Here is a 57671-nt window from a genome sequence, read left to right as displayed (position 1 = left end):
CGGGGCGCTGACCGAGGGCGTCGCCCGGGCCGCCCGTCAGCGCGCCGAGCAGGCCGCCGACGTGCTCGTCCGGGCCACGCAGGACGACGCCCACCGCGAGCGCCTCGAGGCCGAGCAGAGGAGTGCCCTCGAGCGGCGGGAGCGGATCGCCGAGGCCCTGGCCGCCCTCGCCCAGGACCGCGAAGCACAGGAGCAGGAACGCGCCGCGCTCGCCCGCGCCGTCCAGGTCGGGGCCGAGCGCCAGGGCGCGGCCGAGGCCGTGGACCGTCAGGTCGCGGAGGCCGAGCGGCGCCGGGCCGCGGCCGAGACCGCCCAGCAGCGCCAGACCGAGGCGGAGGCCGCCGCCCAGGAGCACGCCCGCCGGGCCGAGGAGGCCGAGGCCACCGCACGGACCCACGTGGACCTGCTGCGGGCCCGCTACGAGCAGGCCGCCGCAGAGCTGGCCGGGCGCCTCGTCCCCGGTGAGCCCTGCGCCGTGTGTGGCTCCGTGGAGCACCCGGCCCCGGCCGCGCGCACGGACTCGGTCGTCACCGAGGCGGACGTCTCCGCCGCCGAGGCCGCCCGCCAGGCCGCCGAGGCCGAGGCCGCCGCCGCACAGTCCCGCTCCACCGCCGCCCAGGAGGCGCTGGGCACGGCCCGGGAGGCCGCCGGCGGGCTGTCCCTGGCCGGGGCGACCGCCGCCCTCGACCGGGCCCGCGCCGAGCAGGACGGGCTCCGCGAGGCAGCCCGCGCCCTGGCCGAGGACCGCCGTCGTCTGGCCCGGGCCGAGCAGGAGATCGCCCGTGCCGGCGAGGAGGCCGCCGCCCTCACCGCGGAGGACGGGCGGCTCGAGGAGGCCCACGCCCACCGCGGGGACCGGATCGCCGAGCTCGTCGAAGCCGTCGACCGGGCCCGGGCCGGCGCGCCCAACCTCGAGGAGCGCCGCACCGAGGTGACGCAGGCCCAGGCTGCCCTCGAGAACCTCGCCGAGGCCCTCTCCGCGCGCGCACGGGCCGCGGTCCGCGCCGAGGAGACCGCCGCCGCCCTGGCCTCGGCCCTCGCCGAGCAGACCCTGCCGGACGTCTGCACCGCCCGTCGGGCCCGCCTGCCGGAGGCGGAGGCCGCCGAGCACGCCGAGGCCGTCCGCGCCTGGGACGCCGAGGAAGCCGGACTGGCCGAGCTGGCCGCCACGGAGGCGGTCCGTCGAGGCCGGGACCTGGCCGCCGAGGGGGTCGCCGCCCCCACCGAGGAGCAGACCGCGGCCGCCGCCGCAGCCCTGGCCGCCGCCGAGGCGGAGACGGGGCGGACGGCCGAGGCCGTGGGCCGCCTCGAGAGCCTCGTGGACGAGGTCCGGCGGCACAGCGAGGCCCTGCAGGAGGTGCTCGGACGCAGCGCCGCGCTGATCGAGGAGCACCGGCGGGTGGGCGGACTGCTCGACCTCGTGCGCGGCGGCGGGGAGAACCAGCTCAAGATGCCCCTGACCAGCTACGTGCTGGCCGGACGGCTCGAGGAGGTGGCCGCGGCCGCCACCGAGCGGCTGCTGCGGATGTCCGACCAGCGCTACTCCATCGAGTACTCGGACGCCGTCGGCGGACGCGGCACCAAGGGGCTCGAACTGGTCATCCGGGACCACTACGTGGACGAGACCCGCCACCCCGCCACGCTCTCAGGCGGCGAGACCTTCATGGCCTCCCTCGCCCTCGCCCTGGGCCTGGCGGACACCGTGCAGGCCGCCGCCGGCGGCGTCGAGCTGGACACGCTCTTCGTGGACGAGGGCTTCGGCTCCCTGGACGCCGACACCCTGGACGACGTCCTCGGCGTCGTGGACACCCTGCGCTCACGGGGGCGGACCGTCGGCCTCGTCTCCCACGTGGACCGCATGCGCCAGGAGATCGGCGTGCGCCTGGAGGTGCGCAAGCACCGGCGCGGCTCCAGCCTCGTGGTGCACGACGGGCGGTGAGCCCCGGCCGCACGCCGGACCGTGCGGCCTCAAGCCTCAAGCCTCAAGCCTCAAGCCTCAGGCCTCAGGCCTCAGCCCAGCTTGAGCGCGGCGTCGGTGGCCGAGCGCACCTCGTCCAGCAGGGCCTGGTCCTGGTTCAGGCTGCGCCCGAACGAGGGCACCAGCGCCTCGAGCACCGGACGCCACTGCTCCTGCTTGGCCGGGAAGCAGCGCTCCAGCAGGGTGAGCATGATCGGCGCCGCCGTCGAGGCACCCGGGGAGGCGCCCAGCAGGCCGCTGATCGAGCCGTCGGCGTGGCTGACCACCTCGGTGCCGAACTGGAGGACACCGCCGAAGCGGCCCTTGCGCTTCATCACCTGGACGCGCTGGCCGGCGGTGATCAGCTCCCAGTCGGAGCTGTCGGCCGCGGGGTAGAACTCCCGCAGGGTGCCGTCCTTCCGGTCCCGGGACTTCAGCACCTCGGTCACCAGGTACTTGGTGAGGTCCATGTTGTCCTTGGCCACGTCCAGCATGGTGGTCAGGTTGTGGGCGCGCACCGAGCGGGGCAGGTCCAGGTAGGAGCCGGTCTTGAGGAAGTTCGTGGAGAACCCGGCGTAGGGGCCGAACAGCAGCGAGCGCCGCCCGTTGACGAACCGGGTGTCCAGGTGCGGCACGGACATCGGCGGGGCGCCGACGGCGGCCTGGCCGTACACCTTGGCCATGTGCCGGTTCACGGTGGCCTCGTCCGTGCAGCGCAGGAACTGCCCGGACACCGGGAAGCCGCCGTAGCCCCTGATCTCCGGGATCCCGGAGTGCTGCAGCAGGCTCAGGGCACCGCCGCCGGCACCCACGAACACGAAGCGCGCGCGGTCCACCAGCTCGGTGTCGGCCGCCGTGTTCCGGACGGTCACCTCCCAGCGGCCGTCCGTGCCGCGGGACAGGCCCGTGACCCGGTGGCCGAAGCGCACCTCGGCACCGCGGGCCGCCAGGCTCGTCACGAGCTGGCGGGTGAGGGAGCCGAAGTCGACGTCCGTGCCTCCGGGGTGGCGGGAGGCGGCCAGGCGGCCGCCGGGCTCGCGCCCATCCATCAGCAGGGGCGCCCAGTCACGGATGCGGTCCGGGTCCTCCGTGTGCTCCATCTGCGCGAACAGCGGCTCCGCTGAGAGTGCCTCGTAGCGGGCGCGCAGGTAGTCGGCGTGGGCGTCTCCCCACACGAACGACATGTGCGGCAGCGGGTTGATGAAGTTCTTCGGGTCCGTCAGGGTGCCGTCCTGCACCAGGGAGGACCAGAACTGCCGGGACACCCAGAACTGCTCGTTGATGGCCACGGCCTTGGCGGTGGAGACCCGGCCGTCGCCGCCCATCGGTGCGTAGTTGAGCTCGCAGAGCGCCGCGTGGCCGGTGCCGGCGTTGTTCCACGGGTCCGAGGACTCCAGGCCTGCCTGGTCCAGCGACTCGTACAGGGCGATCGACCAGGTCGGCTCGAGCCGCTGGAGCAGGGCACCGAGGGTGGCGCTCATGATGCCGCCGCCGATCAGGACGACGTCATGGGTGGTGGAGGAGGTGGGGGACACGGTCTGCTCCTGGTCTCGACATTGAGTGCGTCTCAGCGGTGGTCCACGGCGGTGGGCCGGTGTGTCGTGCGCCCCGGGCTTCGCGTGGCCCGGAGGCCGGCGCCTTGGGCGCCCACTCTACTACCGGGCCGCGCACGGCCCAGGCTCAGCGGTCGGTGAGGTGGATGTGGGCGAACGGCTCGTCCAGCTGCGGGGACGTGGGGTAGGAGATGACCCTGCGCCCGGTGGCCAGCGCGGAGATCGGGTAGGCCAGCGGCAGGGCCGGCAGGTCGATCGCCATCGCGGCCACCACGGCGCGGAACAGCTCGCCCCGGCGGTCGTCGTCGGGCTCGGCGGCCGCCGCGCGTAGGTTCTGGCGCACCCGCGGGTTGTCGTACCCGGTCTCGGTCTGCCACGAGCCCACGAACGGCTCGAGGAAGGCGTGCGGGTCCCGGTAGACGCCGTGCCGGCCCATCAAGTGCAGGGCGCGGGTGGGGCGGGCGAGCACCGCGGCGAGGTAGTCCTCGTCCCCGGGCACCGGCACGGGGGCGACGGCGATCCCCACCTCGCCCAGCTCGGCGGCCACCATGGCGTACACCCGCTCCGGCTCGGGCAGGGCCGGGGAGGCGCAGTCCACGGGGTAGAGGAACTCGAGGGGCCGGCCGTCGTAGCCGGCGAGGTCGAGCAGCTGGCGGGCGCGGTCGCGGTTGGGCTCGTGCCGGCGGGCGTCCTCGTTGCGGGCCCCCAGGGCGGGCGGGACGAGGTCCTCGGCGGCGGAGGTGCCCTGTAGGAACACGTCCGAGGCGGCCAGGCGGCCGCGGTCCACGGCGTGGGCGATCGCCTCGCGCACGTACTGGCGCCCCACCACGGGGTGCCCGAGGTTCATGCCTAGGTACAGCACGGACAGCGGGTCGCGGGGGAGCACCTGGGTGCCGGACTCCACCAGCGGGCGCAGCTGGGCGGGGGAGACGACGTCGATCACGTCCGCCCGGTCCCGCCGCAGCTCTCGCAGACGGGTGGCGGCCCGGCCCCAGGCGCGCACAGCCACGGCGCCGGCCTCGGGGGCGGGGCCGCGGTGGCGCCCGTTGACGACGAGCATCGTGGTGGCCCCCGGGGAGGTCAGTGCGGCGGCGAGCTCGGCGGCCTCCTCGGGCTGGGCCCAGCGGTAGGGGCCCGTGCCCAGGGGGGTGACGACGGCGACCCCGTCCTCCTGCTGAGTGCGGGTCCAGGAGCCGGGGGCGGCGATGCCGAACGCGGGCGAGCTCAGCGCCGCAGGGAGGTGACGCAGTCGGCGGCGTAGGCGCAGCACCACGGTGCGGGAGTCGGAGGCCTCCGCGGAGGCGAAGGCGGTGCCGGTCTGCCCGGCGTGGCCGCCGAACGCGGCGGCGAACGGGGAGGGGAGCGCTGCGGCGGGTGTGCCGGGCTGGGGTGTCTGGGCCCACCGGCGGATGTTGGCCACCACGGCGGCTGCGTCACAGGCGCTGCCGTCGCTGAACTCCAGGCCCTCGCGCAGGGTGAAGGTGTGGACCAGTCCGTTCCCGGACTCGGCATGGTCGGCCAGCCCGGGCACGGGGGAACCGGTGTCCGGGTCCACGGCGAGCAGGGGCTCGAGCACCTGCCGGATCACCCGCTGGGACTCCACATCCCAGGCGTGCAACGGGTCGCGGGTGAGCGGTCGGCCCGGGACGCCCACCACGAGGGTGCGAGACGCCGGGGGCGTTCCGGCGGAGGAGGAGGCCGCCGTCGTCGTCATGCCGGGCGAGGTGGGGGCCTCGTCCGGCGCGGAGCATCCGGCCAAGCCAGCGCCGAGGCCGGCCAGCCCCGTGCTCAGCAGGAGGCGTCGACTGACCTGCATGGGCTCCTCCAGGTTCGGTGGGGCTGCTCAGTGAGAGCGGGGGGTGGGGCGCTGGGGATGGAGCGCTGGGGCGGCCTGGCGGGGCCGCCCCGAGGGGTGCGGGCGGGGGGACTCGAACCCCCACGTCCAGGACACTGGAACCTAAATCCAGCGCGTCTACCAGTTCCGCCACGCCCGCGTGCCCCGCGCACGGGGCGAGTCCCGATCCTATCCCGACGCGCGGGTGGGCGGGGCGTGCCGGATCAGTTCTCGATGCCGAGGGCGGCGCGCAGGCGTCCCACGTGCCCGGTGGCCTTGACGTTGTACTGGGCCAGGGTCACGCGGCCGTCGGGGCCGACCACCACGGTGGAGCGGATCAGGCCCTCGTAGGTGCGCCCGTAGTTCTTCTTCTCCCCCCACGCGCCGTAGGCCTCCGCCACGGCGTGGTCCTCGTCCGAGAGCAGCGGGAAGGTCAGGGACTCCTTCTCGGCGAAGCGGATGAGCTTGCCGATCGGGTCCGGGGAGATGCCCAGCACGCGGTAGCCGGCGGCCATCAGGGAGGCCAGGCTGTCCCGGAAGTCGCAGGCCTGAGTGGTGCACCCGGGGGTGGAAGCGGCAGGGTAGAAGTAGACGATCGTGCTGCTGCCGGCCGCATCGCGCAGGGACACGGGCCGGCCGTCCTGGTCCTGCAGGGTGAAGTCGGGGGCGAGGTCGCCGGGGGCGAGACGCCGGGGAACGGAGGTGTCGGTCATGGCCCCACACTAGGCCGTGGCGTCGGCTGGGCGCACGGGAGGACCTCCGGGAGAGGAATCGCAGGCGAGAACGCCGCAGGCCCCCTCACCACTGGGGGCAAGGGGGCCTGCATCTGGTGCACCCCCCGGGACTTGAACCCGGAACCTGCTGATTAAGAGTCAGATGCTCTGCCAATTGAGCTAGAGGTGCAGGTGCCGCGTGGCGTTCCGGTGGTTCTCCGGTGCGCCGTGCAACGAGGAGAAACTCTAGCAGGGTGTTTCGCCCAGATGCAAATCGGGGCCACCACGGCCTCCCTCCGGGCCACTCCGGGCCCTCCGCTGAAGGTCTCAGCCGTCCGCTGGAGCTGTGCCCTCGGCCGTGGCGATCGGCGCCGTCGGCTCGGCGTAGAGACGGTCCAGCTCGTCCATGAACGCCGTCATGAACTGGTGGAAGTCCGGGGCGTCGGTGGATTGGTCCAGGTGGGCGGTGCCGTCCTCCGTCTGCGCGCCCACGGGCACCACGGCGTGCTCGGTCACCTCGAACCAGGTGCGGAACCCGGTGACGGTCTCCACCTGGTAGCCGGAGCCGGTGTCCGCGAGGGTGGCCACATTGTCCAGGGCCACGCTCACCGGCGGAGCCGGGGTCTGGCCGGGCTCGGGCGAGAGCTCCAGCGGGCACAGGACCATCTCGAGCGGCGCATGCCGGTAGCCGATGACCAGCGGCGCTGAACCCCCCGAGGGCTGCCCGTACACGACGTTGTAGTCGCCGTGGTTGAAGACCCGGGCGTCGAAGTCCGACCGGAGCCGGCGCTGCAGGGTGGGGGAGTCCATGCCGGCCACCGTACGCGCCCGGCCTGCACGGCGGCAGATCTGAGAAGCGGGCCACCGCAGGGCACCCCTGCCCCCTCGACCATGCGGCCCGCCGCATGCTGCAGCTCCTCGGGCGGCTGGGCCCGGACCCGGAGCCCGGAATCCCGACATCCGTCGACCAGGAGTGGAGGGCCCCCGGCACCGGCCCCATACTGGTTCCCATCCCGAGGCCACAGATTCCCCTCCGAGGCCCGGGCTCCCCAGAGAGCCGGGCTTCCCGGAGAGCTGGGCTTCCCAGAGGGCTCGGTTCCCCGGGCATCGGAGGCCGGGTTCCCACCTCCGGTCCAGCCACTCCCGGCCCGCTCCGAGCTCCCGCCCCTGCCGTGCCCGGTGAGCCTGGCCCAGGGCCCGGCCCCCGCGACCGGGCCGCAGCGAACCGACCGCAAGCGAGGTGCACCATGATCACGACCCCCCGAGCTTCCGGCACGGCTCGTCCCGAAACCGTCGAGCCCCGCGTCCCCGGGCCCGCCACGGTCGTCCCGCCCACCCGCATGACCGGCTCGGCGGCGATCGTGCGCTCGCTCGAGGAACTGGGGGTCACTGACGTCTTCGGTCTGCCTGGCGGGGCCATCCTGCCCACCTATGACCCGTTGCTGGACTCCGCGCGCATCCGCCACGTGCTGGTGCGTCACGAGCAGGCCGCCGGGCATGCCGCCCAGGGCTACTATCTGGCCACCGGCCGCCCCGGTGTGGCCATCGCGACCTCCGGTCCCGGGGCCACCAACCTGGTGACGGCGATCGCCGACGCCCACATGGACTCCCAGGCTGTCGTGGTCATCACCGGGCAGGTCGGCTCCTCCCTGATGGGCTCGGACGCCTTCCAGGAGGCGGACATCGTGGGTGTGACCATGCCGGTGTCCAAGCACTCCCGGCTCGTTGCCCGTGCTGAGGACATCCCGCGGGCGCTCGCGGAGGCCTTCCACATCGCCACCACGGGGCGGCCTGGCCCGGTGCTCGTGGACATCACCAAGGACGCCCAGCAGCAGGAGGCCGACTTCGTCTGGCCCCCTCGGCTGGATCTTCCCGGGTATCACCCGGTGGTGCACGGTCACCCGCGCCAGGTGCGAGCGGCCGCGCAGCTGATCCGCGCGTCTCGGCGTCCGGTGTTCTACGTGGGCGGCGGGGTGGCCCGCGGGGATGCCGCCCTAGAGCTGCGCGAGCTCGTGGAGCTGGTGGGCGCGCCCGTGGTCACCACCCTCACGGCCCGCGGGGTGTTCCCGGACTCCCACCGCCAGCACCTGGGCATGCCCGGCATGCACGGGTCGGTGCCGGCGGTGGCCGCGCTCCAGCAGGCGGACCTGCTGATCGCACTCGGGGCCCGGTTCGACGAGCGCGTCACCGGGGATCTGGGCTCCTTCGCCCCGGGCGCGAAGGTCATCCACGTGGACGTGGACCCGGCTGAGATCTCCAAGAATCGGCTCGCGGACGTGCCCATCGTCGGCTCTGTCAAGGAGGTCCTCCCGGCGCTGGCGGCCGAGCTGCGCGGCACGGGCTGGGAGCCGGCCGCAACGGATCTGGGCCCCTGGTGGGCCGCGCTCGACAGGCTCCGGCAGACCTACCCTCTGGGCTGGACGCCCACCGACGACGGCCTGCTCGCACCCCAGAAGGTGATCTCCCGCCTCGCAGAGCTGTCCGGGCCGGAGGCCGTCTACGCCACGGGTGTGGGTCAGCACCAGATGTGGGCCAGTCAGTTTCTCTGCCATGAGCATCCGCGCCGGTGGATCACCTCGGCGGGGCTGGGCACAATGGGGTTCGCGGTGCCTGCGGCCATGGGCGCGAAGGTGGCCCAGCCGGAGCGGACCGTGTGGGCCATCGACGGTGACGGCTGCTTCCAGATGACCAACCAGGAACTGGCGACCTGTGTGATCGAGGGCATTCCGATCAAGGTCGCGGTGATCAACAACTCCTCGCTGGGCATGGTGCGGCAGTGGCAGACCCTCTTCTACGAGGGGCGCTACTCGAACACGGACCTGAACACCGGCCACGGCACGCGACGCGTCCCGGACTTCGTGAAGCTCGCCGATGCCTACGGGGCGGTGGGTCTGCGCTGTGAGCACGAGGAGGATCTGGATGCGACGATCTGCGAGGCGCTGGCGGTCACGGACCGCCCGGTGGTGGTGGACTTCGTGGTCTCGCAGGATGCGATGGTCTGGCCGATGGTGCCGGCCGGCGTCGGCAACGATGCCCTTCAGATCGCCCGCGGCATGACCCCCGACTGGGACACGGAAGGCTGAGGAAGGGAGCGCGAATGGACCATCACACCCTGTCCGTCCTCGTCGAGGACGTGCCCGGCACCCTCACCCGGGTGGCCGGCCTGTTCGCCCGCCGCGCGTTCAACATCCACTCGCTCGCCGTGGGTGTCACCGAGGTGCCGGGGCTGTCCCGGATCACGGTGGTCGTTGAAGCGGACTCGCACCAGTTCGAGCAGATCACCAAGCAGCTGAACAAGCTGGTCAATGCGATCAAGGTGGTGGAGCTGGTGCCGGAGTCCTCCGTGCAGCGCGACCACCTGCTCGTCAAGGTCGGCGCGGACGCCGCCGTCCGTGCCCAGGTGGTCCAGGCCGCCGAGCTGTTCCGGGCGCACGTCGTGGACGTCTGCCCGGAATCGCTGACCTTCGAGGCGACCGGCACCCGTGACAAGCTCGCCGCGTTCCTGGAGATGATGGAGCCCTACGGCATCCGTGAGCTGGTGCGTTCGGGAACCCTCGCCCTGGCTCGCGGCCCCCGTTCCCTGACCGACCGTGCGCCGGCCCGCTGACCGGCCGGCGCTCGCAGACCCCGATCCCTTCCACGCCGAGGAGAACACCATGACCGCCCAGAAGCTCTACGACGACGCCGACCTCTCGCTCATCCAGGGCCGCACCGTGGCCGTGATCGGCTACGGCCCCCAGGGGCACGCCCAGGCCCTGTCGCTGCGGGACTCGGGGGTGGATGTGCGTGTGGGCCTGCCCGAGGACTCCTCCGACTGGGAGAGGGCCGAGGGGGAGGGGCTGCGCGTGGTGGATGTGGCCACCGCCGCCGCCGAGGCGGACCTGGTGGTCCTCCTCACCCCGGAGCAGACGCAGGCTGAGATGTACGCCCAGCACATCGCCCCGAACCTGCAGGAGGGCGACGCCCTGTTCTTCACCCACGGCTTCAGCGTGCGCTTCGGTTTCATCCAGCCGCCGGCCGGTGTGGATGTGGCCCTCGTGTCCCCCAAGGCCCCGGGCGAGGTGGTGCGCCGGGAGTTTGAGGCCGGCCGCGGTGTGCCCGCACTGATCGCGGTGGAGCAGGACGCCTCCGGTGAGGCCGAGGACCTCGCGCTGTCCTACGCCAAGGGCATCGGCGCCACCCGTGCCGGGGTCATCAGGACCACCTTCAGTGAGGAGGCCGAGTCCGGCCTGTTCGGCGAGCAGGCGGTGCTCTGCGGCGGCGTCTCCCAGCTGGTGCGGTACGGCTTCGAGACCCTCGTGGAGGCCGGCTGCCAGCCGGAGATCGCCTACCTGGAGGTGCTCCACGAGCTCAAGATGACCGTGGACCTCATGGTGGAGGGCGGCCTGGCCGGGCAGCGCGCAGCCATCTCCGACACCGCAGAGTTCGGCGGGTACGTCGGCGGTGCGCGGGTGATCTCTCCGGAGGTGAAGGAGAACATGGAGGCGGTGTTGGCCGACATCCAGGACGGCGCCTTCGCGAAGAGCTTCATGGACGACCAGGCCGCCGGCGCCCCGGAGCTCACCCGGCTGCGTGCACGGGCCGAGCAGCACCCGATCGAGTCGACCGGCCGGGAGCTGCGCCAGATGTTCTCGTGGCTCAAGCGCACGGGCGGGGGCGTTGCCGCGCGCTGAGCCGACGACGCCGCCACGCACCGCGCCCACGACGCCGCCGCGCACGGTGGTCGAGGGGTGGCGGTGACGTGGCGGCACGGGCCGGCCGGTGTGGCCGTCGTCGCTATGGGGCTGCTTCCGGGGTTCGCCCCGGCCGGAGCCGTCGTCACAGGCCGGTGAGGTGTCATCGGGCCCAGTCCAGGCCAGTAGTATTCATCTCGTCGCATAGACATGCGCCCAGCCTGGGTGTGCCGGTCGCTGCAGCGTCCGCCCCACCCGCCGACGCTCCCCAGGAGGGACCCTGTGACCACCCCCAAGCCCGTCGTCCTCATCGCCGAGGAGCTTTCGCCCGCCACCGTGGAGGCTCTCGGCCCGGACTTCGAGATCCGCCACACCGACGGCGCCGACCGCGCCCGCCTGCTCGCCGACCTGCCCGGCGCGGACGCCGTGCTCGTCCGCTCCGCCACCCAGATGGATGCCGAGGCGATCTCCGCCGCCCGCGGCCTGAAGGTCATCGCCCGCGCCGGCGTCGGCCTGGACAACGTGGACGTGCCCGCAGCCACCTCCGCCGGCGTCATGGTGGTCAACGCGCCCACCTCGAACATCGTCTCCGCCGCCGAGCTCACCTGCGGCCACATCCTCAACGCCGCCCGCAACATCGCCCCGGCCAACCGCGCCCTCAAGGCGGGGGAGTGGAAGCGCTCCAAGTACGCCGGTGTGGAGCTGTTCGAGAAGAAGCTCGGCGTGATCGGCCTCGGCCGCATCGGTGCCCTCGTAGCCGAGCGCATGAAGGCCTTCGGCATGCAGGTGCTCGCCTACGACCCCTACATCGCTGCGGCCCGCGCCCAGCAGCTCGGCGCCACCCTCGTCGAGCTCGACGAGCTGCTCGCCCAGGCGGACTTCATCACCATCCACATGCCCAAGACCCCCGAGACCCTCGGGATGATCTCGGACGACCAGTTCGCCCTCATGAAGAACACCGCCTTCGTGGTGAACGTCGCCCGCGGCGGCCTGATCGACGAGGACGCGCTCGACCGCGCCCTCGAGTCCGGGGCGATCGCCGGTGCCGGCGTAGACGTGTTCTCCTCCGAGCCCGCCACGGACCTGGCGTTCTTCCGCCACGACAACGCCGTCGTCACCCCCCACCTGGGCGCCTCCACCGCCGAGGCCCAGGAGAAGGCGGGTGTGGCCGTGGCCAAGTCCGTGCGCCTGGCCCTGGCCGGTGAGCTCGTCCCGGACGCCGTGAACGTGGCCGGCGGCATCATCCATGAGGATGTGCGCCCGGCCCTGCCCCTGGCCGAGCACCTCGGCCGTGTGCTCAGCGCCCTGGTCGGCGAGGATCCGCTGGCCGCCGTGGAGGTGGAGGTCGCCGGCGAGCTCGCCGCCCACGACGTCTCCGTCATGCGCCTGGCCGCCCTGAAGGGCGTGTTCACGGACATCGTCTCGGACCAGGTCTCCTACGTGAATGCCCCCGTCCTGGCCGAGCAGCGCGGTGTGGAGACCACCCTCACCACCACCGAGGTCTCCGAGTCCTACCGCAGCACTGTGAGCGTCAGCGCCGTCACCTCCCACGGCGTGCGCACCTCCGTGACCGGCGCCCTCACCGGCCGTCGCCAGGTGGAGAAGCTCGTGGCCGTAGACGCCTACGAGGTGGAGGTGGCTCTCACCGACCACCTGCTCGTGTTCACCTACGCAGACCGCCCCGGCGTGGTCGGCTCCCTCGGCCAGGCCCTGGGTGTGCAGGGGGTGAACATCGCCGGCATGGACGTCTCCCGTGACGACCAGAGCCAGGCGCTCGCGGTGCTCACCCTCGACGCCGGCCTGCGCCCGGGCACCGTCGAGGCCCTCGGCGACGTGATCGGCGCCTCCCGCGCCGCGGAGGTCGACCTCTCCGAGTGAGGCCCCGCGCACCCCGGCACCGCCCCCGACGCCGCTGCGGCGCGGGGGCGGTGCTGTCGCGTCGATAGTGTGGTGGGCATGCGCATCCTGATCAGCCTCGACCAGCCGGCGGACTCCCTGGGCGGGGCCCAGCAGTCCGCGGTGCTCCAGGCCGAGGAGCTCGCCCGCGCCGGGCATGAGGTGCTCTTCCTCGCCCCCGGTCCGCATCCGGGGCCCCACGCCGCAGCCACCGTGCCGATCCCCGGGGTGGGCCTGCCCGGCCAGGAGTACCGGACCGGGTCCCTCACCCGGCGTGCCGCCCGGCGCGTGAGCCGGCAGATCGACGCGCGCGGCGGCGTCGACCTCGTGCACGTCCAGGGTGACTACTGGGGGGCCGCGCATGCCCTGTTCCACGCCCGGCACCGGGGGCTTCCGGTGGTGGTGACCTTCCACAACAACCTCGCCGTGGGACTGGCCGCGGTGCTGGGCCCGGCGGCCCGGCTGGGCGTGCCTGCGGTGACGGCCGCCGTCTCCGGGGCGATGGATCACGTGCTCGGGGTGCGCCGTCGCCCGGCCCTGGACCCCTGGCGCCACCTGGGACGGATCGCCGAGCAGGCCCGGCAGGTGGTGGCCCCGAGCGCTCACTTCGCCGCGGACCTGCGCGCCCATGGGGTGGCTGAGGAGGTCACAGTGGTGGCCAACGGCGTCGCCGACCGCGTGCTGGACGGCATCGGCGCCGTGCCCCTGGCCGAACGCACCACGTTCGTGTGGTCGGGCCGGCTGAGTGCGGAGAAGCGGCCCCTGGAGTTCCTCGAGGCGGTGGCCGCCATGCGGGAGCCGGCCGCGGTGGACCTCTACGGGGACGGCCCGCTGCGCGAGCAGGTCGCCGCCGCGGTGCGCCGGCTCGGACTGGAGCACCGGGTGCGGCTGCGCGGGCGAGTGCCCTACGAGGGCATGCTCACGGCGATCGCCGGGGCGCACGCACTCGTGCAGACCTCCGTGGGGTTCGAGACCCAGGGCATGACCGTGGCCGAGGCCGTCGCCCTCGGCACCCCTGTGGTGGTGTGCGATGAACGGATCGCCGCCGAGCTGCCCGCCTCGGCACGGGTGTGGCAGGCCCCCGAACGGGGGGCGCAGGCCCTGGCGGCCGTGCTCGACGACGCCGCCGGCGCCACTGCGGGCGAGCACGGCGTGCGCGCCCCGGGCACCGCGTTCCGGCAGTCCACCCAGACCGCCGCCATGCTCGAGGTGTACGACGCCGCTTGCCGGGCCACCCGCCATTAGACTCAGGCCCGTGACCGACGACCGCGCCCCGTACTACCTGACCACTGCGATCCACTACCCCAACGGCGAGCCGCACATCGGCCATGCCTACGAGATGGTGGGCGCCGACGCCCTGGCCCGCTTCATGCGCCTGGACGGACGGGACGTGCGCTTCCTGACCGGCACGGACGAGCACGGCCAGAAGATGGCCCAGACCGCCGAGCGCGAGGGCGTCACTCCGATGGAGCTGGCCACCCGGAACTCCGGGGCCTTCAAGGCGATGGACGACCAGGTCCTGGACGTCTCCTATGACCGCTTCATCCGCACCACCGACGCCGACCACCACGCCACCGCCCAGGAGCTGTGGCGCCGCATGGAGGCCAACGGAGACATCTACCTCGACCGCTACGCCGGCTGGTACTCCGTGCGTGATGAACGCTTCTTCACCGAGGACGAGACCGAGGTCCGCGAGGACGGGCGCCGGTACGCCGTGGAGACCGGCACCGAGGTCACCTGGACGGAGGAGGAGTCCTACTTCTTCCGGCTCTCCCGCTACCAGGAGCCCCTGCTGGCGATGTACCGGGAGAACCCCGACTTCGCGGCCCCGCGCTCCCGCTTCAACGAGGTCATCCGGTTCGTGGAGGGCGGTCTGGAGGACCTATCCATCTCCCGCACCTCCTTCGACTGGGGTGTGCCCCTGCCGGAGGCCGCCGATCCGCGGGCGGAGGACGCCCAGGCCCGCCGGAATCACGTGATGTACGTGTGGGTGGACGCGCTGGCCAACTACCTCACCGGCGTCGGCTGGCCGGAGACCGACCCGGCGGCCTTCGCGCGGTACTGGCCCGCGGACGTGCACGTGATCGGCAAGGACATCTCCCGCTTCCACTGCGTGTTCTGGCCCGCGTTCCTGATGTCCGCGGGGCTCGAGCTGCCCCGGCGCGTGATGATCCACGGCTTCCTCAACAACAACGGCGAGAAGATGTCCAAGTCGCTGGGCAATGTGGTGCACCCCCGGGACTGGGTGGCCCGTTACGGCCTGGACGCGGTCCGCTTCTTCCTGCTGCGGGAGTTCCCGTTCGGCGCGGACGGCTCGTACAGCCATGAGGCCGTCGTCGGGCGCAAGAACGCGGACCTGGCGAACAACCTGGGCAACCTCGCCCAGCGCTCGCTGTCCATGGTGGCCAAGAACTGCGGTGCCGCCGTGCCGGAGCCGGGCGAGTTCACCGACGCCGACCGCGCGATCCTCGCCCAGGTGGACGCCCTCCTGGAGCGCAGCCGGGAGGCCTACGCGGTGCAGGACTTCCACGGTGCGCTGGAGGAGACCTGGCGGGTGCTCGGGGAGGTCAATGCGTACTTCGCCGACCAGGCTCCATGGGTGCTCCGAAAGACCGACGAGCCGCGCATGCGCACCGTGCTGTATGTGACGCTGCAGGCCGTGCGCCGGGTGGCGCTGCTGGTGCAGCCGGTGATGCCCGGCTCGGCCACCCGCCTGCTGGACCTGCTGGGCGTGCCCGCCGAGGGCGACGCCGGCCGCACCGGTGCCTCGGGCTCGGGCGCCCGCTCCTTCGCGGCCTTCACGGCGGACCTGGTGCCGGGCACGCCCCTGCCCGCCCCGACCGGTGTGTTCCCGCGCCACGAGGAGTCCGCAGAGTGAGACGCCGGGCCGCCTGAGGCAGCCCGGCCCGGGCGGGCTCCTAGCCTGGGCTCCATGACGCAGAGCACACGGACCGTGGACCGCACGAGCACCGAGCCCCTCGACCTCGCCGTCATCGGCGGTGACGGCATCGGACCGGAGGTGACGGAGCAGGCCGTCACCGTGCTGCAGGCGGCCCTGGCCGCGGAGGGCCGCCCGGCCGCCCGGCTCACCCCGTACGCGCTGGGCGCGGAGCACTGGCTGGCCACCGGCGAGGTGCTCACAGACGAGACCCTCGAGGCCCTGCGCGGGCACGAGGCGATCCTCTTCGGGGCCGTCGGCGCGGCCCCCGGGGACGAACGGATCCCCTCGGGGCTGATCGAGCGCGGGATCCTGCTGCGTCTGCGCTTCGCCCTGGACCACGCCGTGAACCTGCGCCCGTCCCGGCTGCTGCCCGGGGCCGTCAGTCCGCTGGCCGAGCCGGGCGGGATCGACGTCACCGTGGTCCGCGAGGGCACCGAGGGCCCCTACGCGGGCAACGGCGGCGTGCTCCGCGAGGGGACCGCGCACGAGATCGCCACTGAGGTGTCCGTGAACACCGCCCACGGGGTGCGCCGGGTGGTGGAGGACGCCTTCCGCCGCGCGGCCGCCACCCGACGCCGGCGCCTGACGCTCGTGCACAAGCACAACGTGCTCGTGCATGCCGGGCACCTGTGGCGGCGCACCGTGGAGGAGGTGTCCGCCGGGTTCCCCGAGGTGGCCTGGGACTACCTGCACGTGGACGCCGCCACGATCTTCCTCACCACGGACCCGGGCCGGTTCGACGTGATCGTCACGGACAACCTGTTCGGGGACATCCTCACGGACCTGGCCGCGGCCGTGACCGGCGGCATCGGCCTGGCCGCCTCCGGCAGCATCAACGTGGACGGCACCGCGCCGTCCATGTTCGAGCCGGTCCACGGCTCCGCCCCGGACATCGCCGGGCAGGGGCTCGCGGACCCGACCGCGGCGATCCTCTCGGCGGCCCTGCTGCTGGAGCACGTCGGCGAGGCGTCCGCCGCCGCGCGTGTGCGCTCGGCGGTGTGGGCCCACCTGGCCTCCCGCGGCGCCGGGCCCGTGGCCACCGCCGAGGTGGGGGCCGACGTCGTCGCCCGCCTGTGATAGCCGGCCGGTCATGTGCCCCCGGCACGTGATCGGCACCCCCTAGGATGTTCCCACCCCCGCCCCGGTCCGGACGCCCCGCGGCGCCGAGGCCCTCCCGAAGGAGAGATGTCCCCGTGAACACCCCCACGTTCGCCCGCCAGCCGCACCTGTCCCCGCTGGCCGATGAGAAGCGTGCCGAGATCCTGGAGAACCCCGGCTTCGGCGACGCCTTCACGGACCACATGGTCTCGATCGACTGGACCTGGTCCGAGGACGGCGGCACGTGGCACGACGCCCGCGTGGAGCCCTACGGTCCGCTGACTCTGGACCCGGCCACCTCCGTGCTGCACTACGCGCAGGAGATCTTCGAGGGCCTCAAGGCCTACCGCCACGCCGACGGCTCGGTGTGGACGTTCCGCCCCGAGGTCAACGCGGCCCGGCTGAACCGCTCCGCTCGCCGTCTGGCCCTGCCGGAGCTGCCCGAGGAGCTGTTCCTGGGCTCCCTCGAAGCGCTCGTGGAGGCCGACAAGGACTGGGTGCCCTCCGGTGACGGCCAGTCCCTGTACCTGCGCCCGTTCATGATCGCCACCGAGGCGTTCCTTGGCGTCCGGCCCGCCAAGGAGGTCCGCTACATGGTGATCGCCTCGCCCGCCGGCAACTACTTCGGCGGCGAGCTCAAGCCCGTGACCATCTGGGTCTCCCGCGAGTACGCCCGTGCCGGCCGCGGCGGCACCGGTGCCGCCAAGTGCGGCGGCAACTACGCCGCCTCGATGCTGCCGCAGCTCCAGGCCGCGGCCCAGGGCGCGAACCAGGTGGTGTTCCTGGACCACGAGCGCGAGGACGCGATCGAGGAGCTCGGTGGCATGAACGTGTTCTTCGTGTTCAAGGACGGCCGCCTGGTCACCCCCGAGCTGACCGGCACCATCCTCGAGGGCGTCACCCGCTCGTCCATCCTGCAGCTCGGCCGGGACATGGGCCTGACCGTGGAGGAGCGCCGTGTGACCCTGGCCGAGTGGGCCGAGGGTGTGCGCTCGGGCGAGATCACCGAGGTGTTCGCGTGCGGCACCGCAGCGGTGGTCACCCCCATCGGGCGTCTGCTCGACGGTGATGACGTGATCGAGTCCGCTGGCGGCACCGACGTGACGCTGCGGATCCGCGCGGAGCTCGAGGGCATCCAGACCGGCAAGGTCGAGGACCGGCACGGCTGGCTGCACCGCCTCGCCTGAGACTGCGCCCGGCGCCGAACAGCCCGGAACGACACGCGACGGGGGCCACATTATGTGATGTGGCCCCCGTAGGGGTGTGACGCATGAGACACTGGCCCGGTCCTGTCATCGTCTCGTGAACGGAGTTCTCATGAGCTCACACCGTCACTCGCCCACTGCGGGCGAGCCGGTCGATCCCCCCGTCGACCGCCTGCACACCCACCCGGAGGACCTGCCTCCGACCGAGGCCGAGGAGCGTCCGCGCTGGACGCCCCTGACTATCGGCGTCTGGACCGCGATCGCCCTGCTCGGCGGCGTCGCCTGGACCACGCTGGCCCTGCACCGCGGGGAGACCATCAACGCGATCTGGTTCGTCTTCGCCGCGGTGTCCACCTTCCTGATCGGCTACCGCTTCTACTCGAAGTACGTGGAGCGGATGATCGTCCGCCCGGACGACACCCGCGCCACCCCGGCCGAGTACCGGGGCGACGGCCGAGACTACGTGCCCACGGACCGTCGCGTGCTCTACGGCCACCACTTCGCGGCCATCGCCGGCGCCGGCCCGCTCGTGGGCCCCGTGCTGGCCGCCCAGATGGGCTACCTGCCGGGCACCGTGTGGATCATCGTCGGTGTGATCCTCGCCGGCGCCGTGCAGGACTACCTGGTGCTGTTCTTCTCCATGCGCCGCGGCGGCCGGTCCCTGGGCCAGATGGCCCGGGACGAGCTCGGCCGGGTGGGCGGCACCGCCGCGATCATCGCGACGCTGCTGATCATGGTGATCATCACCGCGATCCTCGCGCTCGTGGTGGTGAACGCCCTGGGCGAGTCCCCGTGGGGCGTGTTCTCCGTGGCCATGACCATCCCGATCGCCCTGTTCATGGGCGTGTACCTGCGCTACCTGCGCCCGGGCCGGATCACCGAGGTCTCCCTGATCGGCTTCGTCCTGCTGATCGCCGCGATCGTCGGCGGCGGCTGGATCGCCGAGACGGACTGGGGTGTGGCGATGTTCACCCTGGACCGCACCGCCATCGCCTGGGGCGTGATCATCTACGGCTTCGTGGCCGCCGTCCTGCCGGTGTGGCTGCTGCTGGCCCCGCGCGACTACCTGTCCACGTTCATGAAGATCGGCGTGATTGCCGGCCTGGCGGTCGCCATCGTGATCGTGCAGCCGCAGATCACCGCCCCGGCGTTCTCCGAGTTCGCCGGCGGTCAGACCGGTCCCGTGTGGGCGGGCTCGCTGTTCCCGTTCCTGTTCGTGACCATCGCGTGCGGCGCCCTCTCCGGCTTCCATGCGCTGATCTCCTCCGGCACCACCCCGAAGATGGTGGAGAAGGAGCGGCAGACTCGGTTCATCGGCTACGGCGGCATGCTCATGGAGGCCTTCGTGGCGATCATGGCGCTGGTGGCGGCTGTCACCCTGGACCGCGGCATCTACTTCGCCATGAACTCCCCGGCCGCCCTCACCGGCGGCACCCCGGAGTCCGCGGCCACGTGGGTGATGTCCCTCGGCCTGGCCGGTGTGGACATCTCCGCGCAGGACCTCTCCGGGCTGGCCGCCCTGGTGGGGGAGGATACGGTGGTCTCCCGCACCGGCGGTGCCCCGACCCTCGCGGTGGGCCTGTCCATGATCATGGGCCAGCTCATCGGCGGTGAGCAGATGATGGGCTTCTGGTACCACTTCGCCATCATGTTCGAAGCGCTGTTCATCCTCACCGCGGTGGATGCCGGCACCCGTGTGGCCCGCTTCATGCTGCAGGACTCCCTGGGCAACGTGTTCCCCCGCTTCCGGGACGTCAACTGGCGGCCGGGCGCGTGGCTGTGCACGGCCATCATGGTGGCCGCGTGGGGTGCGGTGCTGATCATGGGCGTCACCGACCCGCTGGGCGGCATCAACACGCTGTTCCCGCTGTTCGGCATCGCCAACCAGCTGTTGGCCTCGATCGCTCTGGCGGTGGTGCTGGCGATTGTGGCCCGGCGCCGTCACTTCCGCGGCCTGTGGATCGTTGCCCTGCCGCTGGCCTTCATCACCGTGGTGACCACGGTGGCGAGCCTGCAGAAGATCTTCTCCCCGGTGCCGGCCGTGGGCTACTGGGCACAGCACCGCGCGTTCCAGGACGCCCTGGCTGCGGGGCAGACGAGCTTCGGTGCGGCGCGGTCTGTGCCGGCCATGGAGGCCGTGGTCCGCAACACCTTCATCCAGGGCACCCTGTCCGTGGTGTTCTTCGTGCTCGCGCTGATCGTGATCGCCACGGCGCTGGCGGCCACGGTGCGCGCCTTCCGCTCGACGGAGGTCGTGGACCATCAGGACCCGTACGTGCCCTCGCGGCGCTTCGCCCCGGCCGGCCTGTTCGCCACGCCGGAGGAGAAGGAGCTGCAGGCCCAGTGGGATGCGCTGCCGGCCGAGAAGCAGCCGGTGCGGGGCCACTGACATGCGTGCTGCTGAGGGCCTGACGCCGGCCGGAGCCTGCCCCGCGCAGGTCTCGCCCGCGCGTCGGGCCTGGCGCTCGGCCCGGTGGTGGGTGCGTCAGCTCACCGGGGAGGCGAAGTACGACGCCTACCTGGCCCACCACCGGGCTCACCACCCTGACGAGGCCCCCATGACCGAGCGGCAGTTCTGGCGTTCCGAGTACGCCCGCCAGGATGCGAACCCCGGCAGCCGCTGCTGCTGAGCCTCCCGACGACGGCCCGTCGCCCGCACCCGCGGGCGGCGGGCCGTCGTCCCCCGCACGCGTGGGCGACGGGCCGTCGTCGTCCGCCGCCCCCGCGGCGTCCCGGCGACTACGCTGGCCCCCATGCGCATCGCCCGTTTCGTGGACCAGGCCGAACCGACCTACGGCATCGTGGAGGGCCCGGCGGACGCCGACCTCTCCGAGCTGAGCATCACCGCCCTGCAGGGGGACCCGTTCTTCCACGGGATCCAGCCCACCGGCACCACCCACCGGCTCGAGGACGTGCGGCTGGTCGCGCCGATCATCCCGCGCTCCAAGATCGTGGGCGTCGGCCGCAACTGGGCTGACCACGCCAAGGAGCTCGGCAACGAGGTGCCCACCTCGCCCCAGCTCTTCCTCAAGCCCAACACTGCGGTGGTCGGCCCCTATGAGCCGGTCACCCTGCCGAGCTGGTCGGACGAGGTCGCCTTCGAGGCCGAGCTGGCCGTGGTGATCGGCACCATCTGCAAGGACGTGCCCGTCTCCCGGGTGGACGATGTCGTCTTCGGCTACACCGTGGCCAACGACCTCACCGCCCGCGACGCCCAGCGCACCGACATGCAGTGGGCCCGCGCCAAGGGCTTCGACGGTGCCTGCCCGCTGGGCCCATGGATCGAGGCGGAGCTGGACGTCGAGGCCGCCGGCGGCCTGGCCGTGCGCTCCCGGGTGGACGGCGAGCTCCGGCAGGACGGCACCACCGCGGACATGGTCTTCGGTGTCAGGGAGATCGTCGCCGCAGTGTCCGAGGCGTTCACCCTCCTGCCCGGGGACGTCATCCTCACCGGCACCCCCTCCGGCGCCGGCGTCGTGGACGCCGGCCAGCGCGTGGAGTGCGAGGTGGAGGGCATCGGCACCCTGCTCACCCACCTGCGCCGCTGACACCCCCGACCCACGACGACGGCGGCCCTCCCCGTGCGGGGGTGTCGCCGTCGTCGTGTCCGGGCTCCCGCGTAGACTCGGTGACACCATGACTGAGCCCACCGCCCCCGCCTCCGAGTCCACCGCGGCCGAGAACGCCCCCGCACCCTTCACCGACGTCCCCCAGGTGGACGCCGGCACCCCCGTGCGCGTCCGGTTCTGCCCCTCGCCGACCGGCACCCCGCACGTGGGCCTGATCCGGACCGCGCTGTTCAACTGGGGCTGGGCCCGCCACACCGGCGGGAAGCTGATCTTCCGCATCGAGGACACGGATGCCAAGCGGGACTCGGAGGAGTCCTATCAGCAGCTGCTCGAGGCCATGCGCTGGCTCGGGATCGACTGGGACGAGGGCGTGGAGGTCGGCGGCCCGCACGAGCCGTACCGGCAGTCCCAGCGCGGGGAGATCTACGCCGAGGTGATCGACAAGCTCAAGGCCGGTGGGCACATCTACCCCTCCTACTCCACGCTGGAGGAGACCGAGGCCCGCCACCGCGCCGCCGGGCGCGACCCCAAGCTCGGCTACGACGGCTTCGACCGCGACCTCACCGACGAGCAGATCGCCGCGTTCGAGGCCGAGGGCCGCCAGCCCGTCTGGCGCCTGCGCATGCCGGATACGGACATCACCTTCACGGACCTGGTGCGCGGGGAGATCACCTTCAAGGCCGGCTCCGTGCCGGACTTCGTGGTGGTCCGTGCGGACGGCTCTCCGCTGTACACCCTGGTCAACCCGGTGGACGACGCGCTCATGGGCATCACCCATGTGCTGCGCGGCGAGGACCTGCTCTCCTCCACGCCGCGGCAGATCGCCCTGTACCGGGCGCTGCACGCGATCGGCGTGGCCGCGTACATGCCCGTGTTCGGGCACCTGCCCTACGTCATGGGCGAGGGCAACAAGAAGCTCTCCAAGCGCGACCCGCAGTCCAACCTGTTCCTGCACCGCGAGCACGGCTTCATCCCGGAGGGGCTGCTGAACTACCTGGCGCTGCTGGGCTGGTCGCTCTCCGCGGACGAGGACATCTTCACCCCCGAGCAGTTCGTGGAGCACTTCGACGTCCACAAGGTGCTGGCCAACCCGGCCCGCTTCGACGAGAAGAAGGCCGTGGCCATCAACGGCACGCACATCCGCATGCTCGAGCCCGCCGACTTCCGCGACCGCCTGGTGCCGTACCTGCGCGCCGCCGGCCTGGTGAGCGAGGAGCTCACCGAGCGTCAGGCCGAGATCCTCGACGCCGCCGCCCCGCTCGTGCAGGAGCGCGTGGCCCTGCTGGGCGAGGCCGTGGACATGCTCGCCTTCCTGTTCACCCCGGACGCCGAGATCGCCACCGCCGAGGGCGCCCTCAAGGGCATGCCCGCGGACCTGGGCGCGGCGGTGGCCGCCGCCCGCACGGCCCTCGCGGAGCTGCCGGCCGACGGGTTCACCACCGAGCGCATCGAGCAGGCCCTGCGCGCGGCCCTCGTGGAGGGCCTGGAGCTGAAGCCGCGCCAGGCGTTCGGCCCGGTGCGTGTGGCGGTGACCGGCAAGAAGGTCTCCCCGCCGCTGTTCGAGTCCCTCGAGATCCTCGGCCGGGACGCCGCGCTGGCCCGCCTGGACCGCTTCGCCTCGGAGCAGGGCGTGGCCTGAGCTGGCCGCGCACACCGTGACGCACCACCCCGGGACCCCCTCCGCGCCGCGCGTGGAGGGGGTCCTGTTCGACCTCGACGACACCCTCCTGGACCTGCGCACCGCCCAGCTGGCCGCCTTCACGGCCACGGTGCGCCGCCAGTGGCCGCAGGCGCCGGACGTCGGGAGCCGGCGGTTCGACGACGCCGCCCACCACTTCGCCGCGGACGTCGCCGGGCACTACCAGCGGTATGTGGCGGGGGAGACGGACTTCACGGGCCAGCGGCTGGCCCGGGCCCGGGACGCGCTCACGCAGCTCGGGGCACCCGAGGCGCTGGCGGTGCCCCGACCGGAGCTGTGGACCGACGCCTACGAGGCCGAGGTGCGCTCCCACTGGGCCCTGTTCGAGGACGTCGCCCCCACCCTGGAGGCCCTGCGCCGGCGGGGCGTGGCCGTGGGGATCATCACGAACAACGTGGAGGCCTACCAGAGGGGCAAGGCGGACACGATCGGGCTGACGGACGTGCGCGTGCTCGTCGGTTCGGACACCGCGGGCGCCCCCAAGCCGGACCCGGCCCCGTTCCTGGAGGCCTGCCGCCGGCTCGACCTCGCCCCGGCGCAGGTGGCCTGCGTGGGGGACAGCCTGACCCACGATGTGCGTGGGGCGGCAGCGGCGGGGCTGGTGCCGGTGTGGCTGCGGCGCGGACTGCCCGACGCCGGCCGGCCGGTCTGGGAGCCCGAGGCGGCGGCATGGCAGGTGGCCGGTCTCGGGGCCCTCACGGCCTGGTGGGACGCCGATTTGGCATCGCGCGAGGAGATGGGGTAGAGTTCTTACTCGTTGCCGGGAAAGCCCGGGAACACAGATTCGTGAACAGCACGATGGAATTCAGTTCAGCTGAATTGCATTGGGGTATGGTGTAATTGGCAACACAACGGTTTCTGGTACCGTCATTCTAGGTTCGAGTCCTGGTACCCCAGCGGTCCTGCATCGGTGCTTCTCCTCTGGAGGCGGCGCGCGCAGGACGCCGGGAGCCTGATAGGCTTCTACGGTCGCTCCTTCACGGAGTGGATACGGCCCCATCGTATAGCGGCCTAGTACGCCGCCCTCTCACGGCGGTAACGCGGGTTCAAATCCCGCTGGGGTCACAGTGAGCACAAGAGCCCGGTCCTGATGGACCGGGCTCTTGTCGTCTCTCCGGGTTTCCCCGCTCCTGTCGGCCCCGCCGCAGGCGGGGGAGTGGTCGATTTGCATCCCCGCCGAGGGGTGGGTATGCTTTCCGAGTCCGATCGGCGCGCAGGCGCGGAACGGACAGGAGCAGGGCAGGCGCCCTGCCGACTCGGCCCCATCGTATAGCGGCCTAGTACGCCGCCCTCTCACGGCGGTAACGCGGGTTCAAATCCCGCTGGGGTCACCACCGAGTAACGAGAGCCCGGTCCACACGGACCGGGCTCTCGTCGTCTCAGCCCCCTCCTCGCAGCCCTCGCCCCGCCGCCGACGGCCGTGCCCGCCCCCGCCATGAGACGATGACGGACGTGTCACACCACGAACAGAACGTCACCGAGCTGGGCGTCGACACGGCCGTGCGCCGCGTGCGTGCCCACGTCAACGCCCTCGACCTGCCGTTCGAGACCGACTCGGCGCCCGCCGACCGTGCCGAGCGCGAGCGCACCCTCCACCAGGTGGACGACTACGTGCTGCCGCGCCTGGACTCCCTCGACGCCCCGCTGCTGGCCGTCGTCGGCGGCTCCACCGGCGCCGGCAAGTCCACGCTCGTGAACGCACTCGTCGGCCACGAGATCTCCCGCTCCTCGGCGCTGCGCCCCACCACGCGCCAGCCGCTGCTGCTGCACCACCCCGAGGACGCCCACTGGTTCACCGGGCCGCGCGTGCTCCCGGACCTTGCCCGGGTCACCGTGCACCGCACCGCCGCCTCCGGCCCCGTGGAGCCGGACGGCTCCGCGATGGACACGGTCGCACTCGTGGCCGAGCCCGCCCTGCCCGCCGGCATCGCACTCGTCGACGCCCCGGACATCGACTCGGTGGCCGACCAGAACCGGGCGTTGGCCCGCCAACTGCTCGAGGCCGCGGACCTGTGGATCTTCACCACCACCGCCCACCGCTACGCCGACGCCGTCCCCTGGCGCCTGCTCGACGAGGCCGCCGCCCGGGACATCACCGTGGCCGTGGTGCTCGGCCGGGTTCCCGAAGGCGCCGCCGAGGCCGTCACCGCGGACCTCGAGCGCATGCTCCGCGAGCACGGCCTGCCCGAGGCCCGCGTGCACGTGATCCCGGAGACCCGCTTCGACGAGCGTGGGCTCCTGCCCGAGGAGCACGTGGCCGGCCTGCGCTCCTGGCTCACGGGCCTGGCCGAGGACGCCCAGGCCCGGGCCGACGTCGCCCGCCGCACCGTGGACGGCGTGCTCGCCCAGCTCGCCGACCGTGTGGAGGCCCTCGCCGGGGCCGAGCAGGCCCAGCACGAGGCCGCGGCCCGCCTGCGGCGGATCGTGGACGACGCCGCCGAACGCGCCGTGGACACCGTCCACCAGGCCACCTCGGACGGCACCCTGCTGCGCGGCGAGGTGCTCGCCCGCTGGCAGGACTTCGTGGGCACCGGCGAGTTCTTCCGCGGCCTCGAATCCGCGATCGGCCGACTGCGGGACCGTGTGGGGGCGATCGTCCGGGGGCGCCCCGCCCCGCCCGAAGAGGTCGAGACCGCCCTCGAGACCGGCCTGCACGCCGTCATGGTGGAGGCCGCCGCCGTGGCCGCCGAACAGGTCGAGCGCCACTGGCGTGCGGAGCCGGCCGGCCGGGCCCTCGTGGCCGGGCACGACCTCGGCGCCCTGCCCGCCGGCACCTCCGAGCGGGCCGCAGCCCTCGTGCGCGACTGGCAGCAGGACGTGCTCACCCTCATCCAGGAGGAGGGTGCCGGCCGCCGCACCCGGGCCCGCCTGGCCGCGTTCGGCGTCAACGGCGCCGCCGTGGCCCTGATGGTCATCTCCTTCGCCACCACCGCCGGGCTGACCGGCGTGGAGATCGGCATCGCCGGCGGTGCCGCCGCCGTCGGCCAGAAGCTGCTGGAGTCGATCTTCGGCGAGGACGCCGTGCGCCGCATGGCCCGCCGCTCCAGTGAGCTGCTGGACGAGCGCGTGCGCGGGCTGCTCCGGGAGATGCTCGGCGACCGCTTCCTGCCGCTGCTGCACCTGGAGCGCAGCGGCGAGGACACCGCTGCACTGCGCGCCCTCGTGCCCGTGCTGCGCCGCGGCGTGGAGGCCGGACTGGACGGCCCGGACCAGGAGGAGACCCGATGAGCCACACTGTCGCCCCGCTCGCCGAGCGCCTCGAAGCCCTCGGCACGGCCGCTGAGCTCGGCCGCGACCGCCTCCCACCGGCCCCCGTGGACGCGGCCGAGGCCGCCGTCGCCGCCGCCGGCCGCCGCCAGTCCCTGTCTGCCGAGCACACCGTGGTCGGCTTCTTCGGGGCCACCGGCTCCGGCAAGTCCTCCCTGTTCAACGCCCTCACCGGCCGGGACCTCGCCCGTGTGGCCGCCACCCGCCCCACCACCTCCGAGCCGATGGCCGCAGTGTGGGGCGTGGGCCGCGGGCAGGCCACCGACAGCGAAGGCGGCGGAGCCTCAGCCCTGCTGGACTGGCTCGGCGTGCGCCGCCGCCACCTGCTCGACGACGCCCCCGTCCTCGACGCCGACCGCCCCGGGTTCCTGGGGCTGGGCCGCCGGCACGGAGCCGACGCGACCGGGCTGATCCTGCTGGACCTGCCCGATGTGGACTCCGTGGAGCACGGCAACCGGGAGATCACCGAGCGCCTGGCCGGGCATGTGGACGTGCTCGTGTGGGTGGTGGACCCGGAGAAGTACGCCGACGCCGTGATCCACCGCGACTTCCTGGCCCGCATGGGCTCCCACGCCGCGGTCACCCTGGTGCTGCTCAACCAGGTGGACCGGCTGGAGCTGCGGGACCGGGACGAGGTGCTCGCCTCCCTGCACCACATGCTCTCCGGCCACGGGCTCGCGGAGGTGCGGGTGCTGCCCGTCTCGGCACGCACGGGGGAGGGCCTGGAGGAGGTCGGCCGGCAGATCGCCGGGATCGTGGCCTCCCGGGGAGCCGCCGCCCAGCGCCTGGCTGCGGACGTGTCCGCCCGGGCCGCCGAGCTCGAGGCGGCCGCCGGTGAGGGCGAGCCGGCGGGCCTGGGAGAGCAGGACGTCCAGCGCCTGGGTTCCGACCTCGCCACCGCCGGCGGGGTACCGGCCGTCGTGCGGGCCGTGGAGGGCTCCTACCGGCTGCGCTCGGCCAAGCGCACCGGCTGGCCGGTGCTGCGGTGGATGCACTCCTTCCGCGCCGACCCGCTGCGCCGCCTGCACCTGATGCCTGCGCGCGCCGCCGTCGGACGGGACCGCGACCGCCCGGCACACGACCCGTCCCTGCACCGCACCTCCCTGCCCGAACGCACCGGCACCCAGACGGCGATGGTTGACGGCGCGGTCCGCACCCTGGTCACCACCGCCTCCCGGGGCGCCTCCGACCCCTGGGCCGCCGCGATCCGCCGCGCCGGTCGTTCCGAGGCCGGGCACCTGCCGGACGCCGTGGACCAGGCCATCGCCGCCACGGACCTCGGGGCCGGCCGTGGCTCCTGGTGGTGGCCTGTGCTGGACGTGCTGCAGTGGCTCGCCCTCCTGACGGCCGTGGTGGGCGCCGGGTGGCTCGGGGCCTACGCCCTGACCGCGTACCTGCAGATCCCGTTGCCCCCGGCCCCCACCGCGCAGGGGATCCCCGTGCCCACGCTGATGCTCGTCGGCGGCCTCGCCCTGGGCCTGCTGCTCACCCTGCTGGCCGTGCCGCTGACCCGGCTGGCCGCCGCCGCCCGCGGCCGCTACGCCCGGCGTCGGCTCGAGGAGGGCACGGTCGAGGTCGGCCGCCGCCTCGTCGTGGAGCCGGTAGCCGCGGAGCTGGAGCGCCACCGGCGCTTCCGTGAGGCGCTCGCCGTGGCCGCCGGCCGCACCGGACGGGGGCGCACCCGCCGATGAGCACCCCCACCCCCGAACCGACCACGACGCCGGCCCCCGCCGGCATCGCACCGGCGGCCGCCTCCGGGCATGCCCCGGGGCCGGCCCCCGTGGTGGGTGCGCTCGCCGAGGAGGCGCTGCTGGAGGTCATCCAGGATTCGCTGGCGCCCATCGGCCGGGACGCGCACTGGCCCGCCGGAACGGTGCCCCCGGGCGACGACGCCGCCGTGGTCCCCGCCCCGGGCGGGGCCGTGGCGGTCTCCACCGACGCCATGGGGGAGGGCACCGACTTCCTCGCCCTCTGGCCCGCCGGGGTGCGCACCCGCGGCCACGACGTCGGCTGGAAGGCCGCCGCGCAGAACCTCTCGGACATCAACGCGATGGGCGGGACGGCCTCCGCGCTCGTGACCGCCCTCGTGCTCCCGTCCCACACCCCCGTGGCCTGGGTCGCCGCCCTCGGTCGGGGCATGGCCGTGGCCCTGCCGGCGCTCGGAGCCCCGGGCTGCCGTGCCGCCGGCGGCGACCTCGGCTCCGGCGACCGCGTGCAGGTGACCGTCACCGTGCTGGGCGATCCTCCCCCCACCGGGGCTCTGCGCCGCCGCCCCGACCCCGCGGTGCGGGAGCGGCTGTGCCGTGAGGGTGCCGACCTCGTGCACGCCCAGGCCGGGCTGCACCCCCGTGCAGCCGACCCTTCGGGCCCGGGCTGGGCCGCCGCGGGCCTGGCCCTGCTGCTGACCCCTCGCCAGGTGCTGGAGCGGCGCTGGGCGGCGCTGCCGGCCGAACGGCGCCCGGGACCGAGGGAGCTGGCCAGGGCCGTGCGCGCCCAGCTGCGCCCGCGCCCGCCGCTGCCCCTGGGCCCGGCCGCCGCGGCCGCCGGGGGTGTCGTCGCCCTCATGGACGTCTCCGACGGCCTCGGCCGGGACGGGCACCGCATCGCCCGGGCCTGCGGCGACGGCGCCCTGGAGCCTTGGGTTGACGAGGCCTGGCTGGCCCGAGCCACCACCGGACTGGCCCGGGTGGCCGCCCTGGCCGAGGTGCAGCCCGAGCACCTCGCCCTCGGCGGCGGGGAGGACTACGGACTGCTCGGGGTGCTGCCCCACGGGGCACCCCTGCCGGACGGGTTCCGGCGGATCGGCCGGCTCGTGCCGGCCGGGGAGCGCCCGGCCGGGCACGAGCCCCTGCCCGAGCGCGGCTGGGACCACTTCGGCGCCGAGGGTCGCTGACGGCCCGCGCGCGGCCGGCACGGCCGGGGCCGCCTCGGCCGGGCCCGGCCTGGCGGGGCCCTCAGCCGGAGGTGAGGGTGCCGGCGTCGTACCGGTGGCCCAGACCCACGAGGGTCCATCCGGCCTCGACCCAGCGCTGCCGGTCCAACACGTTGCGTCCGTCCACGATCAGCCGAGAGGCCACCAGGGCCCCGGTCTCCTCCGGGTCCATGCGGCGGAACTGCTCCCACTCCGTCAGCAGCAGCACGACCTGCGCACCCTCGAGCGCCGAGGCCAGCGAGCCCCGGTAGTCGAGGCGGGGGAAGCGGGCCGCCGCGTTCTCACTGGCCTCCGGGTCGTACACCCGGACCTCCGCGCCGGCCGAGTACAGGCGGTTGGCGACGTCGAGGGCGGGGGAGTCGCGCACGTCGTCCGAGTCCGGCTTGAAGCTCACCCCCAGCACCGCCACCCGGGCGCCGTTGAGAACCCCGGGCCCGGCGAGCGCCTCGCCCAGGGTGCCGGCGGCGCGGCGGCGTGCGTCGGTGAGCATCCGCACCGTCAGGTCCACCACGCGGTCGCGGCGGCGCAGGTTGATGTCGTCCACCTCGGCCAGGAAGCGCATGGTGCGGTCCAGGCCGAGCTCGCAGACGCGCGCCTGCAGGGCACGGATGTCCTTGGGCAGGCAGCCGCCGCCGAAGCCGACCCCGGCATTCAGGAAGCGGCGCCCGATCCGGGCGTCCAGACCGATCGCGTCCGCCAGGGTGCCGATGTCCCCTCCGACGGTCTCGGTGATCTCGCTGAACGCGTTGATGAAGGAGATCTTCGTGGCCAGGAACGCGTTGGCGGCCACCTTGACCAGCTCGGCGGTCTCCAGGTCCGTGCCGATCCACGGGGTGCCCGCCGCCAGCGGGGCGGCGTAGACCCGGCGCAGCACCTGCTCGGCGTGCGCGGAGCCCACCCCGACCACCAGGCGGTCCGGGGTGAGGGTGTCCTTCACGGCGAACCCTTCGCGCAGGAACTCCGGGTTCCAGGCCAGCTCCACCGTGCCCGGCAGTCCGGCGGCGGCGCGGATCCCGACCACCCTGTCGGTCAGGCGGCGGGCGGTGCCCACGGGCACGGTGGACTTGCCCACGATCAGGGCGTCGCGGTCCACGGCCGCGGCCAGGGACTCGACGGCGGCGTCCACATAGGTGAGATCCGCCGCGGACTCGCCGACCCTCTGGGGCGTGCCCACACCGATGAAGTGCACGTCCGCCCAGCGGGCGGCCTCGGTGATGTCCGTGGTGAAGCGCAGCCGCCCGGAGTCCACGTGGCGGCGCAGCAGCTCGGGCAGGCCGGGCTCGTGGAAGGGGACCTCCCCGCGGGCCAGGCGTTCGATCTTCGCCGGGTCCACGTCCACGCCGAGCACCTCGAAGCCGAGCTCGGCCATGCAGGCGGCGTGGGTGGCGCCCAGGTACCCGGTGCCGACCACGGACAGCCGCAGGGCCGGGTGCTCGGCAGCCGACTCATCGCCGGAGGGGCCGCCGGGGGCGCAGACCTCGGGGCGGGCGGCGACGGGGGCGGGGGTGTCGGTCACGGGTCGTCTCCTCGGAGCGGGGGTGGGAGGGGAACGGGGCCACGGCGAGCGTAATCCCGGCCCTCCCGGTCGGGGCGGCGGATCGGCCGCGCAGCCACAGATGTTCCCCGTGTGGACGTCCCCCGTTCAGATGGCCGCCGCCCGGATGTCTCCGCCGGGCGTCTCCGCTCAGTCGTCCCCGGCGCGGATCGCGGCCGTGAGCCGGTCCGCGGCGGTGACCACGGCCTCGGCGTGCACACGCCCGGGCTGGCGGGAGAGGCGCTCGAGCGGGCCGGAGATGGAGACGGCGGCGATCACCCGGCCGTTCGGCCCGCGCACCGGGGCGGAGACCGAGGCGACGCCGGGCTCGCGCTCGGCCAGGGACTGGGCCCACCCGCGACGGCGGACGGCGGCCAGGACGGTGGGGGTGAACACCGCACCGGCCAGGCCCTCCACGAGGCGCTCGTGGTCCTCCCAGGCCAGCAGCACCTGGGCGGCGGAGCCGGCCTTCATGGACATGCGCGCCCCCACCGGGATCGTGTCCCGCAGGCCCCAGGGGCGTTCGGCACTGGCCACGCACACGCGGGCGTCGGCCTGGCGCCGGAACACCTGGGCGGACTCCCCGCAGGTGTCCCGCAGCCACAGCAGCACGGGGCCGGCGGCCGTGCTGAGGCGGTCCTCGCCGGCGGCGGAGGCCAGCTCGGCCAGACGGGAGCCGAGCACGTACCGGCCCTGCAGGTCCTTGGCCACGAGCCGGTGATGCATCAGCGCCGCGGCCAGCCGGTGCAGGGTGGGGCGGGCGATGCCCGTGGTGGCCACCAGCTCCGCGAGGGTGGCCGGGCCGGGCTCCAGGGTGTCGAGGATCGCCACCGACTTGTCCAGCACGCCCACACCGCTGGGGTGCTCGTGCAGGGCGGGGGCGGGATCGGGGACGGCGCTCGCACGGATCATGGGCCGAGGATAGCCGTCTCACTGAGCGGACGGAAGGTGCCCGAGTGTCGGCGCCCAGCCCATCCTCCACGCGCCTGCCCGCGCGATCGGGCGCACGCGGGCAGTCAACGGGGGTCGGTGGCCCCGGGCGCCCCGGCCCCCGCCTGTCTCATGGATTGAGACGAGCGGGGCGGGCCGTCGTCGTCTCCGCCGAGGGCGGGCAGAGTGAGACATGCGCCACGGCGGACCCGCCGCGGCCACGCCACATCGAGGAGGAGGTCCGGTCCATGGACACGCCGGTCACCGCGACGGCCGAGCCGTCCGCCCCGCGCCCGCGCACCCTGGCCGAGAAGGTCTGGGACGAGCACGTCGTCGTCCGCGGTGAGGGGGAGGGCTCCGCCCGCACCCCCGACCTGCTCTACATCGACCTGCACCTGGTGCACGAGGTCACCAGCCCGCAGGCCTTCGAGGGCCTGCGCCTGGCCGGACGCCCTGTGGCCCGGCCCGACCTGACGATCGCCACTGAGGACCACAACACCCCCACGCAGGCCATCGACCGGCCCATCGCCGACCCCACCTCCCGCACACAGATCGAGACCCTGCGCGCCAACGCCGAGGAGTTCGGGATCCGGCTGCACCGGCTCGGGGACCGCGAGCAGGGGATCGTGCACGTCGTCGGGCCCCAGCTCGGGCTCACCCAGCCGGGCATGACCGTGGTCTGCGGGGACTCGCACACCTCCACCCACGGGGCCTTCGGCGCCCTCGCCTTCGGCATCGGCACCTCCGAGGTGGAGCACGTGCTGGCCACCCAGACCCTGCCGCTCAAGCCTTTCAAGACCATGGCGATCACGGTGGACGGCACCCTCCGCGAGGGCGTGACGGCCAAGGACATCATCCTCGCGGTCATCGCGAGGATCGGCACCGGCGGCGGCCAGGGCCACGTGCTCGAGTACCGCGGCGAGGCCATCCGTTCCCTCTCCATGGAGGGGCGCATGACCGTGTGCAACATGTCCATCGAGGCCGGCGCCCGGGCCGGCATGATCGCCCCGGACGAGACCACCTTCGCGTACCTGCGCGGCCGCCCCCACGCCCCGCAGGGCGAGGACTGGGACGCCGCCGTTGAGCACTGGCGCACCCTCGCCACCGATGAGGGCGCCGAGTTCGACGCCGAGGTCGTCATCGACGCCGACACCCTCGAGCCCTTCGTCACCTGGGGCACCAACCCCGGCCAGGGCGTCCCGCTGGGCGAGGCCGTCCCGGACCCGAACTCCTTCGCGGATCCCACCGCCCGGGAGTCCGCCCACAAGGCCCTGCGCTACATGGACCTCACCCCCGGCACCCCCATGAAGGAGATCGCCGTGGACACCGTGTTCATGGGCTCCTGCACGAACTCCCGGATCGAGGACCTGCGCGCCTTCGCCTCCGTGATCCGCGGCCGCACCAAGGCCGAGGGGGTGCGCGTGATGGTGGTGCCCGGCTCCGCCCGCGTCCGCCTGCAGGCCATGGAGGAGGGCATCGACCGGATCGTGGAGGACTTCGGCGCCGAGTGGCGCTTCGCAGGCTGCTCCATGTGCCTGGGCATGAACCCGGACCAGCTCAGCCCGGGCCAGCGCTGCGCCTCCACCTCCAACCGCAACTTCGAGGGCCGCCAGGGCAAGGGCGGACGCACCCACCTGGTCTCGCCCCTCGTGGCGGCCGCCACCGCCGTGCTGGGCTGTCTTGCCTCCCCGGGCGACCTGCCGCCACGGCCCGAGCCCACCGCCGGGCAGGACGACGCCGACCCCTGCCGACAGGAGGCCTGAGCCATGGAGAAGTTCACCGCGCACACCGGTGTGGGGGTGCCCCTGCGGGACTCCAACGTGGACACCGACCAGATCATCCCCGCCGTCCACCTCAAGCGGATCTCCCGCACCGGCTTCGAGGACGCCCTGTTCTCCGGCTGGCGCCAGGACCCGGAGTTCGTGCTCAACACCGAGCCCTACAACGCCGGCACCGTGCTCGTGGCCGGCCCGGACTTCGGCACCGGCTCCTCCCGCGAGCACGCCGTCTGGGCCCTGAAGGACTACGGTTTCCGGGCTGTGCTCTCCCCACGGTTCGCGGACATCTTCCGCGGCAATGCGGCCAAGCAGGGGCTCGTGGCCGCCGAAGTGGACCAGGAGGACATCGAGCGGATCTGGAAGGAGCTGGAGACCGTCCCCGGCACCGAGGTCACCGTGGACCTCGAGGCGCGCACCGTCTCCTGCGGCGGCCACACCGCCGCGTTCCGGATCGACGACGACACCCGCCGCCGTCTGCTCGCGGGCCTGGACGACATCGCCCTGACCCTCACCCACGCCGACCGCATCGCCGCCTACGAGGCCACCCGGCCCCGCCACCGGCCCACCACCCTGCCGGCGCGCACGGACGACTGAGTCACGGCACATCCGGGCCACAGTGCCCGGGCCCGGCGGCGGTGCGGTCCGACCTCCCCAGGTCCTATGCTGGGACGCGATTCCGGGCCCGCCCGTCGTCGTCCGCCGCGACGACGGGCTCCCGCCGACCGGACCTCTGGCGCCCACCTGGCGTGACGTCGCCGAGAACGTGGCCCCAGGCCACCCCAGGAAGGACACGAGCATGGCCAAGCTGCTGACCATCAACGGAGGCAAGCCCCTCAAGGGCGAAGTCACCGTCCGGGGTGCGAAGAACCTCGTTCCCAAGGCCATGGTGGCCGCCCTGCTGGGCAGCACCCCCTCCGTGCTGCGCAACGTCCCCGAGATCAAGGACGTCGACGTCGTCAGCTCCCTGCTCGAGATCCACGGCGTCTCCGTGGACTGGGACAAGACCACCGGCGCCATCACCATGGACCCGGCCGGCGTGAAGTCCGCCCTCACCGCCGAGATCGACGCCCACGCCGGCGACTCCCGTATCCCGATCCTGTTCTGCGGCCCCCTTATGCATGCGATCGGGGAGGCCTTCATCCCCGACCTCGGCGGCTGCAAGATCGGCGACCGCCCCATCGACTACCACCTGGCCGTGCTGCGCAACTTCGGCGCCGTCGTCGACAAGCGCCCCGGCGGCATCTCCATCTCCGCCCCCAAGGGCCTGCACGGCGCCAAGCTCGAGCTGCCCTACCCCTCCGTGGGCGCCACCGAGCAGGTGCTGCTCACCGCCGTCAAGGCCGAGGGCATCACCGAGCTCAAGGGCGCCGCCGTCGAGCCCGAGATCCACGACCTCATCGCCGTGCTCCAGAAGATGGGCGCGATCATCACGGTGCAGACCGACCGCACCATCCGCATCGAGGGCGTCAGCCAGATGCGCGGCTACAACCACATTGCCCTGCCCGACCGCAACGAATCCGCCTCCTGGGCCTCCGCTGCCCTGGCCACCGGCGGCGACATCATGGTCCGCGGTGCCGAGCAGCGCGACCTCACCGCCTTCCTCAACACCTACCGGAAGATCGGCGGCGAGTTCGACGTCACCGACGAGGGCATCCGCTTCTGGCACACCGGCGCAGACCTGAACCCGCTCGTGCTCGAGACCGACGTGCACCCCGGCTTCATGACCGACTGGCAGCAGCCCCTCGTGGTGGCCCTCACCCAGGCCACCGGCGTGTCCATCGTCCACGAGACCGTCTACGAGAACCGCTTCGGCTTCACCGACGCCCTCGTGCGCATGGGCGCCTCCATCCAGCTGCACCGCGAATGCCTCGGCTCCGTGCCCTGCCGCTTCGGCCAGCGCAACTTCCTGCACTCCGCCGTGATCTCCGGCCCCACACCCCTGCGCGGTGTGGACTTCGACATCCCGGACCTGCGCGGCGGCTTCTCGCACCTGATCGCCGCGCTCGCGGCCGAGGGCACCTCCCACGCCACGGGCCTGGAGATCATCAACCGCGGCTACGAGCACTTCATGGACAAGCTCCAGGGCCTGGGCGCGGACGTCGAGCTCTCCGAGACGGCCTGATGAGCCGCACGAGGGCACCGTGGGGGATGCGCGCCGGCTTCGCCGGGGCGGCGGCCCTCGTGCGTCCGACCATGCGTCTGCTGGTGCGTCAGCGCTGGGAGCACACCGAGCGCATCCCCCGCACCGGGGCCGTGCTGGCGGTCAACCACATCTCCGAGGTGGATCCGCTGTCCGTGGCGCACATGATCTACAACCAGGGCCTGCTGCCGGCCATCATGGCCAAGGCTGAGCTCTGGAAGGCACCGGTGCTGCGGCAGGTGCTGCAGACCACCCGGATGATCCCGGTGGAGCGCACCGCCGACGCCGGCCGCTCCCTGACCGCCGCCGCCGAGGCCCTCGAGGAGGGGCGCGTGATCCTCGTCTACCCCGAGGGCACCGTCACCCGCGACCCGCAGGGCTGGCCCATGAGCGCCCGCACCGGAGCCGTGCGCCTGGCCCTGAAGACCGGTGCGCCGCTGATCCCGGTGGGCCAGTGGGGCATCCAGGAGCTGCTGGGCTACCCGGACCGCCGGCTGCGGCTGCTGCCCCGCAAGACCGCCCGCATCCGTGTGGGGCACCCGGTGCCCCTCGATGACCTGCGCGGCCAGCCCCTGACCAGCACCGTCTTGCGCGAGGGCACCGACCGCATGATGGACGCGATCACGCAGCTGGTCGCCGAGCTGCGCGGCGAGCCCGCCCCCGAGGGCCGCTGGAACCCGCGTACCGGCCGACGGGAGCCCACCGCATGAGCACCGGTGCACCCGCCTCCGACCCTCGCCGTGTGGCCATCCTCGGTGCCGGCAGCTGGGGCACCGCCTTCGCGCGCGTGCTCGCCACCGGCACCGGCCCCGAGGAACACCGCGCCGCCGAGATCGTCCTGTGGTCCCGCCGGGCCGAGGTGGCCCGCGCCGTGAACGAGGACCATGCCAACCCCCAGTACCTGCCCGAGGTGGTGCTGCCGGAGTCCGTGCGGGCCGTCACCGACGCCCGCGAGGCGGTCTCCGGGGCCGGCGTCGTCGTCGTCGCGATCCCCGCCCAGCACGTGCGCGAGACCCTCGAGTCCCTGCGCGGGCACGTCGCCGAGGACGCCCTGGTGGTGTCCCTGGTCAAGGGACTCGAGCGCGGCACGGACGCCCCGCCCTCCCGAGTGTGCGCCGAGGCCCTCGGCCTGCCCCCGGAGCGGTTCGCCGTGGTCTCCGGGCCGAACCTCGCGCTCGAGATCGCCCGCGGGGAGCCGACGGCCACCGTGGTCGCCTCCACCAGCCCCGCCACCGCTGAGCGCATCGCGGCGATGGCGGCCGGGCGCACCTTCCGCCCCTACACGAACACGGATGTGACCGGCGTGGAGATCGGCGGGATCGTGAAGAACGTGATCGCCCTCGCCGTGGGCATCTGCGACGGGCAGGGCCTGGGGGACAACTCCAAGGCGTCCGTGATCACCCGAGGCCTGGCCGAGACCACCCGGCTCGCGGTCGCCCTGGGCGGGCGCGCCGACACCCTGGCCGGACTGGCCGGGCTCGGGGACCTCGTGGCCACCTGCGCCTCCCCGCTCTCGCGCAACCGTACCGCCGGGCGCCACATGGGCACCGGACTCAGCGCCGAGGAGGCCGTGGCCGCCATGAGCCAGACCGCCGAGGGCATCAAGTCGGTCTCAGCGGTGGTGCACGTGGCCCGCGCCCACGGCGTGGAGATGCCCATCAGTGAGGCGATGGACCGTGTGGTCGCCGGGGACGTGGACGTCCACCGGCTCGCGGACATCCTCCTCGCCCGAGACCTGAAGTCGGAAGGACGATCCGCATGACCACCACCCCCACCGCCGCCTCCGAGGCCGCCGCCCGCCCCCGTGTGCTGCTGCTGTTCGGCGGCCGCTCGAGCGAGCACCCCATCAGCTGCGTCACCGCCGCTGGTGTGCTGCAGTCGGCCGACGCCCGGCGCTGGGACCTCGTGCCCGTGGGCGTGGCCCGCTCGGGGCTGTGGTCCCACGGTGAGGTGGACCCCACCGGCTTCCGCCTGGACGGGGACGCCCTGCCGGAGGTCCCGGAGCCCGAGCGCCCGGTGGGTCTGCGTGCCCTGGCCGACGGCGGCGTCGAGCTGGCCGCCGAGGACGGCACCTGCTTCGGCCGGGTGGACGTGGTGTTCCCCCTGCTGCACGGGCCGTGGGGTGAGGACGGCACCCTGCAGGGCATGTTCGAGGCCCTCGGCCTGCCCTATGTGGGGTGCGGGGTGCTCGCTTCCGCGGTGGGCATGGACAAGCACTTCATGAAGGTCGCCTTCCAGGCCGCCGGGCTTGAGGTCGGCCCGTGGGAGACCATCACGGACCGCCAGTGGAGGCAGGATCCGGACGCGGCCCTGGCCCGGGCCGGCGCCCTGTCCTACCCGCTGTTCGTCAAGCCCGCCCGCGCCGGTTCCTCCTTCGGCATCACCAAGGTGGACGCCCCCGAGCAGCTGCGTGCCGCCGTCGAGGAGGCCCGCCGCTTCGACCCGAAGGTCGTGGTGGAGGCCGGGATCCTGGGCCGCGAGATCGAGTGCGCCGTGCTGGACGGCCGCGCCGGTGCCGCCCCCCGGGCCTCGCTGCCGGGGGAGATCGTGGTCCGGGGTGCCGAGGCCGGCCACCAGTTCTACGACTTCGAGGCCAAGTACCAGGACACCGCGGCCGCCGAGCTCTCCTGCCCGGCCGAGCTGCCCCAGGAGGAGATCGAGCGGCTGCGGGCGTGCGCGGTGCGCGCGTTCGAGGCCGTGGACGGCGCCGGCCTGGGCCGGTGCGACTTCTTCTGGACCCCGGACGGCCGGTGGGTGGTCAACGAGATCAACACCATGCCGGGGTTCACCCCGGTGAGCATGTACCCGGCCATGTGGGAGCGCACGGGCCTGGCCTATCCGGACCTGATCTCCGAGCTGCTCGAGCTCGCCCTGGAGCGGGGCGTCGGCCTGCACTGAGCGCGGGGCGTCAGCCTGCACGGAGCGTGCTGCAGCGGCGCCGGCCTCAGCCCACGGGTGCGGCGTCGGACAGGCCCACGCAGCCGCGCGCGGCCGGGATCCGCTCCACCGCGGAGGCCAGCCCGGCCATGACGGTGTCCGAGGACACGGCCGTCTGGGAGAGCAGCACCTCCACGGCCGGGGTGCGACCGTAGGTGGTGAGCCGCCAGCGGTCCTCTTCCTCGCGCACCACCCAGTCCACGCCGTCGGCTGCGATGCACCGGTCGGTGGTCGGCCCGGGCGGCTGGACGCCGCAGCGCAGCACGACGGCGGCCGGCTCGCCCCACACGGCGGTCGCCTGGCTGTCGGTGGGGCGCAGGGCGTGGTCGCCGAGGGCGTCCGGCATGGCCAGCATGGCGGGGGCACAGGCCGGGTCCGTCGCGTGTGGGGCCGGCTCCACCGTGGCCACGCGCCCGGCGCAGCCCGTGGCGGTGAGCACGACGGCGGCCAGCACCCCGGCCGTGCGCATGGTCCTCGGCGTCCGGGGGTCCTGTGCGCTCGGGACAGAAGTCGCAGGGCGCGGCTGGCGGGAGGCGGTGGGGGTCGGGGGCTCCATCCGGTCAGGATACGCGCGCGGCGCTGTCGCGTCGGGGTGGTGGCCTAGCATGGACGGGACACAGCCGGGGTCGCCCCGGCATCCCCAGGCCAGGAGGACCGGCACCCATGACTGCACCCGAGGCACCCCGTGCCCACGGCTCCCGCTCTGCGCGACCGCAGCGTCGTCGTCGTCCGCTGCTGATCCTGCTGGCGGTGCTGCTGGCCCTGCTGCTGGCGGTCGTCGTGGCCGTCGCCGTATTCCTGGGCGGTCTGAGCCGTGCCGTGGACGAGGGCGTGGAGCGCTTCCCCTCGGGGGCCTTCCCCGCCGAGAGTATGCGCCCGGGCGAGGACGGCTGCGGTGCCGACGGCTCGGCCTCCGGCCTGCTCGCCACGCCCACCGCCCCGGCCCCCGGGCAGGATCCGGCCCAGGCCGGCGTCCTGGGCCCGGAGGCCCCCTGCTCGGACGGGCAGCTGGACACCCAGGCGGTGGACGTCCTGCTCGTCGGCGAGGACTCCGGCATCGAGGGTCGCGATGAGGCGGGCCGCTCGGACACGCTCATGTGGGTGCACGTGCCCGGGGACCGCTCCGAGGTGAAGGTCATGTCCATCATGCGCGACCTCTGGGTGCCGATCCCCGGCCACGGGGACGCCAAAGTCAACGCCGCCTACCGCTACGGCGGTGTGCCCCTGACGGTCTCCACCGCGGAGAACATGCTGCAGGCGCGGGTGGACCACGTGATCGCCGTGGACATGGCCGGCTTCCAGGGCCTCGTGGACGCCCTGGGCGGGGTGACCGTGCAGAACCCGCGCGCCTTCCACTCCGGGCACATGGGCGGGCACGATTTCCCGCAGGGGGCCGTGACCCTGGACGGCGAGGCGGCCCTGGCCTACGCCCGTGAGCGCTACAACCTGCCCCGCAGCGACTTCGACCGCGTGGAGAACCAGCAGCGCCTGGTCACCGCGATCATCCAGAAGGCCGTGTCCATGGACACCCTGGCCAACCCGGGCCGGGTCCAGGAGTCCGTGCAGACCTTCGCCCCGTTCCTGACCCTGGACGACTCGCTGGACTCGCTGTCCCTGGCCGCCCTCGTGTGGGATCTGCGGGACGCCCGCTCGGCCCCCATCGAGACCTCCACCCTGCCGAGCCTGGGCGTGGGCACCACCGCGGACGACCAGGACGTCGTGTTCCCGGACTGGGCCGGGATCCGCCGGATCGGCAAGGAGATCCGCACCGGGCAGGACGGATGAGCCCGGCACGGACGCGCCCGCCCGCCGGCTCCCTCGACGGCCGCTGGGCCCTGCGCTGGCTCGAGTGCGCGCAGGAGCTGCTGCGTGGGGCCGCGCCCCGGCTGGACCGCATGAACGTGTTCCCGGTGGCGGACGCGGACACCGGTTCGAACATGCTCGCCACACTCACCGCGGCCGCCGAGGGCGCCCGGGCCGTGCTGGCCGAGGGGACCCCGGCGGATCTGGGGGCCGTGCTCGACGGCGCCGGCCGGGCCGCGCTGGACTGCGCCCGGGGGAACTCGGGCACCCTGCTGGCGGTCGCCCTGGACGGGCTGGCCCCGCCCCTGGCGGGGGTCGCGGCCCTGACGACGGTGGACCTCGCCGCCGCCGCGCGGGGAGCCGACACCGCCGCCCGCCGGGCCCTCTCCGACCCCCGCGAGGGGACGATCCTCTCGGTCCTGACCGTCGCGGCGGACACCCTGACCCGGGCGGCGCAGGCCGGTCGCACCCCGGCCGAGGCGGCCGCGGCGACCGTGGGCGAGGCCCTGCAAGCGGTGGCCGAGACCGAGTCCCTGTTGGCGCCGCTGAGCCGGGCCGGCGTCGTGGACGCCGGGGCGGTGGGCGTGCTGTGGACCCTCGAGGCGCTGCGGGCCACGCTGGCCGGGGCCCCGGTGGACGAAGACCTCGCCGCCCGGCTGCACGGCTACGCCGACGGCCCCGCCCGCCCGGCCCCGGAGGGGCGGACCGCGGAGGACGCCGACGGCCCGGGCCCCGAGGCCGGCGTCGAGGTGATGTGCACGGTGCGCCTGACCCCGGTGGGGGCCGCGTCGGTGCGCCGGGCCCTCGAGCAGGTCGGCGACGCCGTCATCCTCGCCCCGGCCTCGCGCACCCCGGATGCGGACGGGCTGGTGCCGTGGCGGGTGCACGTGCACGTGCCCCAGGCGCAGGAGGCCCTGGACGTGATCGCTGCCTCCGGCCGGCCCGAGCAGGTGGCGGTCACCGCGCTGACCGACACCGACCACCGCCACGGCGTGGCCTCGCCCGAGAGCGCCGGCACTAGCCCCGACACGGGGAGTGGGCGTGGGCGCTGAGCCCGACCCGACGGCCCGCGCGGCGGCTCAGGCGGGCGCGGCCGCCGAGCGCAGCCCGCTGGACCTGCCGCTGGCCGAGGTGCTGGACGGCCGCCTGCCCGCACGGCTCGAGAAGGAGCTCGGGCTCGTCACGGTGGGGGACCTGCTGGACCACACTCCGCGGCGCTGGGTGGAACGCGGCGAGCTGACCCCCATCCTCACCCTGCCCGTGGACGCGGAGGTCACGGTGGTCGCCCGGGTGGAGTCCGTCGAGACCCGTCGGATGCGCTCCCGGGGCGGGTTCATCGTGGACGTCACGGTGGCGGACCCCTCCGTGGCGGGCGTGCCCGGGGCGCGCCTGGCCATGGCGTTCTTCAACGGCCACGACGCCCGCCGCCGCCTGGCCCCCGGCGTCACCGCCATGTTCCAGGGCCGCACGAGCCTCTACCGGGGCCGCATCACCCTGAACAACCCGGACTTCGCCCTCCTGGACGATGACGTCGCCCCCGGGGAGGTCGACACCCGCCCCGTGCCGATCTACCCCGCCACCGGGCGCCTGCCCAGCTGGACGATCCGCTCGGCGGTGCAGCGCGTGCTCGAGACCGTCCCCCTGGAGGAGGTCCCCGAGCTGCTCACCGGGCCCGTGCGCGCCCGGGCCGCCCAGGTGCTCGGCCCCGCCCTGTCCGGCACCGCGGGGGCCTACCGGTCCCTCCACGCGCCGGACCGCATCGCCGACACCGGCCCGGCCCGCCTGGCCCTGGCCCTGCGGGAGGCGCTCGTGGTGCAGGCTGCCCTCGCCTGGCGGCGCTCCCAGGAGAAGGCGGTGGCCGCCGTCGCCCGCCCCCGGGTGCCCGGGGGGCTGCTGGAGGCCCTGGACGCCCGCCTGCCCTTCGAGCTCACCGAGGGCCAGGTGGAGGTCGGCGAGACCATCGCCCGGGACCTGGCCGGCACCGCCCCCATGAGCCGACTGCTGCAGGGCGACGTGGGCGCGGGCAAGACTCTCGTGGCGCTGCGGGCCATGCTCCAAGTGGTCGACGCCGGCGGGCAGGCCGCCCTGGTGGCCCCCACCGAGGTGCTCGCCGCTCAGCACCACCGTGCCCTGCGCACCCTGATGGGCCCGCTCGTGGCCGACGACACCCTGGGCGGCCCCCTCGGGGCGGGCCGGGCCGCCGAGTCCGGGCTCAGCACCGAGGTGGTCCTGGTGACCGGCTCGCAGCGCACCGCCGAGCGCCGCCGGGCCCTGCTCGCCCTGGCCTCGGGGCAGGCGGGCATCGCGGTGGGCACGCATGCGCTGCTGTCCCAGAGCGTGGGCTTCGCCGAGCTCGGCCTGGCCGTGGTGGACGAGCAGCACCGCTTCGGCGTGGACCAGCGCCAGGCCCTGCGCCGGGCCAACCCGGGCACGCACCTGCTGGTCATGTCCGCCACCCCCATTCCCCGCTCGGTGGCGATGACGGTGTTCGGGGACCTCGACCTGTCCGTGCTGCGCGGGCTGCCCTCGGGGCGTCAGCCGGTGGCCACGCATGTGGCGCGCATGGCCCACGGCCCCCGGGTCATCGCCCGGGTCTGGGAGCTGATCGCCGAGCATGTGGGGGCCGGGCGCCAGGCGTTCGTGGTGTGCCCGCGCATCGACCCGGACGACGCCGATCCCGGCCACGCGAACGTCGTCGAGATGGCCCCTCGGCTGCGGGCGCTGCCGGTGCTGGCGGGGATCCGCATCGGCGAGGTCCACGGCCGCATGGACCAGGCCGAGCAGGACGAGGCGATGCGCGGCTTCGCCCGCGGCGAGGTCGACGTGCTCGTGGCGACCACGGTCGTGGAGGTCGGGGTGGACGTGCCCAACGCCACCGTGATGGCGGTGCTCGACGCCGACGACTTCGGCCTGTCCACCCTGCACCAGCTGCGCGGCCGGGTGGGCCGCGGCTCCGAGGCGGCCGTGTGCCTGCTGGTCACCCGCCTGCCCGACGGGCACCCCTCCCTCGCCCGGCTCGAGGTGCTCGAGCAGACCCAGGACGGCATGCGGATCGCCCAGGAGGACCTTGCCGCCCGCGGGGTCGGGGACGTGCTCGGAGCCGCGCAGTCCGGGCTGGTCTCCGGACTGCGCCACGTGGACGTGATCCACGACGCCGGCGTGGTCGCCGTGGCCGCGCAGGCGGTGGAGGCGATCATGGCCGAGGGGCCCGGGCTCTCGGCGCACCCCGTGCTCGCCGCGGAGGTGGCACGCTGGGAGGCGGAGCACGTCACCGCCGCCGATTACCTGGAGAAGGGATGACCATGGTCAGGAGCGCAGCATGTCCCGTGTGATCGCCGGCGCCGCCGCCGGCCACCGGCTGCGGTCGGTCCCCGGCACGGGCACCCGCCCCACCACGGACCGTGTCAAGGAGGCCCTGTTTTCCTGGCTTGAGGCCCGTGACTGGCTGGCGGGCACCGCCGTCCTGGATCTCTACGCCGGCTCCGGGGCCCTGGGGTGCGAGGCCGCCAGCCGGGGCGCGGCCTCGGTGCTGCTGGTGGAGCGCTCCCGCCGGGCCGTGGAGGCCTGCCGGGCCAACGCCGCCGCCGTCAACACCGCCCTGGGGCGGACGGTGGTGCGTGTCCGCGCCGGATCGGTGGAGCAGGCCCTCGCCGCCCCGGGCGCGCCCGTGGACCTGATCCTCGCGGACCCGCCGTACCCGGAGTCCGGGCCGGCCTTCCACGCGGTGCTCGCCGCCGCGGCCGCCCGCCTCAGCCCGGGTGGGCTCATGGTGCTGGAGCGCTCGGCCCGTGACCCGGACCCGCAGCGGCCCGACGGGCTCGAGGTGGTGGACGTCCGCCGCTACGGTGAGACCGCCGTGCACCTGTGGCAGGACGAGCGCTGAACCGGCCTGCTCAGCCCGCTCGCAGCGCGTCCGCGTGGGCGGCGAGCCGGTCCATGCCCTCGCGCACCACGGCCGGGTCCTTGCAGAAGGCCAGCCGCAGCCACGAGCGCAGGTGCCCGCCCTCGGGCCGGCAGAGCGCGCTCACCGGGATCCCGGTGACCCCGGCCCGTTCCGTCCACTCCACGGCTGCCCGCTGGGCGTCGGTCACGCCCCACGGGGAGAGATCCACCACCACGAAGTAGCCGGCCGCCGGGACCACCGGGTCCAGGCCCACCGCGCGCAGTCCGTCCACGAGCACGTCGCGAGCCTGCCGGTAGCGCTCGCGCTGGCCGTCCAGGTGCTCCTGGGCCGCGGCGGTGGGCAGGAACCCGGCCACCGCCTGCTGGAATGCGCCACCGGAGGAGAAGGTCAGGAACTGCTTGACGGCTCGGGCGGCCGCCACCAGTTCCGCCGGGCCGGTGAGCCAGCCGACCTTCCACCCGGTCACCGCGAACGCCTTGCCCGCCCCGGAGGCCGTCAGCGCGATCTCCTCCGCCCCGGGCAGTGAGCGCAGCGTCACGTGCTCGCCCTCGTAGACGAGGTGCTCGTAGACCTCGTCGGAGAGGATCGGCACCCCGCGCTCGCGGCACAGGCGCACTGCGTCCTCGAGCAGCTCCCGCGGGTACACGGCGCCGGTGGGGTTGTGGGGGGTGTTGAGGATCAGCAGGCGGGTGCGGTCCGTGAACGCGGCGGCGAGGTCCTCGAGGTCCGGGAGGAAGTGCGGCGGGTGCACGGGCACGCTCACGTGCCGGCCGCCGGCGATCGCGATGGAGGCCGCGTGGGAGTCGTAGAACGGCTCGACGGTCACCACTTCGTCCCCGGGGCGGACGAGGGAGAGCACGACGGCGGCGATCGCCTCGGTGGCGCCCGTGGTGACCAGCACCTGGGTGTCCGGGTCCTCCTCGACGCCCCAGCGGCGTCGGCGGTCCTCGGCGACGGCGGCGCGCAGGTCCGGGCGTCCCCGCCCGGGGGCGTACTGGTTGGGCCCGGTGAGCACGGCGTCCGCGGCTCGGCGCAGCAGCTCGGCGGGGCCGTCGGCGTCGGGGAAGCCCTGGCCGAGGTTGACGGCGCCGTGGCGCGCCGCCAGCTCGGTCATGGTCTCGAAGACCGTGGGGGAACAGGACACGGGCGAGGGCGGGGCGGGTGCGGTCTGGCCTTCCATGGCCGCACTGTACCGCCGGGCCCGGACGCGCGGGCGGGGCCGGGCCCTCGGGCGTCATGCGGGCCCGGCATGGGACCGTGGGGCGTCCGGCCCGGGCCCACAGGGCGCGCATGGGATAGTCTGGGGTCCATGCGACGTGCCGTCTGTCCCGGGTCCTTCGACCCGCTTCACCTCGGTCATGTGGAGGTGATCTCCCGTGCCGCCGCCCTCTACGACGAGGTCGTGGTCGCGGTCTCGGACAACCCCCGCAAGTCGTACCGCTTCTCCGCCGCGGAGCGGGTAGGCCTGGTCCGGGCCGCCCTCGCCGGCGTCGAGCACGTCACGGTGCGCTCCCTGGGCCCCGGGCTGATCGCGCACTTCTGCCGGGACATCGGCGCGCAGGTGATCGTCAAGGGCCTGCGCAACGCCGCCGACCTCGAGTACGAGGCGCCCATGGCCGCCATGAACCGGCACCTGACCGGCGTCGAGACCCTCTACCTGCCCGCCGACCCCCGCTGGGCCGCGGTCTCTTCCTCCCTCGTGAAGGAGGTCCACGGGCTCGGCGGGGACGTCTCCCCGTTCGTGCCCGCCGAGGTTCTGGCCCGGTTGGACGCCACGGCGGCCGGCTGAGGCCCCGCCGACCGCGCCCGACCGGGCGCCCCCGCTCTTCCCCGCCCATCCCCACCCCGACCGTCGATCCGAGGAGTCCTCTGATGACCGCGCCCGTCTCCGCCCGTCCCCGCACTCGCAAGGCCGTGATCCCCGCCGCCGGCCTGGGCACCCGCTTCCTGCCGGCCACCAAGGCCATGCCCAAGGAGATGCTGCCGGTGGTGGACCGCCCGGCCATCGAGTACGTGGTCTCCGAGGCCGTCCGGGCCGGGCTGGGGGACGTGCTGATGGTCACGGGCCGCAACAAGCGCGCTCTCGAGGACCACTTCGACCGCCACCCCGTCCTCGAGGCGACCCTGTCCCGCAAGGGTGACCAGCGCCGGATCGACCTGATCCGCGAGTCGGACCTGGTGGGGGACATCCACTACGTGCGCCAGGGGGAGGCGCTGGGTCTCGGGCACGCGGTGTCCTGCGCCCGCCGCCACGTCGGCGACGAGCCGTTCGCCGTGCTGCTCGGGGACGACATCATCGGCGCCGACGAGCATCTGCTCGAGCGCATGATCGACGTCCAGCAGCGCCTGGGCGGGTCCGTGGTGGCCCTCATGGAGGTGCCCGAGGAGTCGGTGTCCTCCTACGGGGTGGCCGCCGTCGAGCCGGTCGAGGGCGAGGCGGCCGGCGTCATGCGCGTGACGGGCCTGGTGGAGAAGCCGGCCCGGGAGGACGCCCCCTCCCGCCTGGCCGTGATCGGCCGCTATGTGCTCGCCCCGCAGGTGTTCGAGGTGCTCGAGAACACGGCCCCCGGCCGAGGCGGGGAGATCCAGCTGACCGACGCCCTGCAGACCCTCGCCCAGGGCGAGGGCGAGGGCCACGGCGTGCACGCCGTCGTCTTCGACGGGCGCCGGTACGACACCGGTGACAAGCTCGGCTACCTGCAGGCGGTCGTGGAGTTCGGCGTCGCCCACCCGGAGCTCGGCGGCCAGCTGCGCGACTGGCTCAAGGACTTCGCCGCCGACCTCTGAGCGGCCGGTCCGGCCGGGCCCTGCACGACGACGGCGCGCGGGGCCTGGGTGGGCCGCTTTGGTCCGTGGGGGCCCACCCGCTAGGATGGATTGTCGGTCCACCCTGGCCGGGCCATGTCCTGCCCGGGCCGACCCTTCACCGTCCCCGACCGCCGACGTCCACTGAGAGGAGCAGCCATGGGCACCACCTCGTCCCACGGATCTGACTCCCCGTGGATCGTCTCCGTGCGTGATCTCGCGCGCGGGGCGGGGATCCAGCGCCTGCTGAACGCCGAGTGGCCCGCCCCCGCGGGCGTGGCCACCCCGCTGCTCGGCATCCCCGAGGGGGCCCCTGTGGAGCTCGAGCTGCGGCTCGAGTCCGTCCACGAGGGGGTGCTCGTCACCGGCACCGCGGACGCGGAGCTGGAGGGTGAGTGCAGTCGGTGCCTGACACCGCTGCGCGAGGGGATCACCGTGGACCTGCAGGAGCTGTACCTCACCGACCCGTCCGTCGAGGACGACGGGGAGCAGCCGCTCGTGGAGCGCGAGACCGTCGACCTGGAGCCCATGTTCCGGGACGCCGTCGTGCCCGCCCTGCCGTTCCGTCCGCTCTGCCGGCCGGACTGTCAGGGCCTCTGCCCCGACTGCGGCATCCGCCTCGAGGACGCGCCCGCCGGGCACGCCCACGAGCGCGTGGACCCGCGCTGGGCGGCCCTGGCCGCCTTCGCCGGCTCCGAGAAGACCTCCACCCCCGAGACAGAAGAGAGATAGTCGTGGCAGTCCCGAAGCGGAAGATGTCCCGTGCCAACACCCGTGCCCGCCGTTCCCAGTGGAAGGCCGAGGCCCCGACCCTGATCAAGTCCGTCGAGAACGGCCGCGTCTCCTACCGTCTGCCGCACCAGGCCGAGCTGAAGACCGACGCCGCCGGCACCCCCCTGTTCTTCGAGTACAAGGGCCGCAAGGTCGCCGACGCCTGAGATGGCGTCCCCCCAGAGCCGGCGGGCTCCGGCCCGTCCGGAGCCCGCCGAGCTGTTCGAGCGCCTCGGGGCTCACATCACCCCGGGCACGCTTGAGCTGGCGCTCACCCACCGCTCGTTCGCGTACGAGCACGGGGGACTGCCGACCAACGAGCGCCTCGAGTTCCTCGGGGACTCGGTGCTCGGCTACGTGGTGACCGACCACCTCTACGCGGCGTACCCGGACCTGCCCGAGGGTGACCTCGCGCGGCGCCGGGCCGCCGTCGTGTCCACCCGCGCCCTCGCGCGCGTGGCCCGCCGCGTGGGCGTGGGTGAGCACGTCCGCCTCGGCACGGGGGAGACCCGCACCGGCGGCGCGGACAAGGACTCGATCCTCGCGGACACCTTCGAGGCGCTGATCGGTGCCGTCTACGTAGACCACGGGGCCACCGCTGCCGCGGCCCTCGTGCACCGGCACGTCGTGCCCCTGCTCACCGAGCCCGCCCTGCTGCGGGAGAGCACGGACTGGAAGACGGTCGTCGCCGAGGCTGCCGCCCGGCACGGCGCCGGTCCCGTCGTGTACGAGATCGAGGCTCAGGGCCCGGCCCACGAGCCGCGCTTCCGGGCCACCCTCACCGTGGGCGGGCGCGCCTACGGTTCCGCCGTGGCCGGCTCCAAGAAGCAGGCCGAGCGGGACGCCGCCGCCGAGGGCTGGCCGGCCCTCGAGGAGGCCCTGGCCGGCCCGGGGGCCTGATCCCGTGCCGGAGCTGCCTGAAGCCGAGGTCGTGCGCCGCGGCATGGCGCCCTGGGTCGCCTCCGCGGTGGCCGGGCCTCTGGAAGTGCTGGACGCCCGCTCCCTGCGCCGCAGCCCCGGCGGGCCCGAGGCGCTGCGCGAGCGCCTGGACGGCGCCCGGCTCGCCGAGCCCGCCCGCCGGGGCAAGTTCCTCTGGATCCCCTTGGCTGGTCGGGGCGCGGAGGGTGAGGAGGAGGCCGTCGTCGTGCATCTGGGCATGAGCGGCCAGGTGCGCGCGGATGCCCCCGGCACACCGGACCCGCGCCACCTGCGCCTGCGCCTTCCTGTGCGCACCCCGGGCGGGCAGGCCGCCGAGCTCCGGTTCGCCGACCAGCGCGTCTTCGGCGGATGGTGGCTCGACCGCCTCGTCACCGACCCGGCCACAGGAGAAGCCCTGCCCTCCACCGCGGCCCACCTCGGCCTGGACCCGCTCCACCCGGCCTTCGACCCCGACGCCGTGCACGCCCGCCTCGTGCGCCGCCGCAGCACCGTGAAACGGGCCCTGCTGGACCAGGGCCTCGTCTCCGGCATCGGCAACATCTACGCCGACGAGGCCCTGTGGGCCGCCCGCGTGCACCCCGAGCGCCCCACCGAGCGCATGTCCCGCGCCCAGACCCGCGCCGTGCTCACCGCCGTGCAGGAGGTCATGCGCCGGGCCCTGGAGGCCGGCGGCACGAGCTTCGACGCCCTCTACGTGAACGTGGACGGTCGCTCCGGCGAGCACGCCCGCTCCCTCCAGGCCTACGGGCGCACGGGCCAGCCCTGCCGCCGCTGCGCCGCCGAAGGCCGAGCCGGGGTGATCGTGCGCGAGCCGTTCATGAACCGGGCCTCCCACCTGTGCCCGGTGTGCCAGCCCCGGCCGCGCCGCCGGGTCCCTAGACTGGGCGGACCGGCCCGGAAGGAACCCTCGTGACGCAGCCTCCCTCGTGGACCCCCGGGCACCCCGGGGGCGTTGAGCGCGCCGAGCAGCCCCGGTCGGGTCCCTCCGGCCCGGAACCCCAGCCGAGCACCCGGCGGGAGGCCGGGCACCGCCGGCCGGCCCGGCGGCGTCGTCCCCTGCGCCGGCTCCTGCTGGGCCTGGGGCTAGTCCTGCTGCTGGCGGTGGGGACGGTGGGCGCCTACGGCGCCTGGCTCGCCCACACCTTCGACACCCGCCACCGCACCGAGGCTGTCGACGCGCTGGCCCCCCGCGACGGCGGCCCCGTGGACATCCTCCTGCTGGGCTCGGACTCGCGGGCGGCCGAGGGTGTGGCAGACATGGGGGAGCGCTCGGACACGATGATGCTCGTGCACATCCCCGAGGACCGCTCGGCCGTGTACGTGGCCTCGATCCTGCGGGACTCCTGGGTCGACATCCCCGGCCACGGCCCGGGCAAGGTCAACTCCGCGATCGAGCGCGGGGGCCACACCCTGGCGGTGCGGACGGTCGAGGACCTGCTCGGCGTCTCCGTGAACCACCTCGTGGTGGCGGACTTCCAGGGCTTCCGCAGTGTGACGGACGTGCTCGGTGGGGTGCCGGTCTGCAATCCGACGGCGTTCTCCTCCGGGCAGCGCAACCCCTCCTTCTTCCCGCGCGGCCCGGTCCTGCTGGAGGGCACCGCCGCGCTGCGGTACGTGCGCGAGCGCAAGGCCTTCGGCGACGGCGACGTCTCCCGCGTGCAGAACCAGCAGCGGTACGTGCTGGGCGCCGTGGACCGCTTCCTCAGCCCGGACGTGCTCCTGGACCCGGGACGCACCCAGGAGGTGGTCGGCACGTTCGCCGAGCACCTCACCACGGACCCCGGCCTCGACTCCGCCGCGATCGCCTCCCTGGCCTGGCAGCTGCGGGATATCCGCGGCGCGGACGTGCACATGTTCACGGTGCCCCGGGCCGGCTTCGGCTACTCGGACACCGGTGAGGCGATCGTCCAGCTGGACGAGGCCGCCGTCGCGGATCTCAGGGACGCCCTCCGGGCCGACGACGTCGCCGCCTACCTGCGCGCCCACGAGGACGCCGGCTCCCGGCCCTCGGCGGCGGCCGCCCCGGCGGCCCCCGGGCCCGCCCCCGTGCTCACGCTGCTCCCGCCGTCCCCCGCCGCGCCGACCGGTGCCCTCGGAGAGGATCCCTGTGGCCGCTGACCGTCCCCGCCGCCTACTGCTGGTGACCCACTCCTACCGTCCCGAGCGCACCCCGCCGGCCCGGCGCTGGGGTGGGATCGTGCACGTCCTGCGCGCCCACGGCTGGGAGGTGGACGTCGTCGCCCCCGGGGGCTGGCGCCCCCGCCGCGGTGAGGACGGTGAACGGATCCTGCCCACCCCCCGCCCGGCCTCGGAGGCCGGCGGCCGCAACGGTCGCTTCGCCCATGCCGTGCTGCACGCGCTGCTGGCCGTGCCCCGTGGACTGTGCGCCCCGCGCCCGGATGTGGTGGTCGCCACCGTGCCCGCCCTGCCGGTGGTCGTGGCCGGCCAGGCCCTGGCCGCGGCCCACCGCCGCCCCCTGGTGGTCGAGATGCGCGACGCCTGGCCGGATCTCGCCCGGGAGGCCGGCGTGCACCGCGGTCCGCTCGGTGCGGCGATGGAGCGGGTCGTCTCCGGTGGCCAGCGTGCTGCGGACGTCGTGGTGACCGTCACCGAGGGCTTCGCCGCGATCCTGCGCTCGCGAGGGGTCCGCGAGGCCGTGACCCTGCCCAACGGGGTCCATGTGGACCGTGTGCCCCGGGCGCCGGCCCGCCGCCGCGCCCCCGGTGAGCTGCACGTGCTCTACCTGGGCAACATGGGGGAGAGTCAGGGGCTGGAGCGGCTCGTGGAGGCTGCCGCGCTGTTGCGCCGCACGGCCCCGGGCGTGCAGGTCCGCCTGGTCGGTGAGGGCACCCGTCGCCCGGAGCTGGAGGCCCTCAATGCCCGCCTCGGCGAGCCCGCCGAGATCCTCGGGCCGGTGGTGGGCGAGGCTGTCGCCGCCCAGCACGCTTGGGCGGACACGCTGGTGGTCACCCTGCGCCCGGACTGGCCCAGCTTCCGGCACACCGTGCCCTCCAAGACGTACGAGGCCCTGGCCACCGGCCGGCACCTCACCGCCCAGGTCACCGGGGAGGCGGCCCGCATCGTGGAGGACGCCCGCGCCGGCGACGTCGTGGGCCCCACCGTGCAGGACCTCGCCGACCATCTGGCCGCGCTGGCGGCGGACCCCACCCGGACCGACGTCGGCGATGCCGGCCGGGACTGGGCACGCCGGCACGGGAACCTGCGCAGGACCTCCGAGGGCTACCTGCGCCTGCTGACCGACCTGGCCGACCGAGACCATCCGTACCGCCGGAGGAGAGGGACCCGATGACCGCAGGACGCATCCGCCGACTGGCCCGTGCGGCGGCCAACATCCCCCTGGTGGCCCGGACGGTGGCCGACCATGTGCTCGACGACCCCGTGGTGCTCGGACTCCAGGTGAGCCGCCGCCTGCCGCTGCCGGCCCGGATGCGTGCCGGCAGCGCCCTGGGTGCGTTGCCCGGCCGGCTCGCGGACGTGCCCGCCGCCGCCGGGCATGCCGCCGCCGGGCGGGACGCACAGTTGCACGCGCGGGTGGAGCGGGCCCTGGCCCGCGGAGCGTCGGACCGCACCCGGGTACGCCTGGCCGACGTCCTGCTGGCCGGGGGCGACGCCGAGGCCGCCGGGGACCTGTTGGCCTCCGTGCCGGAGGACGCCCCCGGGCGTGCCGAGGCACTGGCCCGCTGGCACTGGCACCACGGCCGTATGCGCCAGGCCGTGGAGGTGCTCCCGGACACGGGCCGGGCCGGCCGGCTGCGTGCCCGCCTGGCCGCCGAACGCCGGGCGCTGGCCGGGGGAGTGCACCTGCTCGAGCCCGCTGACCGCCGCCGCTGCCTCGGGTACACCCCGCGGCCCCGGACGGCCCTGCACGTGCTCACCAACTCCCTGCCGCACACCGGCTCCGGCTACGCCCAGCGCAGCCACAGCCTGATGCTCGCCCTGCGCGACGAGGGCTGGCACGTGGAGGCCGTGACACGGCTGGGCTGGCCCGTCCAGACCGGGGTGCTCCACGCCGCCGGGGTCGACGAGGTGGACGGGATCCGCTACCACCGGCTGCTGCCGCGCCGGCTGGCCCCGGGCATGGACCGGCGCCTGGGCCAGCACGCCCGGATGCTGCTGGAGCTCGTGCTGCGGGTGCGCCCGGCCGTGCTGCACACCACCACGCACTGGGTGAACGCGGCCGTGGTCGCGGAGGTCGCCGAGGCCGTGGGGATCCCGTGGGTCTACGAGGTGCGCGGGCAGCTGGCGGACACCTGGGCCTCCATCCGGGGCCCCGAGGCCGTCGAGTCCGAGCGGTACCGCCTGTTCACCGAGCGGGAGGACGAGGCCGTGCGCCGGGCGGACGGCGTCGTGACCCTGGGCCGGCAGATGGCCGCCCGGCTTGTGGCGGCCGGGGCGGACCCGGACGCCGTGGTGCTCAGCCCCAATGGGGTCGGCGGTGCCTTCCTCGGCGAGCCGACCCCCCAGGGCCCGGCCCGCGACCGGCTCGGCCTGGACCGGGACCTCGAGCTGATCGGCACCGTCAGCTCCGTGGTGCCCTACGAGGGCCTTCACGACCTCGTGCGTGTGCTCGCCCTGCTGGCCCCGCGCCGGCCCCGTCTGCGCCTGCTCGTGGTGGGCGACGGCACCGCCCTGCCGGGGCTGCGCCGGCTCGCTGAGGAGCTGGGGGTGGCCGACCGCCTGATCACCCCCGGCCGCCTGGACCGCTCGCTGGCCCCGGCGGCCCACCGGGCGCTGGACGTGTTCTGCGTGCCTCGCCTGGACACCGGCGTGACCCGGTCGGTGACCCCGATGAAGCCCCTGGAGGCCATGGCCTCCGCCCGCCCCACGCTGGTCTCGGACCTGCCCGCCCTGCGGGAGATCGTGGAGCACGGTGTCACGGGCCTGTGCCTGCCGGCCTCCGATCCACAGGCCTGGGCCGAGGCCGTGGACCACCTGCTGGAGCACCCCGGGCAGCGGGCAGATCTGGGCCGCCGCGCCCGGCAGTGGGTGCTCGAGCACCGCACCTGGGCGGCCGACGCCCGGGCCTACGACCGTCTCTATGCACGTCTGGCGGTGTCCGGAGCGGCCTGAGAGCCTCGGCTTTCACTATGCTGGACCCCGGTGCACCCCGGCCGGGCGCCCCACGGCCCGCACGGCCGTGGCCCGGCAGCCGGGTGCAGACCGCCATCATCATCGAGCAGCAGGAGCGTCTGGCATGTCCGAGATCACCACCGTCGCCGTCATCGGCCTGGGCTACATCGGCCTGCCGACGGCCGCCATCTTGGCCGAGAACGGCGTGCGGGTGCACGGCGTGGACGTCAGCACGCGCACCGTGGACGCCGTCAACGCCGGCACCGTGCCCTTCGTCGAGCCCGATCTGGCTGACTTCGTCCAGCGCAACGTGGAGGCCGGCCGTCTGAGCGCCTCCCTCGAGACGCCCGCTGCGGACGCCTACATCGTGGCCGTGCCCACCCCGTTCAAGGGCGACCACGCCCCGGACCTGTCCTACATCGAGGCCGCCGCCCGCGCCCTGGCCCCGCAGCTCACCGGGGATGAGCTCGTCATCCTCGAGTCCACCTCGCCCCCCGGCGCCACCGAGCACATGGCAGACGTGATCCGCCAGGCCCGCCCGGACCTCGCCGAGGCTTCCCTGGACTTCGTGCACTGCCCCGAGCGCGTGCTGCCGGGCCGCGTGATGGTCGAGCTGGTCACCAACGACCGCATCGTCGGCGGTTCCACCCCCGAGGCCGCCCAGCGCGCCAAGCAGCTGTACCAGACCTTCTGCGAGGGCGAGATCCTGCTGACCGACTGCCGCACCGCCGAGATGGCCAAGCTCGTGGAGAACTCCTTCCGCGACGTCAACATCGCCTTCGCCAACGAGCTGTCCCTGATCTGCGCCGAGCAGGGCATCGACGTGTGGGAGCTCATCGAGCTGGCCAACCACCACCCGCGCGTGAACATCCTCCAGCCCGGCCCGGGCGTGGGCGGGCACTGCATTGCCGTGGACCCGTGGTTCATTGTCGATGCCGCACCGCAGACCGCCCGGATCATCCGCGCCGCCCGCGAGATCAACGACGCCAAGCCGCAGTGGGTCATCGACCAGGCCAAGGCCGCCGCGTTCGACGTCCAGCAGGAGACCGGCCGCGCGCCCGTCGTCGCCGCCCTGGGTCTGGCGTTCAAGCCGAACATCGACGACCTGCGCGAGTCCCCGGCCCTGAACATCGCCGTGGACCTGGCCGACCAGTTCTCCGGTTCCACCGTGCTGGTGGCCGAGCCGCACGTGGAGGAGCTGCCGGCCAAGCTCCAGGGCAAGGAGAACGTGCGCATGGTCTCCGCCGAGGAGGCCGTCGCCGAGGCCGACGTCATCCTGCTGCTCGTGGACCACGACGCCTTCCGCGACCTCGGTGCGAGCACTGAGGGCAAGCGCGTCATCGACACCCGGGGCCAGTGGCGCTGACCGGATGACCCCATGAGACGGGGGGGGCGGGGGGGCGCGCCCCCCCCCCCGCCGCCCCGGGGCCCCCCCCCCCCCCCCCGCCCCCCCCCCCCCCCCCCCCCCGGGGGGGGGGGGAGAAGCGTCGCGTGGCGACCGAAATATTTTCGAGGAGGTGGAGCCTAGTCAGGTCGACCGTCGCATAGGGGGCGGGGTTTGTGTGAATAGGTGGATGGCCTCGGAGGAGGGAGGAAAGGCGCGGGACCCTCCCTAGTTTTCCCCTCCCTTTCCCCTAGCGGGGTGAATCGATACGAGGAGAGGATGGGAGAAATGAGGAACTAAGGGATCTAGTTCTACTGTCTAGGTCGCTTCCCTTAACTCGGGACAAGCGGAGGAGATGTAAACACTAACGACTGTAAATCGCTCGCTTACTTACACCCACCTCAGGGAGTCATGTAATGTCCAAGTTCGGGTCCATAACGCCGAGGATCTGCGCGGCCGTGGAGTCTATAGTCTGTTCTGCGACAAGCAGGAAACAGGAACTAAACCGAAGTTCTCAGTGAGCCCTCCCCCGTATCGTGACTCACACGGACGGGGTGCGGCTCATCTGGGGATCCGATGGATTTTACCTACATAGAAGAGAAAGGATAGAGAAGGGAACGCTGGATCCAACTCTATATTACTACTCTATTCCATCCACGGTGCCTATAAACCCACGCGTGCAAACCGTGTCCGATTATTAATATTCTTTTTCCCCGGGGAGGGGCTCAGGATACTCACCGGTCCCCCGTGAGTTCTAGGAGCTTCTAGGCAGCTCCAGTGACTAAGTCTCCCGAGGTTAGGCGGTGTACCCTTCTGAAGTCTGTAGGAAGTCCCAACTCCTTTCCCGCCTACTTTTAAGCGGAAATCTCAGTTTCCCAAACGGTTTCAAAACCGGGAACCGCTCCCCACCTTTTAGTTCTATATGAATAATTCCACCCTTAACACGCACCCAGATGGGAGCCTCCGGACCCGCGCCAGACTTCACTGAGTGATTGCAAAACTACCCCCTTAGCTAGGCACCTTCAAAATAGTAGCGCCTAACTGGTGAATCAGTCAGAGGCCTGACTGCCTAACATGCAGGGCCTATACCAGTAGAGCCCTTATAACCCAATGCCTTTAAGAAAGACAATCTAAGGCAGGCCCGTGTGTACATTCAACGGGGGTCCAGCCCATCTTTCCTCGCGGGGAGTTGTCACCTACTGTTTACATTTACATTGAAGTATCAATTTGGACGCCCCGAGGAGGTGCTGCATGTAAGGAAGGGTCTCAGTCATTGGAACCAAGACAGTCCCAGGACCCTGTCTAGAAGCTGCTATTGTGTATATGCTTTCTAGTAAGAGATTCAGATGTGAGGGATCAAATGACGTGGCCTCTATTGATCCGGGCAATAATGGGAGAGCACTCTAGTCACAAACTGCACACACCCACGCTGCGATGGCCTTGACAGCTGTTTCAGAAAAGCATTGTTGACATTTGATCATGGGTGAGAGTGTGATGTAGGTGGGCACCGGGAGTAGTTCCTCTGTGAGTATGAGCCCTATAGGTACTGTGTATGGACAACTCTGTGACGTATACCCACACATGCATGCATTGCAGAAGGAGAAGAGAGTGGCTGCACAATGAGAAGATAGCTTGTGGAAACTTTGTGTGTGTCCCACACTATTCTGCAGTTTACAAGGAATAGAGAGCAGGCCATTCTGTTGTACTACACAGGGGTTAGTTCAAAATAAAGTTTATACTTCTTGGGATCTAGAAATATGGCGTCTGAATCAGGATAAAGGCAAGTGTTTCAATTTGTATGTTGATGACCCCTCCATCTTAATGACAGACATCATGGAGTTCTTGTGTATCAGACCTGCATTATATCATCCACAGGAAGGGTATAGGCGAGTCTGGCACACTTGCACACTGGCACACTGGTACTATAGTGTTCATTACAGTACTTTTTGAGTGATACAGGATGTATGGGTTTTAAGAAAACCCTGCTGCAGTAGCCTGGTACAATGAACAGTGTTCCTGGGTGTGCGGCCTGCCTTACTCGTATCTTGTAAGCAGTTAATGCTGGCAAACACACCCGGGAAAACTGATCCTTGCACTCTTCCTATCTTAAAGACGGTGTTGTGCAAATCTTTAAAAGCATAATGCTAAGAGAGTAATTATGAGAGAGATATGAGGGATCTCATGTGTCCTGAAAAAGTAACAAGTATTATGTGCACTGGGCTGTAAAGTCTAACATGTATATATGTCAACTCTATGATTCCCCCATTTCCCTGACATACACCAGAAGGTATCTGGTGTGATGATTAATGTGCACTTGA

45 protein-coding genes and 5 tRNA genes (1 of these 50 running past the window's edge) are annotated in these 57671 nt (G+C 73.2%); 40 read left to right on the top strand and 10 right to left on the bottom strand.

The features are described from left to right. On the top strand, window positions 1-1939 hold the 3' portion of the coding sequence (locus tag SPI96_RS07435; RefSeq protein ID WP_321081731.1) for an SMC family ATPase. 1217 nt of this gene lie to the left of the window's left edge; only the last 1939 of its 3156 coding nucleotides appear in the window; its start codon lies off the left edge, out of view; the stop codon is at window positions 1937-1939. 71 nt (window positions 1940-2010) lie between these two features. Here the strand turns inward: SPI96_RS07435 and SPI96_RS07430 are convergent, their stop codons facing one another. From SPI96_RS07430 to SPI96_RS07405, 6 genes are all read right to left on the bottom strand, one after another. Continuing rightward, entirely contained in the window at window positions 2011-3492 is a 1482-nt protein-coding gene (locus SPI96_RS07430; protein WP_321081730.1) for a malate:quinone oxidoreductase, read from the bottom strand. Window positions 3493-3637: 145 nt separating this feature from the next. Then, window positions 3638-5326, bottom strand: coding sequence for an ABC transporter substrate-binding protein (locus tag SPI96_RS07425; protein ID WP_321081729.1), 1689 nt, complete (start codon window positions 5324-5326; stop codon window positions 3638-3640). Between the two features lie 97 nt (window positions 5327-5423). After that, window positions 5424-5504, bottom strand: a tRNA-Leu gene (locus SPI96_RS07420). Between the two features lie 64 nt (window positions 5505-5568). Further along, complete coding sequence (bcp, locus tag SPI96_RS07415) at window positions 5569-6057, bottom strand: thioredoxin-dependent thiol peroxidase (RefSeq protein WP_321081728.1); 489 nt, start codon at window positions 6055-6057, stop codon at window positions 5569-5571. A gap of 114 nt (window positions 6058-6171) precedes the next feature. Next, window positions 6172-6247 (bottom strand) — tRNA-Lys (locus SPI96_RS07410). A 137-nt stretch (window positions 6248-6384) separates the two neighbouring features. Next, the gene (locus tag SPI96_RS07405; RefSeq protein WP_321081727.1) at window positions 6385-6867 is read right to left on the bottom strand and encodes a hypothetical protein; all 483 of its coding nucleotides are present in this window, start codon (window positions 6865-6867) and stop codon (window positions 6385-6387) included. A gap of 437 nt (window positions 6868-7304) precedes the next feature. Here SPI96_RS07405 and SPI96_RS07400 point away from each other — a divergent pair, with 437 nt between their 5' ends. From SPI96_RS07400 to SPI96_RS07310, 19 genes are all read left to right on the top strand, one after another. After that, window positions 7305-9140, top strand: coding sequence for an acetolactate synthase large subunit (locus tag SPI96_RS07400; RefSeq protein WP_321081726.1), 1836 nt, complete (start codon window positions 7305-7307; stop codon window positions 9138-9140). Window positions 9141-9154: 14 nt separating this feature from the next. Beyond that, a complete protein-coding gene (ilvN, locus tag SPI96_RS07395; RefSeq protein WP_321081725.1) occupies window positions 9155-9664 on the top strand; it encodes an acetolactate synthase small subunit in 510 nt (169 codons plus the stop codon). Window positions 9665-9713: 49 nt separating this feature from the next. Further along, a complete protein-coding gene (gene ilvC, locus SPI96_RS07390; RefSeq protein ID WP_321081724.1) occupies window positions 9714-10730 on the top strand; it encodes a ketol-acid reductoisomerase in 1017 nt (338 codons plus the stop codon). A 282-nt stretch (window positions 10731-11012) separates the two neighbouring features. Then, window positions 11013-12608 (top strand): phosphoglycerate dehydrogenase, encoded by a 1596-nt coding sequence (serA, locus tag SPI96_RS07385; RefSeq protein WP_321081723.1) that lies wholly within the window; start codon window positions 11013-11015, stop codon window positions 12606-12608. Between the two features lie 78 nt (window positions 12609-12686). Next, the gene (locus SPI96_RS07380; protein ID WP_321081722.1) at window positions 12687-13871 is read left to right on the top strand and encodes a glycosyltransferase; all 1185 of its coding nucleotides are present in this window, start codon (window positions 12687-12689) and stop codon (window positions 13869-13871) included. 10 nt (window positions 13872-13881) lie between these two features. Next, a complete protein-coding gene (gene metG / locus SPI96_RS07375) occupies window positions 13882-15504 on the top strand; it encodes a methionine--tRNA ligase (RefSeq protein ID WP_321081721.1) in 1623 nt (540 codons plus the stop codon). Window positions 15505-15558: 54 nt separating this feature from the next. Next, on the top strand, window positions 15559-16644 hold the full coding sequence (locus tag SPI96_RS07370; protein ID WP_321081720.1) for a 3-isopropylmalate dehydrogenase: 1086 nt from the start codon (window positions 15559-15561) through the stop codon (window positions 16642-16644). A 116-nt stretch (window positions 16645-16760) separates the two neighbouring features. Continuing rightward, window positions 16761-17852, top strand: a complete 1092-nt coding sequence (locus tag SPI96_RS07365) for a branched-chain amino acid aminotransferase (RefSeq protein ID WP_321081719.1) — start codon at window positions 16761-16763, stop codon at window positions 17850-17852. Between the two features lie 130 nt (window positions 17853-17982). Further along, window positions 17983-20259 (top strand): carbon starvation CstA family protein, encoded by a 2277-nt coding sequence (locus tag SPI96_RS07360; protein WP_321081718.1) that lies wholly within the window; start codon window positions 17983-17985, stop codon window positions 20257-20259. A gap of 1 nt (window position 20260) precedes the next feature. Then, window positions 20261-20500 (top strand): YbdD/YjiX family protein, encoded by a 240-nt coding sequence (locus tag SPI96_RS07355; protein WP_321081717.1) that lies wholly within the window; start codon window positions 20261-20263, stop codon window positions 20498-20500. A 123-nt stretch (window positions 20501-20623) separates the two neighbouring features. Further along, entirely contained in the window at window positions 20624-21418 is a 795-nt protein-coding gene (locus SPI96_RS07350) for a fumarylacetoacetate hydrolase family protein (RefSeq protein WP_321081716.1), read from the top strand. 88 nt (window positions 21419-21506) lie between these two features. Beyond that, window positions 21507-23078, top strand: coding sequence for a glutamate--tRNA ligase (gltX, locus tag SPI96_RS07345; RefSeq protein WP_321081715.1), 1572 nt, complete (start codon window positions 21507-21509; stop codon window positions 23076-23078). Window positions 23079-23094: 16 nt separating this feature from the next. Next, complete coding sequence (locus SPI96_RS07340; RefSeq protein ID WP_321081714.1) at window positions 23095-23883, top strand: HAD family hydrolase; 789 nt, start codon at window positions 23095-23097, stop codon at window positions 23881-23883. An 80-nt stretch (window positions 23884-23963) separates the two neighbouring features. Further along, window positions 23964-24035: transfer RNA gene (locus SPI96_RS07335), tRNA-Gln, on the top strand. Window positions 24036-24130: 95 nt separating this feature from the next. Then, window positions 24131-24203 (top strand) — tRNA-Glu (locus SPI96_RS07330). A gap of 193 nt (window positions 24204-24396) precedes the next feature. Further along, window positions 24397-24472, top strand: a tRNA-Glu gene (locus SPI96_RS07325). Between the two features lie 118 nt (window positions 24473-24590). Continuing rightward, window positions 24591-26366 carry a dynamin family protein gene (locus SPI96_RS07320; protein WP_321081713.1) on the top strand — a complete coding sequence of 592 codons (1776 nt, stop codon included), beginning with the start codon at window positions 24591-24593 and terminating at the stop codon, window positions 26364-26366. Beyond that, window positions 26363-28096, top strand: coding sequence for a GTPase (locus SPI96_RS07315; protein ID WP_321081712.1), 1734 nt, complete (start codon window positions 26363-26365; stop codon window positions 28094-28096). Before SPI96_RS07320 ends, SPI96_RS07315 begins: the two co-directional genes overlap by 4 nt. Continuing rightward, complete coding sequence (locus SPI96_RS07310) at window positions 28093-29298, top strand: thiamine-phosphate kinase (protein ID WP_321081711.1); 1206 nt, start codon at window positions 28093-28095, stop codon at window positions 29296-29298. Before SPI96_RS07315 ends, SPI96_RS07310 begins: the two co-directional genes overlap by 4 nt. Before the next feature lie 61 nt (window positions 29299-29359). Here SPI96_RS07310 and SPI96_RS07305 read toward each other — a convergent pair whose 3' ends face one another. Both SPI96_RS07305 and SPI96_RS07300 read right to left on the bottom strand, forming a co-directional pair. Continuing rightward, a complete protein-coding gene (locus SPI96_RS07305) occupies window positions 29360-30760 on the bottom strand; it encodes a UDP-glucose/GDP-mannose dehydrogenase family protein (protein ID WP_321081764.1) in 1401 nt (466 codons plus the stop codon). Between the two features lie 261 nt (window positions 30761-31021). Continuing rightward, complete coding sequence (locus tag SPI96_RS07300; protein WP_321081710.1) at window positions 31022-31783, bottom strand: IclR family transcriptional regulator; 762 nt, start codon at window positions 31781-31783, stop codon at window positions 31022-31024. Between the two features lie 266 nt (window positions 31784-32049). Here SPI96_RS07300 and leuC point away from each other — a divergent pair, with 266 nt between their 5' ends. From leuC to SPI96_RS07270, 6 genes are all read left to right on the top strand, one after another. Then, window positions 32050-33564, top strand: coding sequence for a 3-isopropylmalate dehydratase large subunit (gene leuC / locus SPI96_RS07295; RefSeq protein WP_321081709.1), 1515 nt, complete (start codon window positions 32050-32052; stop codon window positions 33562-33564). Window positions 33565-33567: 3 nt separating this feature from the next. Beyond that, the gene (leuD, locus tag SPI96_RS07290) at window positions 33568-34173 is read left to right on the top strand and encodes a 3-isopropylmalate dehydratase small subunit (protein WP_321081708.1); all 606 of its coding nucleotides are present in this window, start codon (window positions 33568-33570) and stop codon (window positions 34171-34173) included. Window positions 34174-34375: 202 nt separating this feature from the next. Continuing rightward, complete coding sequence (gene murA / locus SPI96_RS07285; protein WP_321081707.1) at window positions 34376-35701, top strand: UDP-N-acetylglucosamine 1-carboxyvinyltransferase; 1326 nt, start codon at window positions 34376-34378, stop codon at window positions 35699-35701. Continuing rightward, a complete protein-coding gene (locus SPI96_RS07280) occupies window positions 35701-36429 on the top strand; it encodes a lysophospholipid acyltransferase family protein (RefSeq protein WP_321081706.1) in 729 nt (242 codons plus the stop codon). Before murA ends, SPI96_RS07280 begins: the two co-directional genes overlap by 1 nt. Further along, the gene (locus SPI96_RS07275; protein WP_321081705.1) at window positions 36426-37481 is read left to right on the top strand and encodes an NAD(P)H-dependent glycerol-3-phosphate dehydrogenase; all 1056 of its coding nucleotides are present in this window, start codon (window positions 36426-36428) and stop codon (window positions 37479-37481) included. Before SPI96_RS07280 ends, SPI96_RS07275 begins: the two co-directional genes overlap by 4 nt. After that, window positions 37478-38617, top strand: coding sequence for a D-alanine--D-alanine ligase family protein (locus tag SPI96_RS07270; RefSeq protein WP_321081704.1), 1140 nt, complete (start codon window positions 37478-37480; stop codon window positions 38615-38617). The genes SPI96_RS07275 and SPI96_RS07270 overlap by 4 nt, the downstream gene beginning before the upstream one ends. Before the next feature lie 46 nt (window positions 38618-38663). Here SPI96_RS07270 and SPI96_RS07265 read toward each other — a convergent pair whose 3' ends face one another. Further along, entirely contained in the window at window positions 38664-39125 is a 462-nt protein-coding gene (locus SPI96_RS07265; protein WP_321081703.1) for a DUF3515 family protein, read from the bottom strand. Between the two features lie 194 nt (window positions 39126-39319). Between SPI96_RS07265 and SPI96_RS07260 the strand changes: the two genes are divergently transcribed. From SPI96_RS07260 to rsmD, 4 genes are read left to right on the top strand one after another with little or no spacing between them, the layout of a single operon-like run. Then, the gene (locus tag SPI96_RS07260; protein WP_321081702.1) at window positions 39320-40441 is read left to right on the top strand and encodes an LCP family protein; all 1122 of its coding nucleotides are present in this window, start codon (window positions 39320-39322) and stop codon (window positions 40439-40441) included. Further along, window positions 40438-41511: a DAK2 domain-containing protein gene (locus SPI96_RS07255; protein ID WP_321081701.1), complete on the top strand. Its 1074-nt coding sequence runs from the start codon at window positions 40438-40440 to the stop codon at window positions 41509-41511. The genes SPI96_RS07260 and SPI96_RS07255 overlap by 4 nt, the downstream gene beginning before the upstream one ends. After that, window positions 41501-43759: an ATP-dependent DNA helicase RecG gene (locus SPI96_RS07250; protein WP_414601927.1), complete on the top strand. Its 2259-nt coding sequence runs from the start codon at window positions 41501-41503 to the stop codon at window positions 43757-43759. Before SPI96_RS07255 ends, SPI96_RS07250 begins: the two co-directional genes overlap by 11 nt. Before the next feature lie 19 nt (window positions 43760-43778). Beyond that, window positions 43779-44342, top strand: a complete 564-nt coding sequence (rsmD, locus tag SPI96_RS07245) for a 16S rRNA (guanine(966)-N(2))-methyltransferase RsmD (protein ID WP_321081700.1) — start codon at window positions 43779-43781, stop codon at window positions 44340-44342. A 10-nt stretch (window positions 44343-44352) separates the two neighbouring features. Here the strand turns inward: rsmD and SPI96_RS07240 are convergent, their stop codons facing one another. After that, complete coding sequence (locus SPI96_RS07240) at window positions 44353-45543, bottom strand: aminotransferase class I/II-fold pyridoxal phosphate-dependent enzyme (protein WP_321081699.1); 1191 nt, start codon at window positions 45541-45543, stop codon at window positions 44353-44355. A 129-nt stretch (window positions 45544-45672) separates the two neighbouring features. Here SPI96_RS07240 and coaD point away from each other — a divergent pair, with 129 nt between their 5' ends. From coaD to wecC, 10 genes are all read left to right on the top strand, one after another. After that, window positions 45673-46152 (top strand): pantetheine-phosphate adenylyltransferase, encoded by a 480-nt coding sequence (gene coaD / locus SPI96_RS07235; RefSeq protein ID WP_321081698.1) that lies wholly within the window; start codon window positions 45673-45675, stop codon window positions 46150-46152. A gap of 83 nt (window positions 46153-46235) precedes the next feature. Further along, window positions 46236-47150, top strand: a complete 915-nt coding sequence (galU, locus tag SPI96_RS07230) for a UTP--glucose-1-phosphate uridylyltransferase GalU (protein WP_321081697.1) — start codon at window positions 46236-46238, stop codon at window positions 47148-47150. 177 nt (window positions 47151-47327) lie between these two features. Beyond that, on the top strand, window positions 47328-47900 hold the full coding sequence (locus SPI96_RS07225) for a YceD family protein (protein WP_321081696.1): 573 nt from the start codon (window positions 47328-47330) through the stop codon (window positions 47898-47900). 2 nt (window positions 47901-47902) lie between these two features. After that, complete coding sequence (rpmF, locus tag SPI96_RS07220; protein WP_321081695.1) at window positions 47903-48106, top strand: 50S ribosomal protein L32; 204 nt, start codon at window positions 47903-47905, stop codon at window positions 48104-48106. Between the two features lies 1 nt (window position 48107). After that, complete coding sequence (rnc, locus tag SPI96_RS07215; protein WP_321081694.1) at window positions 48108-48839, top strand: ribonuclease III; 732 nt, start codon at window positions 48108-48110, stop codon at window positions 48837-48839. A 4-nt stretch (window positions 48840-48843) separates the two neighbouring features. Further along, window positions 48844-49791: a bifunctional DNA-formamidopyrimidine glycosylase/DNA-(apurinic or apyrimidinic site) lyase gene (mutM, locus tag SPI96_RS07210; RefSeq protein ID WP_321081693.1), complete on the top strand. Its 948-nt coding sequence runs from the start codon at window positions 48844-48846 to the stop codon at window positions 49789-49791. Further along, window positions 49788-50996 carry an LCP family protein gene (locus SPI96_RS07205; protein WP_321081692.1) on the top strand — a complete coding sequence of 403 codons (1209 nt, stop codon included), beginning with the start codon at window positions 49788-49790 and terminating at the stop codon, window positions 50994-50996. The genes mutM and SPI96_RS07205 overlap by 4 nt, the downstream gene beginning before the upstream one ends. Beyond that, window positions 50986-52188, top strand: coding sequence for a glycosyltransferase family 4 protein (locus SPI96_RS07200; RefSeq protein WP_321081691.1), 1203 nt, complete (start codon window positions 50986-50988; stop codon window positions 52186-52188). Before SPI96_RS07205 ends, SPI96_RS07200 begins: the two co-directional genes overlap by 11 nt. Then, window positions 52185-53969, top strand: coding sequence for a glycosyltransferase (locus tag SPI96_RS07195; protein WP_321081690.1), 1785 nt, complete (start codon window positions 52185-52187; stop codon window positions 53967-53969). The genes SPI96_RS07200 and SPI96_RS07195 overlap by 4 nt, the downstream gene beginning before the upstream one ends. Window positions 53970-54093: 124 nt before the next feature. After that, on the top strand, window positions 54094-55335 hold the full coding sequence (gene wecC, locus SPI96_RS07190; protein ID WP_321081689.1) for a UDP-N-acetyl-D-mannosamine dehydrogenase: 1242 nt from the start codon (window positions 54094-54096) through the stop codon (window positions 55333-55335). The last annotated feature ends 2336 nt before the right edge of the window (window positions 55336-57671 follow it).

Source organism: Micrococcus sp., assembly GCF_034179925.1.
In the GTDB taxonomy this organism is placed as follows: domain Bacteria; phylum Actinomycetota; class Actinomycetes; order Actinomycetales; family Micrococcaceae; genus Micrococcus.
This window is presented reverse-complemented; position numbering and strand designations above follow the sequence as displayed.

Excerpts from the sequence above, each read along its gene's own strand:
- SPI96_RS07425 (WP_321081729.1), bottom strand. The coding sequence starts at position 5,326 with ATGCAGGTCAGTCGACGCCTCCTGCTGAGCACGGGGCTGGCCGGCCTC.
- bcp (WP_321081728.1), bottom strand. The coding sequence starts at position 6,057 with ATGACCGACACCTCCGTTCCCCGGCGTCTCGCCCCCGGCGACCTCGCC.
- SPI96_RS07405 (WP_321081727.1), bottom strand. The coding sequence starts at position 6,867 with ATGGACTCCCCCACCCTGCAGCGCCGGCTCCGGTCGGACTTCGACGCC.
- SPI96_RS07400 (WP_321081726.1), top strand. The coding sequence starts at position 7,305 with ATGATCACGACCCCCCGAGCTTCCGGCACGGCTCGTCCCGAAACCGTC.
- ilvN (WP_321081725.1), top strand. The coding sequence starts at position 9,155 with ATGGACCATCACACCCTGTCCGTCCTCGTCGAGGACGTGCCCGGCACC.
- ilvC (WP_321081724.1), top strand. The coding sequence starts at position 9,714 with ATGACCGCCCAGAAGCTCTACGACGACGCCGACCTCTCGCTCATCCAG.
- SPI96_RS07380 (WP_321081722.1), top strand. The coding sequence starts at position 12,687 with ATGCGCATCCTGATCAGCCTCGACCAGCCGGCGGACTCCCTGGGCGGG.
- SPI96_RS07370 (WP_321081720.1), top strand. The coding sequence starts at position 15,559 with ATGACGCAGAGCACACGGACCGTGGACCGCACGAGCACCGAGCCCCTC.
- SPI96_RS07360 (WP_321081718.1), top strand. The coding sequence starts at position 17,983 with ATGAGCTCACACCGTCACTCGCCCACTGCGGGCGAGCCGGTCGATCCC.
- SPI96_RS07355 (WP_321081717.1), top strand. The coding sequence starts at position 20,261 with ATGCGTGCTGCTGAGGGCCTGACGCCGGCCGGAGCCTGCCCCGCGCAG.
- SPI96_RS07350 (WP_321081716.1), top strand. The coding sequence starts at position 20,624 with ATGCGCATCGCCCGTTTCGTGGACCAGGCCGAACCGACCTACGGCATC.
- gltX (WP_321081715.1), top strand. The coding sequence starts at position 21,507 with ATGACTGAGCCCACCGCCCCCGCCTCCGAGTCCACCGCGGCCGAGAAC.
- SPI96_RS07315 (WP_321081712.1), top strand. The coding sequence starts at position 26,363 with ATGAGCCACACTGTCGCCCCGCTCGCCGAGCGCCTCGAAGCCCTCGGC.
- SPI96_RS07310 (WP_321081711.1), top strand. The coding sequence starts at position 28,093 with ATGAGCACCCCCACCCCCGAACCGACCACGACGCCGGCCCCCGCCGGC.
- SPI96_RS07300 (WP_321081710.1), bottom strand. The coding sequence starts at position 31,783 with ATGATCCGTGCGAGCGCCGTCCCCGATCCCGCCCCCGCCCTGCACGAG.
- leuC (WP_321081709.1), top strand. The coding sequence starts at position 32,050 with ATGGACACGCCGGTCACCGCGACGGCCGAGCCGTCCGCCCCGCGCCCG.
- leuD (WP_321081708.1), top strand. The coding sequence starts at position 33,568 with ATGGAGAAGTTCACCGCGCACACCGGTGTGGGGGTGCCCCTGCGGGAC.
- murA (WP_321081707.1), top strand. The coding sequence starts at position 34,376 with ATGGCCAAGCTGCTGACCATCAACGGAGGCAAGCCCCTCAAGGGCGAA.
- SPI96_RS07280 (WP_321081706.1), top strand. The coding sequence starts at position 35,701 with ATGAGCCGCACGAGGGCACCGTGGGGGATGCGCGCCGGCTTCGCCGGG.
- SPI96_RS07275 (WP_321081705.1), top strand. The coding sequence starts at position 36,426 with ATGAGCACCGGTGCACCCGCCTCCGACCCTCGCCGTGTGGCCATCCTC.
- SPI96_RS07270 (WP_321081704.1), top strand. The coding sequence starts at position 37,478 with ATGACCACCACCCCCACCGCCGCCTCCGAGGCCGCCGCCCGCCCCCGT.
- SPI96_RS07265 (WP_321081703.1), bottom strand. The coding sequence starts at position 39,125 with ATGCGCACGGCCGGGGTGCTGGCCGCCGTCGTGCTCACCGCCACGGGC.
- SPI96_RS07260 (WP_321081702.1), top strand. The coding sequence starts at position 39,320 with ATGACTGCACCCGAGGCACCCCGTGCCCACGGCTCCCGCTCTGCGCGA.
- SPI96_RS07255 (WP_321081701.1), top strand. The coding sequence starts at position 40,438 with ATGAGCCCGGCACGGACGCGCCCGCCCGCCGGCTCCCTCGACGGCCGC.
- rsmD (WP_321081700.1), top strand. The coding sequence starts at position 43,779 with ATGTCCCGTGTGATCGCCGGCGCCGCCGCCGGCCACCGGCTGCGGTCG.
- SPI96_RS07240 (WP_321081699.1), bottom strand. The coding sequence starts at position 45,543 with ATGGAAGGCCAGACCGCACCCGCCCCGCCCTCGCCCGTGTCCTGTTCC.
- coaD (WP_321081698.1), top strand. The coding sequence starts at position 45,673 with ATGCGACGTGCCGTCTGTCCCGGGTCCTTCGACCCGCTTCACCTCGGT.
- galU (WP_321081697.1), top strand. The coding sequence starts at position 46,236 with ATGACCGCGCCCGTCTCCGCCCGTCCCCGCACTCGCAAGGCCGTGATC.
- SPI96_RS07225 (WP_321081696.1), top strand. The coding sequence starts at position 47,328 with ATGGGCACCACCTCGTCCCACGGATCTGACTCCCCGTGGATCGTCTCC.
- rnc (WP_321081694.1), top strand. The coding sequence starts at position 48,108 with ATGGCGTCCCCCCAGAGCCGGCGGGCTCCGGCCCGTCCGGAGCCCGCC.
- SPI96_RS07195 (WP_321081690.1), top strand. The coding sequence starts at position 52,185 with ATGACCGCAGGACGCATCCGCCGACTGGCCCGTGCGGCGGCCAACATC.
- wecC (WP_321081689.1), top strand. The coding sequence starts at position 54,094 with ATGTCCGAGATCACCACCGTCGCCGTCATCGGCCTGGGCTACATCGGC.